Origin of the sequence: Collinsella sp. AF33-16, assembly GCF_003475325.1 — a bacterium.
Classification (GTDB): Bacteria; Actinomycetota; Coriobacteriia; order Coriobacteriales; family Coriobacteriaceae; genus Collinsella.
In genome coordinates this window covers 57,672-113,895 of sequence record NZ_QRQC01000003.1, presented here as the reverse complement: position 1 = coordinate 113,895, position 56,224 = coordinate 57,672, and the positions used below count along the sequence as shown (strand labels likewise).

At 58.2% G+C, this 56,224-nt stretch carries 52 protein-coding genes, 1 tRNA gene and 3 pseudogenes (2 of these 56 only partly in view); 28 read left to right on the top strand and 28 right to left on the bottom strand.

Annotated features, from left to right (window positions below):
- Positions 1–178, bottom strand: partial view of a sugar O-acetyltransferase gene (locus DWZ52_RS02215; RefSeq protein WP_199579071.1) — the beginning only. Its footprint begins 383 nt before the window's first position; 178 of the gene's 561 nt are visible here — the first part of the coding sequence; its start codon is at positions 176–178; its stop codon lies off the left edge, out of view.
- Positions 179–366: 188 nt separating this feature from the next.
- On the opposite strand from DWZ52_RS02215, the gene DWZ52_RS02210 reads away from it, so the two are divergent.
- Both DWZ52_RS02210 and DWZ52_RS02205 read left to right on the top strand, forming a co-directional pair.
- Complete coding sequence (locus tag DWZ52_RS02210; protein ID WP_117776005.1) at positions 367–2,364, top strand: type IIA DNA topoisomerase subunit B; 1,998 nt, start codon at positions 367–369, stop codon at positions 2,362–2,364.
- 45 nt (positions 2,365–2,409) lie between these two features.
- Positions 2,410–4,650: a DNA gyrase subunit A gene (locus DWZ52_RS02205; RefSeq protein WP_117773948.1), complete on the top strand. Its 2,241-nt coding sequence runs from the start codon at positions 2,410–2,412 to the stop codon at positions 4,648–4,650.
- Positions 4,651–4,748: 98 nt separating this feature from the next.
- Here DWZ52_RS02205 and DWZ52_RS02200 read toward each other — a convergent pair whose 3' ends face one another.
- The 3 genes from DWZ52_RS02200 to DWZ52_RS02190 all read right to left on the bottom strand — a co-directional run bounded on the left by DWZ52_RS02200 (position 4,749) and on the right by DWZ52_RS02190 (position 7,508).
- The gene (locus tag DWZ52_RS02200) at positions 4,749–6,038 is read right to left on the bottom strand and encodes an ATP-binding protein (RefSeq protein ID WP_117773947.1); all 1,290 of its coding nucleotides are present in this window, start codon (positions 6,036–6,038) and stop codon (positions 4,749–4,751) included.
- A gap of 180 nt (positions 6,039–6,218) precedes the next feature.
- Positions 6,219–6,749, bottom strand: coding sequence for a flavodoxin family protein (locus DWZ52_RS02195; RefSeq protein ID WP_118094908.1), 531 nt, complete (start codon positions 6,747–6,749; stop codon positions 6,219–6,221).
- A gap of 204 nt (positions 6,750–6,953) precedes the next feature.
- Positions 6,954–7,508 carry a TetR/AcrR family transcriptional regulator gene (locus DWZ52_RS02190; RefSeq protein WP_117583297.1) on the bottom strand — a complete coding sequence of 185 codons (555 nt, stop codon included), beginning with the start codon at positions 7,506–7,508 and terminating at the stop codon, positions 6,954–6,956.
- Between the two features lie 143 nt (positions 7,509–7,651).
- Between DWZ52_RS02190 and DWZ52_RS02185 the strand changes: the two genes are divergently transcribed.
- The 3 genes from DWZ52_RS02185 to DWZ52_RS02175 are packed head-to-tail and all read left to right on the top strand — an operon-like array spanning position 7,652 to position 10,155.
- A complete protein-coding gene (locus DWZ52_RS02185; RefSeq protein WP_187361923.1) occupies positions 7,652–8,617 on the top strand; it encodes an NAD-dependent protein deacetylase in 966 nt (321 codons plus the stop codon).
- 3 nt (positions 8,618–8,620) lie between these two features.
- Complete coding sequence (locus DWZ52_RS02180) at positions 8,621–9,319, top strand: hypothetical protein (RefSeq protein ID WP_117640844.1); 699 nt, start codon at positions 8,621–8,623, stop codon at positions 9,317–9,319.
- Positions 9,307–10,155 (top strand): NAD-dependent protein deacetylase, SIR2 family, encoded by an 849-nt coding sequence (locus DWZ52_RS02175; RefSeq protein WP_117716798.1) that lies wholly within the window; start codon positions 9,307–9,309, stop codon positions 10,153–10,155. The genes DWZ52_RS02180 and DWZ52_RS02175 overlap by 13 nt, the downstream gene beginning before the upstream one ends.
- A gap of 83 nt (positions 10,156–10,238) precedes the next feature.
- Here DWZ52_RS02175 and DWZ52_RS02170 read toward each other — a convergent pair whose 3' ends face one another.
- Entirely contained in the window at positions 10,239–10,799 is a 561-nt protein-coding gene (locus DWZ52_RS02170; protein ID WP_117583300.1) for a TetR/AcrR family transcriptional regulator, read from the bottom strand.
- Positions 10,800–10,942: 143 nt separating this feature from the next.
- Between DWZ52_RS02170 and DWZ52_RS02165 the strand changes: the two genes are divergently transcribed.
- The 4 genes from DWZ52_RS02165 (at position 10,943) to DWZ52_RS02150 (ending at position 13,671) form a co-directional block, all read left to right on the top strand.
- Positions 10,943–11,143, top strand: a complete 201-nt coding sequence (locus DWZ52_RS02165) for a hypothetical protein (RefSeq protein ID WP_055252679.1) — start codon at positions 10,943–10,945, stop codon at positions 11,141–11,143.
- Positions 11,140–11,829, top strand: a complete 690-nt coding sequence (locus DWZ52_RS02160; protein WP_055252677.1) for a radical SAM mobile pair protein A — start codon at positions 11,140–11,142, stop codon at positions 11,827–11,829. Before DWZ52_RS02165 ends, DWZ52_RS02160 begins: the two co-directional genes overlap by 4 nt.
- Positions 11,817–12,725 carry a radical SAM mobile pair protein B gene (locus DWZ52_RS02155; RefSeq protein ID WP_117641083.1) on the top strand — a complete coding sequence of 303 codons (909 nt, stop codon included), beginning with the start codon at positions 11,817–11,819 and terminating at the stop codon, positions 12,723–12,725. The genes DWZ52_RS02160 and DWZ52_RS02155 overlap by 13 nt, the downstream gene beginning before the upstream one ends.
- A gap of 199 nt (positions 12,726–12,924) precedes the next feature.
- Entirely contained in the window at positions 12,925–13,671 is a 747-nt protein-coding gene (locus DWZ52_RS02150) for an NAD-dependent protein deacetylase, SIR2 family (RefSeq protein WP_117583302.1), read from the top strand.
- Between the two features lie 138 nt (positions 13,672–13,809).
- Here DWZ52_RS02150 and tnpA read toward each other — a convergent pair whose 3' ends face one another.
- Positions 13,810–14,280 carry an IS200/IS605 family transposase gene (gene tnpA / locus DWZ52_RS02145; RefSeq protein WP_117583303.1) on the bottom strand — a complete coding sequence of 157 codons (471 nt, stop codon included), beginning with the start codon at positions 14,278–14,280 and terminating at the stop codon, positions 13,810–13,812.
- A 634-nt stretch (positions 14,281–14,914) separates the two neighbouring features.
- Here tnpA and DWZ52_RS02140 point away from each other — a divergent pair.
- From DWZ52_RS02140 to DWZ52_RS02130, 3 genes and pseudogenes are all read left to right on the top strand, one after another.
- A complete protein-coding gene (locus DWZ52_RS02140) occupies positions 14,915–18,742 on the top strand; it encodes an N-6 DNA methylase (protein ID WP_118384799.1) in 3,828 nt (1,275 codons plus the stop codon).
- A 37-nt stretch (positions 18,743–18,779) separates the two neighbouring features.
- A complete protein-coding gene (gene xerA, locus DWZ52_RS02135; RefSeq protein ID WP_117583305.1) occupies positions 18,780–19,772 on the top strand; it encodes a site-specific tyrosine recombinase/integron integrase in 993 nt (330 codons plus the stop codon).
- Positions 19,773–19,829: 57 nt separating this feature from the next.
- Positions 19,830–20,372: pseudogene (locus tag DWZ52_RS02130) on the top strand (restriction endonuclease subunit S); the annotation flags it as partial.
- 26 nt (positions 20,373–20,398) lie between these two features.
- Here DWZ52_RS02130 and DWZ52_RS02125 read toward each other — a convergent pair.
- The 5 genes and pseudogenes from DWZ52_RS02125 to DWZ52_RS02110 form a co-directional block, all read right to left on the bottom strand.
- A complete protein-coding gene (locus DWZ52_RS02125) occupies positions 20,399–20,761 on the bottom strand; it encodes a hypothetical protein (RefSeq protein WP_117583307.1) in 363 nt (120 codons plus the stop codon).
- A 58-nt stretch (positions 20,762–20,819) separates the two neighbouring features.
- Positions 20,820–20,990: pseudogene (locus DWZ52_RS10100) on the bottom strand (IS30 family transposase); the annotation flags it as partial.
- Positions 20,990–21,322, bottom strand: a complete 333-nt coding sequence (locus DWZ52_RS02120) for a nucleotidyl transferase AbiEii/AbiGii toxin family protein (RefSeq protein WP_117583308.1) — start codon at positions 21,320–21,322, stop codon at positions 20,990–20,992. The gene DWZ52_RS02120 and the pseudogene DWZ52_RS10100, both read right to left, overlap by 1 nt.
- A gap of 16 nt (positions 21,323–21,338) precedes the next feature.
- Positions 21,339–21,551: a hypothetical protein gene (locus DWZ52_RS02115; RefSeq protein WP_117583309.1), complete on the bottom strand. Its 213-nt coding sequence runs from the start codon at positions 21,549–21,551 to the stop codon at positions 21,339–21,341.
- Positions 21,552–21,720: 169 nt separating this feature from the next.
- Positions 21,721–21,894 (bottom strand): type IV toxin-antitoxin system AbiEi family antitoxin domain-containing protein, encoded by a 174-nt coding sequence (locus tag DWZ52_RS02110; protein ID WP_255413178.1) that lies wholly within the window; start codon positions 21,892–21,894, stop codon positions 21,721–21,723.
- An 880-nt stretch (positions 21,895–22,774) separates the two neighbouring features.
- On the opposite strand from DWZ52_RS02110, the gene DWZ52_RS02105 reads away from it, so the two are divergent.
- Entirely contained in the window at positions 22,775–23,737 is a 963-nt protein-coding gene (locus DWZ52_RS02105) for an Abi family protein (protein ID WP_117640141.1), read from the top strand.
- 375 nt (positions 23,738–24,112) lie between these two features.
- Positions 24,113–24,659, top strand: a pseudogene (locus tag DWZ52_RS10305) (YjdF family protein).
- Between the two features lie 337 nt (positions 24,660–24,996).
- On the opposite strand, the gene DWZ52_RS02095 reads toward DWZ52_RS10305, so the two are convergent.
- The 5 genes from DWZ52_RS02095 to DWZ52_RS02070 all read right to left on the bottom strand — a co-directional run bounded on the left by DWZ52_RS02095 (position 24,997) and on the right by DWZ52_RS02070 (position 28,388).
- Positions 24,997–25,680, bottom strand: a complete 684-nt coding sequence (locus DWZ52_RS02095; protein WP_117640140.1) for a hypothetical protein — start codon at positions 25,678–25,680, stop codon at positions 24,997–24,999.
- A gap of 414 nt (positions 25,681–26,094) precedes the next feature.
- Positions 26,095–26,349 (bottom strand): hypothetical protein, encoded by a 255-nt coding sequence (locus DWZ52_RS02090; RefSeq protein ID WP_117640139.1) that lies wholly within the window; start codon positions 26,347–26,349, stop codon positions 26,095–26,097.
- Between the two features lie 15 nt (positions 26,350–26,364).
- The gene (locus DWZ52_RS02085) at positions 26,365–26,988 is read right to left on the bottom strand and encodes a DUF1700 domain-containing protein (RefSeq protein ID WP_117640138.1); all 624 of its coding nucleotides are present in this window, start codon (positions 26,986–26,988) and stop codon (positions 26,365–26,367) included.
- Positions 26,975–27,295 (bottom strand): PadR family transcriptional regulator, encoded by a 321-nt coding sequence (locus DWZ52_RS02080; RefSeq protein ID WP_197032260.1) that lies wholly within the window; start codon positions 27,293–27,295, stop codon positions 26,975–26,977. The genes DWZ52_RS02085 and DWZ52_RS02080 overlap by 14 nt, the downstream gene beginning before the upstream one ends.
- 877 nt (positions 27,296–28,172) lie before the next feature.
- On the bottom strand, positions 28,173–28,388 hold the full coding sequence (locus DWZ52_RS02070; protein WP_118450766.1) for a hypothetical protein: 216 nt from the start codon (positions 28,386–28,388) through the stop codon (positions 28,173–28,175).
- A gap of 295 nt (positions 28,389–28,683) precedes the next feature.
- Between DWZ52_RS02070 and DWZ52_RS02065 the strand changes: the two genes are divergently transcribed.
- The 3 genes from DWZ52_RS02065 to DWZ52_RS02055 all read left to right on the top strand — a co-directional run bounded on the left by DWZ52_RS02065 (position 28,684) and on the right by DWZ52_RS02055 (position 30,631).
- On the top strand, positions 28,684–29,157 hold the full coding sequence (locus tag DWZ52_RS02065; RefSeq protein ID WP_117640135.1) for a LytTR family DNA-binding domain-containing protein: 474 nt from the start codon (positions 28,684–28,686) through the stop codon (positions 29,155–29,157).
- Positions 29,150–29,629 carry a DUF3021 family protein gene (locus DWZ52_RS02060; protein WP_117640133.1) on the top strand — a complete coding sequence of 160 codons (480 nt, stop codon included), beginning with the start codon at positions 29,150–29,152 and terminating at the stop codon, positions 29,627–29,629. The genes DWZ52_RS02065 and DWZ52_RS02060 overlap by 8 nt, the downstream gene beginning before the upstream one ends.
- A 582-nt stretch (positions 29,630–30,211) precedes the next feature.
- Positions 30,212–30,631: a YjdF family protein gene (locus DWZ52_RS02055; protein WP_117640131.1), complete on the top strand. Its 420-nt coding sequence runs from the start codon at positions 30,212–30,214 to the stop codon at positions 30,629–30,631.
- A 208-nt stretch (positions 30,632–30,839) separates the two neighbouring features.
- Here the strand turns inward: DWZ52_RS02055 and DWZ52_RS02050 are convergent, their stop codons facing one another.
- Positions 30,840–31,289 (bottom strand): hypothetical protein, encoded by a 450-nt coding sequence (locus DWZ52_RS02050; RefSeq protein WP_117640130.1) that lies wholly within the window; start codon positions 31,287–31,289, stop codon positions 30,840–30,842.
- Between the two features lie 564 nt (positions 31,290–31,853).
- Between DWZ52_RS02050 and DWZ52_RS02045 the strand changes: the two genes are divergently transcribed.
- The 3 genes from DWZ52_RS02045 to DWZ52_RS02035 all read left to right on the top strand — a co-directional run bounded on the left by DWZ52_RS02045 (position 31,854) and on the right by DWZ52_RS02035 (position 34,021).
- Positions 31,854–32,483, top strand: coding sequence for a class I SAM-dependent methyltransferase (locus DWZ52_RS02045; protein WP_117563603.1), 630 nt, complete (start codon positions 31,854–31,856; stop codon positions 32,481–32,483).
- A complete protein-coding gene (locus DWZ52_RS02040) occupies positions 32,470–33,075 on the top strand; it encodes a class I SAM-dependent methyltransferase (protein ID WP_055251058.1) in 606 nt (201 codons plus the stop codon). The genes DWZ52_RS02045 and DWZ52_RS02040 overlap by 14 nt, the downstream gene beginning before the upstream one ends.
- 115 nt (positions 33,076–33,190) lie before the next feature.
- Complete coding sequence (locus tag DWZ52_RS02035; RefSeq protein WP_117640126.1) at positions 33,191–34,021, top strand: class I SAM-dependent methyltransferase; 831 nt, start codon at positions 33,191–33,193, stop codon at positions 34,019–34,021.
- A 154-nt stretch (positions 34,022–34,175) separates the two neighbouring features.
- Here the strand turns inward: DWZ52_RS02035 and guaA are convergent, their stop codons facing one another.
- A complete protein-coding gene (gene guaA, locus DWZ52_RS02030) occupies positions 34,176–35,774 on the bottom strand; it encodes a glutamine-hydrolyzing GMP synthase (RefSeq protein ID WP_035136929.1) in 1,599 nt (532 codons plus the stop codon).
- A 267-nt stretch (positions 35,775–36,041) separates the two neighbouring features.
- Here guaA and DWZ52_RS02025 point away from each other — a divergent pair, with 267 nt between their 5' ends.
- Entirely contained in the window at positions 36,042–37,055 is a 1,014-nt protein-coding gene (locus DWZ52_RS02025; protein ID WP_117759164.1) for an asparaginase, read from the top strand.
- A 22-nt stretch (positions 37,056–37,077) separates the two neighbouring features.
- On the opposite strand, the gene DWZ52_RS10300 is transcribed toward DWZ52_RS02025, so the two are convergent.
- Positions 37,078–37,296: a helix-turn-helix domain-containing protein gene (locus DWZ52_RS10300; RefSeq protein ID WP_035136926.1), complete on the bottom strand. Its 219-nt coding sequence runs from the start codon at positions 37,294–37,296 to the stop codon at positions 37,078–37,080.
- A 76-nt stretch (positions 37,297–37,372) separates the two neighbouring features.
- Between DWZ52_RS10300 and DWZ52_RS02015 the strand changes: the two genes are divergently transcribed.
- Entirely contained in the window at positions 37,373–37,762 is a 390-nt protein-coding gene (locus DWZ52_RS02015) for a hypothetical protein (protein WP_118384798.1), read from the top strand.
- Positions 37,763–37,771: 9 nt separating this feature from the next.
- Here the strand turns inward: DWZ52_RS02015 and DWZ52_RS02010 are convergent, their stop codons facing one another.
- From DWZ52_RS02010 to DWZ52_RS01995, 4 genes are all read right to left on the bottom strand, one after another.
- Positions 37,772–38,155 (bottom strand): DUF1648 domain-containing protein, encoded by a 384-nt coding sequence (locus DWZ52_RS02010; RefSeq protein WP_118384797.1) that lies wholly within the window; start codon positions 38,153–38,155, stop codon positions 37,772–37,774.
- A gap of 11 nt (positions 38,156–38,166) precedes the next feature.
- A complete protein-coding gene (ychF, locus tag DWZ52_RS02005) occupies positions 38,167–39,243 on the bottom strand; it encodes a redox-regulated ATPase YchF (RefSeq protein WP_035136922.1) in 1,077 nt (358 codons plus the stop codon).
- Positions 39,244–39,370: 127 nt separating this feature from the next.
- Positions 39,371–40,714, bottom strand: a complete 1,344-nt coding sequence (locus DWZ52_RS02000; RefSeq protein ID WP_118384796.1) for a 6-phospho-alpha-glucosidase — start codon at positions 40,712–40,714, stop codon at positions 39,371–39,373.
- A 155-nt stretch (positions 40,715–40,869) separates the two neighbouring features.
- Entirely contained in the window at positions 40,870–42,480 is a 1,611-nt protein-coding gene (locus DWZ52_RS01995; RefSeq protein ID WP_118384795.1) for an alpha-glucoside-specific PTS transporter subunit IIBC, read from the bottom strand.
- A 356-nt stretch (positions 42,481–42,836) separates the two neighbouring features.
- Between DWZ52_RS01995 and DWZ52_RS01990 the strand changes: the two genes are divergently transcribed.
- Together DWZ52_RS01990 and DWZ52_RS01985 are read left to right on the top strand one after the other, a co-directional pair.
- Positions 42,837–43,862 (top strand): zinc-dependent alcohol dehydrogenase family protein, encoded by a 1,026-nt coding sequence (locus DWZ52_RS01990; protein WP_118384794.1) that lies wholly within the window; start codon positions 42,837–42,839, stop codon positions 43,860–43,862.
- Positions 43,863–43,927: 65 nt separating this feature from the next.
- On the top strand, positions 43,928–44,683 hold the full coding sequence (locus DWZ52_RS01985; protein WP_117716786.1) for a GntR family transcriptional regulator: 756 nt from the start codon (positions 43,928–43,930) through the stop codon (positions 44,681–44,683).
- Between the two features lie 131 nt (positions 44,684–44,814).
- Here DWZ52_RS01985 and DWZ52_RS01980 read toward each other — a convergent pair whose 3' ends face one another.
- The 4 genes from DWZ52_RS01980 to DWZ52_RS01965 form a co-directional block, all read right to left on the bottom strand.
- The gene (locus DWZ52_RS01980; RefSeq protein WP_118384793.1) at positions 44,815–46,068 is read right to left on the bottom strand and encodes a 4Fe-4S binding protein; all 1,254 of its coding nucleotides are present in this window, start codon (positions 46,066–46,068) and stop codon (positions 44,815–44,817) included.
- A gap of 151 nt (positions 46,069–46,219) precedes the next feature.
- A complete protein-coding gene (locus DWZ52_RS01975) occupies positions 46,220–47,287 on the bottom strand; it encodes a glycerol dehydrogenase (protein ID WP_118384792.1) in 1,068 nt (355 codons plus the stop codon).
- Positions 47,288–47,434: 147 nt separating this feature from the next.
- The gene (locus DWZ52_RS01970; protein WP_117563611.1) at positions 47,435–48,535 is read right to left on the bottom strand and encodes a glycerol dehydrogenase; all 1,101 of its coding nucleotides are present in this window, start codon (positions 48,533–48,535) and stop codon (positions 47,435–47,437) included.
- Between the two features lie 82 nt (positions 48,536–48,617).
- On the bottom strand, positions 48,618–49,841 hold the full coding sequence (locus DWZ52_RS01965; RefSeq protein ID WP_117583326.1) for an iron-containing alcohol dehydrogenase: 1,224 nt from the start codon (positions 49,839–49,841) through the stop codon (positions 48,618–48,620).
- A 500-nt stretch (positions 49,842–50,341) separates the two neighbouring features.
- Between DWZ52_RS01965 and DWZ52_RS01960 the strand changes: the two genes are divergently transcribed.
- From DWZ52_RS01960 to DWZ52_RS01940, 4 genes are all read left to right on the top strand, one after another.
- On the top strand, positions 50,342–51,418 hold the full coding sequence (locus DWZ52_RS01960; protein WP_118384791.1) for a hypothetical protein: 1,077 nt from the start codon (positions 50,342–50,344) through the stop codon (positions 51,416–51,418).
- A complete protein-coding gene (locus DWZ52_RS01955; protein ID WP_118384790.1) occupies positions 51,418–52,461 on the top strand; it encodes a hypothetical protein in 1,044 nt (347 codons plus the stop codon). Before DWZ52_RS01960 ends, DWZ52_RS01955 begins: the two co-directional genes overlap by 1 nt.
- 45 nt (positions 52,462–52,506) lie before the next feature.
- Positions 52,507–54,684, top strand: a complete 2,178-nt coding sequence (locus DWZ52_RS10085) for a MurT ligase domain-containing protein (protein WP_233547240.1) — start codon at positions 52,507–52,509, stop codon at positions 54,682–54,684.
- A gap of 100 nt (positions 54,685–54,784) precedes the next feature.
- Positions 54,785–54,861, top strand: a tRNA-Glu gene (locus DWZ52_RS01940).
- 448 nt (positions 54,862–55,309) lie between these two features.
- On the opposite strand, the gene DWZ52_RS01935 is transcribed toward DWZ52_RS01940, so the two are convergent.
- A protein-coding gene (locus tag DWZ52_RS01935; protein ID WP_118384789.1) for a glutamine synthetase III crosses the window boundary here: on the bottom strand, positions 55,310–56,224 show its end. The gene runs 1,173 nt beyond the window's last position; the window shows 915 of its 2,088 coding nt (coding positions 1,174–2,088); the start codon falls outside the window, past its right edge; the stop codon is at positions 55,310–55,312.

The following is a 56,224-nucleotide window of genomic DNA, read 5'->3' as shown; positions in this document are numbered from 1 at the left end:
CCGCCGGAAAATCGGTATCGAGCAAGGTTTTTAGGGCGTCAAGCTGCGCGTCGCTTCCGGGTTTTCCCATATTGAAGTCATAGCAGAGCGCCTCTGCCCTCGCCCGTTTTGCCAGGAGTTCCTCCTCAAAGTTGGCATCATGCCACTCCCCGCGCTCCATCTTCTCTTTCTCGGTCACTGTGAGTCCCCTTAATAAAAACATTTGTGGCGGCAATTCTATCATTTGATAAGCCGTCAGTTTCCATACCGATAACGAACGCGCGTTCGATGGATTTCGTGTTAGGTGGAATCGCCCATGGCCTGGGCTATGCTACCTTGACTATCTATATGACTTAAACGCAGCAAAGGAGCACCGAGAGAGCGAGTATGGCAAAAAACACCGCAAACTATGGTAACGACAGTATCCGCCAGCTCAAGGACGAGGAGCGCGTACGCCTGCGCCCCGCCGTCATCTTTGGCTCGGACGGACTCGATGGTTGCGCGCATGCCGCCTTCGAGATCCTGTCCAACGCCGTTGACGAAGCACGCCAGGGCTACGGCAAGCTCATCACCCTCACCGCCTTTCGCGATGGCTCCATTCAGGTAGAGGATAACGGCCGTGGCTGCCCGCTCGACTGGAACCCTTCCGAGAAGCGCTTTAACTGGGAGCTCGTCTTCTGCGAGCTCTACGCCGGCGGCAAGTATAACAACAACCAGGGTGGCGACTACGACTTCTCGCTCGGCACCAACGGCCTGGGCTCCTGCGCGACCCAGTACGCCTCCGAATACATGGACGTCACGGTTTGGCGTGACGGCAACAAGTACTCCCTGCACTTTAAGAAGGGCAAGGTCGTCGGCGCCAAAAAGAAAGCGCTTGAGATTGAGCCCAGCGACGAGGACCGCACCGGCACCACCATCAAGTGGCGCCCCGATCTTGAGGTCTTTACCTCGATCAGCATTCCCCACGACTGGTATCGCGAGACCATGCGCCGCCAGGCCGTGGTCAACGCCAACGTGACCTTCCGCCTGCGCATCGAAGGCGACGATGGCGAGTTTTCCGAAGAGGACTTCTGCTACCCCAAGGGCATCGAGGACTACGTGCTCGAGAAGGTCGGTGCCGACTACCTCACCGAGCCCTTCTTCATCGAGGCCGACCGTCGCGGTCGCGACCGCGAGGACCTGCCCGACTACAACGTAAAGATCACCGCGTGCATGTGCTTCTCGCGCACCCTCACAATGCAGGAGTACTACCACAACTCATCATGGCTCGAGAACGGTGGCTCGCCGGAGAAGGCGGCCCGCAGCGCCCTGACCAGCGCCATCGATGCCTACATCAAGAGCCAGGGCAAGTACAACAAAAACGAGAGCGGCATTAAGTGGCAAGACGTCCAGGACTGTCTGGTGTTGGTGACCAACTGTTTCTCCACCCAGACGTCCTACGAAAACCAGACCAAGAAGGCCATCAATAACCGCTTTATCCAGCAGGCTATGACGGCATTCTTTAAGGAGCGCCTCTCGACCTACCTGATCGAGAACAAAGACGCCGCCAACAAGATCATGGAGCAGGTGCTCATCAACAAGCGCTCGCGCGAGAACGCCGAGAAGACGCGTCAGAGCATCAAGACCAACCTGCAGCAAAAGACCGACATGGCCAACCGCGTGCAAAAGTTCATCGATTGCCGCTCCAAGGACAAGAACCGTCGTGAGATCTACATCGTAGAGGGCGACTCGGCAGCAGGCGCCATTCGCACCTCGCGCGATGCCGAGTTCCAGGGTGTTATGCCCGTCCGCGGCAAGATCCTCAATTGCCTGAAGGAGGACTATCCGCGCATCTTTAAGTCCGACATCATCATGGACCTTATGCGCGTGCTGGGCTGCGGCGTGGAGATTAAGGACAAGCGCATCAAGAACCTCGGTGCCTTTGACCTGGACAACCTCAACTGGAACAAGGTCATCATCTGTACGGATGCCGACGTCGACGGCTACCACATCCGCACGCTCGTGCTCACCATGCTCTACCGCCTGGTGCCCACACTTATCGACGAGGGCTACGTGTATATCGCCGAGTCGCCGCTCTACGAGATCAACTGCAAAGAGAAGACCTACTTTGCCTACACCGAGCTCGAGAAGAACGGCATCCTCAAGGAGATCGGCGACCAGAAGTGCTCCATCAACCGCTCCAAGGGTCTTGGTGAGAACGATCCGGACATGATGTGGCTCACCACCATGAACCCCGAGACGCGCCGTCTGATCAAGGTGGAGCCCGAGGACGTCACCAAGATGGAAACCATGTTCAACCTGTTGCTGGGCAACGACGAGGCGGGCCGCAAGCGCCATATCTCCGAGCACGGCAAGGAATACCTGGACCAGCTGGACCTGCAATAGCAGCAAATCGATAACGACGGCCCACAAATAGTTCAAGAGGAAATCGTGGCAAAGAAGAAGACGAAGAACCAGCCAAAGAAAAAACAGGTCAACGCCGAGAACGTCATCGGCCTGCACTCCGAGGTCACCGATCAGCCGATCACGCAGACGCTCGAGGTCAACTACATGCCCTACGCCATGAGCGTCAACGTCTCGCGTGCATTCCCCGAGATCGACGGCTTTAAGCCCTCGCATCGCAAGCTGCTCTACACCATGTACAAGATGGGTCTGCTCAAGGGCGAGCGCCAGAAGAGCGCCAACATCGTGGGCCAGACCATGAAGCTCAACCCGCACGGCGATGCCGCGATCTACGAGACGATGGTGCGCCTGGCGACGGGCAACGAGGCGCTGCTTGCCCCCTTCGTGGAGTCGAAGGGCAACTTTGGCAAGTACTATTCGGGCGACCTGAGCTACGCCGCCTCGCGTTATACCGAGGCCAAGCTCTCCCCCATCAGCGCCGAAATCTTCAAGGACATCGACAAGGACCCGGTCGACTTCGTCGACAGCTACGACGGCGCCATGAAGGAGCCACGCCTGCTGCCCACCACGTTCCCAAATATCCTCGTCTCGGCCAACAAGGGCATCGGCGTCGCCATGGCGTCCGACATCTGCGGCTTCAACCTCAACGAGGTCTGCACTGCCACCATGCATTACCTGCAGGATCCCGGCTGCGACCTGCTCGAGTACATGCCCATGCCCGACTTCTCGACCGGCGGCGACATTATCTACCGCCGCGAGGAGATGGAGAAGATCATCGAGACCGGCCTTGGTAGTTTCCAGATTCGCTCCCGTTGGCGTTGGATCCCCGAAGAGCGCATCATCGAGGTCTACGAGATTCCCTACACCACCAAGACCGATGTCATCATCGAGCGCATCGTCAAGCTCTCCAAGGAGGGCAAGGTCAAGGAAATCGCCGATATCCGCGACGAGACCGACCTTTCGGGCTTGCGCATTGCCATCGACCTTAAGCGCGGCGTCGACCCCGACAAGCTCATGGCCAAGCTCTACCGCTCGACCACGCTGCAGGATTCGTTCTCGTGCAACTTTAACGTGCTGGTCGACGGCTATCCCCGCGTTATGGGTGTGCGCCAGATCCTGCACGAGTGGGTCAAGTGGCGTATTGAGTCCACGCGTCGCCGCATTAACTTTGACCTTGGCAAAAAGTCCGAGCGCCTGCACCTGCTGCACGGCCTCGAGGCGATTTTGCTCGACATCGACAAGGCCATCGCCATCATCCGCGGCACCAAACTCGAAGCCGAGGTCGTGCCCAACCTTATGAAGGGCTTTGACATCGACGAAACCCAGGCCGAGTTTGTTGCCGAACTTAAGCTCCGCAACATCAACGAGGAGTACATCCTCAACCGCACCAAGGACATTGCAAAGCTTGAGGGCGAGATCGCCGAGCTTGAGGAGATCCTCTCCAGCGAGGAGAACATCAAGAAGGTCATCAGCGACGAGCTGGCCGCGGTCAACAAGAAGTACGTGATGCCGCGCCGCACGGGCAGGATCGAGCCCCATGAGGTTATCGAGGTAAGCTTGGAGCCCGAGGTCGAGGAGTACCCGGTCACCATCATGCTCTCGCGCGATGGCTACCTTAAGAAGATGACGGACCGCGTGCTCAAAAAGGCGACCACGCTCAAGTACAAGGACGGCGACAAACCCTTTATCGAGTTCCTGTCCTCCAACACCCACGAGCTGCTGGTCTTTACCAACAAGAGCCAGGTGTACAAGTGCAAGGTTGCGGCGTTTGAGGACACCAAGTCGGCCCAGCTGGGCTCGTACCTGCCGACCGATCTTGAGATGGAACCCGACGAGAGCGTCATCTGGGTCATCGACCCCGAGGACTACAAGGCCGACGTGCTGTTTGTCTTTGAGAACGGCCGCGTGGTGCGCGTCGCACTTTCCGGATACGTCACCAAAACCAACCGCAAGCGCCTGAAGAACGCCATCTACGGCGGCAGCAAGCTGCTGCATGCGCAGGTGCTCAAGGAAGACCGCGACCTCGCGCTGGTCTCGAGCGACTACCGCCTGATGAACTTCAACACCTCGCTGCTCAAGACCAAGACGACCACCAACACGCAGGGCGTCCAGGCTTTCACGGCCAAGAAGGGCCGCTCGGTCACCACCGTCGGCACGACCGAGGAGATTCTTGGTGCCGGCGTCTCGGCCGAGAAGTTCACCGCGCAGAGCCTGCCCTCTGCCGGTGCCCTCATGAAAGAAAACGACATGCCGAGCCTGTTTGACTAGGACGACGGCAGCCAAACCGTCATGGTTTAACTAAGCAGCGGGGCCCGGAGCGCAGCAACATCGCGCTCCGGGCCCCATGCATTACAGCAGCATCATCCCTATAGACAAAATGCCGCATAAAGTGGAACAGACATCAGCCCATCATTCATTCCGAAGGGCTTAGTCGATAGCCTGATTCGGCGCACGCCCGGATGGGTCTTTTTAAGTGAGGACAGGCTTCGAGATCTTGTGTTCTCTCCCGCCTTGACTTCAATCGCAGACAAGCATCCCTGCTTCTCTACTACAAAGTCGATTTCCGCACGATTATCTCGCGCCCAATAATGCAGCGGATAGCCCATGGCTGAAAGCTGTTGGGCAACGTAGTTTTCGGTAAGTGCACCCATGAACGTGCCGCCGATACCGGAAAGAATATCGGCGCGTTGAGCACCGGCCTTGGAGACGAGCAGCCCTGTATCCGCCTGATAGATTTTAAAAGCAGAAGGGTTAACGAAGGCCTCTAAAGGGCTTTCGATCTGCCCGACTAGGCTGCAGCGCGCCACCGTACCCGACAATACAAGCCAGTCGAGAGCATCTCCAAAGAGAGACGCATTGCCCCCCGCTCGCACTACCTTGTATTGAAATTTACGATTCTCTTTGGCAAGCTGCTGTGGAATGGAATCGAAGCACGCACGCGTCTTTGCGCTCAAGCGCTCATCAGCATATTTATTAGTGTCGGCGGAGTATCCGTCGAGAATAATCCGATGCTTTTCGGCCACATCAATGATTGACTGATCATCGATGTACGTTTGGACCGCCTCGGGCATTCCGCCAACAACAAGATACTGCCGATAGAGCCCAAGCGCCTTTTCATGAAGGCTTGGCGCGAGAGGACCCATAAACTCGAATGATGAGCGTATCTCGTCGACCAGCTGATCGTGCCCCATCGCCCAGAGAAACTCCTCGAAATCGAGTGGAGTCATCTCAATCAAGTCGGTCTTTCCGACGGGGAACGAATACGACTGATGGTTAATGGCAACCCCAAGAAGCGACCCAGCAGCCGCAACGTAATACTCGGGAGCATCTTCGCAAAAGTATTTAAGGGAAGTGAGCGCTTCCTCACATGCCTGGATCTCGTCAATGAACAGTAAGGTTTTGCCAGGCACGATACGCTGTCCCGTACGAGCCTCGATCGCGCGTACAATCGAATGAGGGTCAAGACCGCCCGAAAAATCCGCTCGCGCCGACCGGTCGTTCTCAAGATTAACGTAGACAACCGATTCGAAAAGATCCTGAGCGTACGTTCTGAGCAGATAGGTCTTGCCACACTGGCGCACGCCTTTGACCAGCAAAGGTTTTCTATCAGCCCTGTCTCGCCATTCCCTAAGGAGCTCGTCTGCCTTGCGACGCATACGCAACCTTCCCTCATGAACTTCTGTTTGACAATATTTTAACGCGGATTAATTTGTTTTCAGTTATTTTTCTGCGTTTAAAAATTGTTCTATACGGCACTTGAGGGAATACACCCCTATCTCTTGGTAAGGATAGCAAGCATTTCCACCAACGCTGATTGCCATGCGTTCTTCTTGTCCTTAGGCGAGCTTGCGAGCGAGCTCTCGCACCTCTTTCAACTTGGGCGAGGATGCCATGCTGTCGCGCTCGGTCATGCCGCTAATGGTGACAATGCCCTGGTCCTCCCACTTGCAGTACGCGCAGGTTGACTTGTACATAGCGATCGCCGCATCATAGACGCCCTCGCTGTGGCTATCGAGTAAAAGGGCCGTCTTGGTGAACGGGAAGCCCGTAGCACCGAAGGCGTACAGGCGGTCGATGACAGCCTTCTCCTGTGCGGTGATATCAAACCAGTAGATAGGCGAAGCGAAGACGACCATGTCGGCGTCTTTCAGCGACTCAATCACGTTGGCCATGTCATCCTTCTGCACGCAGACGCCCTCATGGGCGAAGCAGTACTGGCATCCCAAGCAGCCGGCGATCTTCTTGCTGGCAACGCGGACGACCTCGACCGTATTGCCGCCCTCACGCGCGGTCTCGGCAAACGCCTCGACCATGGTATCGGTATTGGCGCCCTTACGCGGGCTGCCGCTCAATACAACGATATTCATAGGATTCCCTCTCCTTCATGCTGCAGGCGCGCAGCATTTTTTCTTGTAACCAAAACAAATGGGGTTAATCAATCGCCAGCAGGCCATATCTCTTGCTCAAGTTCCCTAAAGAAGCTCAAGGCGATTGCAATTGCCTTATACAACATCGAAAACCAAAGAGGGGCCATAGCAACGTCGCCTGCCCGAAATGGCCTGCGGTTAAAATCAACTACGGGGATCGTGACGAGCCGATACCGCCCGCATGCCCCCTTCGGAATAGGCGCTGAGCAGCTCCTGAGCGTGGGCAAACTCGGGCCCTCGCCTCCAACCGAGCAGGCGGTTGACCGCGAGATTTCCCTGGACGTTGTGGACGAAGAGCAGATAGGCGTCCTCGCGCGAAAGCCCAGTCTCCTCCATGATCGAGGGAACCATCTGCTCGGCGCCGCGCTCGACGACGCGCTGTGCCACCCGGGCGTACGCGTCGTCATCCGAGTAGAGCAGATAATAGTCATCGTTTGCCGGCGGACGCTGGCAGAGGGCACCCGCCTCCGTTCCCTCGAGCGGCGGCACCGCCGCCAAGGCCTCGTCGATAAGCGCGTCGAGCAGGGCGAACTTGTCCTCGTAGTGCAGATAGAACGTGCCACGGTTGATATCGGCGCGGCGGCAGATATCCGCTACCGTCATCTTCGCGAAGCCGACCTCGGCCAGCAGCGCGAAGAACGCCTCCCGTATGACCGAGAGTGTATAGCGTCGGCGACGATCGATCTTCCCCGCTTCCATTACCCCTCCAATTGCAACGCTCGACAATGCCCGGCAAACGCTCGTTTATCGACAGCAGGCCGAAGCTGTTCATTGCTCTTAAGCAAATCGACATGGATACTTTTTATAGACACCTGTTTATAATAGCTGAAAGAAGGTATCCAGTGACCCTGTACGAGCAGCTCGTTATCGAGCTCACCAACCAATCGTTTTCCCTTCAGGCCGCCTACCGCAGCGGCGGCACGCCCTATGAGCTGAGTGACCGCGAGCCCGAGCCCTACGACCAGCAAATCAGGGACTTCGCCCGCATGATCGAGGAAGCCGATTGCGTGCTGGTGGGCGGGGCCTCTGGGCTCTCCGCGGCGGGCGGCGGCGACTTCTATTACGAGGACAACGCAACCTATCGCAGGCATTTCGGCAAATTCGCCGAGCGCTACGGTTTCAAGGGCGCTTTCGAGGGGTCGTTCTACCGCTGGCCCACCGCCGAGGCGCGCTGGGGATACCTCGCCACCTTCCTCGACACCACGCTCAACGCCCCGCTGCGCAAGCCCTACAGGGACCTCGACACCATTCTCGCCGAGAAGGATTTCTTCGTGCTCACCACCAACCAGGACACGCAGTTTGTGAAGCTCTATCCCTGGGAGAAAGTGGCAGAGATCCAAGGCGACCACCGCTTCTTTCAGTGCTCCCACTGTTGCACCGACGAGGTGTGGAACGCGGTCGAGCCGGTCTCCCACATGGTAGAGGCCATGGGAGACGGTCTGGAGGTTCCGACAGAGCTCGTGCCGCGCTGCCCGCACTGCGGAGCAGAGGCGTTCCCCTGGGTTCGCGGCTACGGCAACTTCCTGCAGGGCGAACTCTACGAGGAGCAGTACCGCAAGGTGTCCGACTGGCTCGACGCGCACGCACGGCAGAGGATCCTCTTCCTCGAGCTGGGTGTGGGCCGCATGACGCCCGCGTTTATCCAGGAGCCGTTCTGGGCCCTCACGGCGCAGTTACCGCAGGCCAGCTACATCGCCGTAAACAACAAGACGCAGTTTCTCCCCCGCGCGATCGAGGATCGGGGGCTCGCCGTTCGCGCCGACATCGCCGACGTGCTCGCCGACGTGCGCAAGACGCTGGGGAGGTAGCGCATGGAGACGGCGAAAGCAGTTCGCATAGGCAGGGCGCTAGCCGAAGCGGATCTTGTCATCATCGGCGCTAGCAACGGACTCGACATGGCGGAGGGGCTCAACCTTTTCTGCGCCGATGCTCATTTCCAAGAGGCGTACGGGGACCTCGCCCAGGCAGACGGCATCGGCTGCATACTGCAGGGGCTCGCTTCCCCGGATGCCAGCGTGCGACGCCGATGGGCCGAGCGGTTCCATCAAAAGGAGTATCTCGAATATGAGCCCGGCTCGCTCATGAACGGGCTGCGGCGTCTTACGGAGCACGCCGACACCTTCGTGGTCACATGCAACATCGACGGGCACTTCGCGCGCGCCGGGTTCGACGAGGAGCGCGTGCTCGAGACTGAGGGGAGCACGCGCACGTCGGTTGACGAGCGGTGCCTCGCCCATCCAGACGCCCTCGCCATGGCCCAGCTCGACGAGCTCGCGCGTCTTGTGCAAGCCCATCGCAACGGCAGGGTCGCCATCCTCGAACTTGGCGTGGGACTGCACAACGGCGTCATAAAGCGCATGCTCGCCCAGATCGCGAACGCCTGCGAGCACGCCACCTACATCGTGTTCAACTACGGCCAGGCCATGGCGCCCGACGCTTCGTGCGAGACGATTCTCGTTGACGGCGATATGGCCCCGGCTTTCGAGGAGATCGCCCGATGCCACCCCTAGAAAGAGAAGCGCGTAGGCTTCGAAGCCTTATCGATGATGCCGACGCCATCATCGTCGGCATCGGCTCGGGCATGTCGAGCGCCGCCGGGTTCAACCATTACAACCGTGCGGGCATGGCGCGCGCAGGAATGGCGGACTGGCAGCAAGCCTTTGGCTTCAAGAGCCTTTTCGACGGCTTCTACCACCTCTACCCCAGCCTCGAGCAGCAATGGGCATACTATGCGCGATACATCGACTTCACGCTGCGCGAGCCGACCTCGCAGCCCTATCTCGACCTACGGTCCCTCATCGGCCATAAGGACTACTTCATCCTGAGCACCAATGTGGACACCCAAGTCGAGAAGACGTTTCCCACCGAGAGGATCTGCAACTATCAGGGAAGCTTCGCGCACCTTCAATGCAAGCAGCCATGCTGCGACGAGCTCTTCGATGCGAGCCCCTACGTCGAGCGCATGCTCGCGGGCATGGCGGGGTTCGAGGTCCTCAGCGAGGATATCCCCCGATGCCCGCATTGCGGCTGGCAGCTTGTGCCGTGGGTGCGCGACGACACGTTTCTGCAGGGTGCGGCCTGGCGCGAGAGCCTCGGACGATACGAGCGCTTCGTGCGCGAGCGCAGCGATCGCCGCGTGCTGTTGCTGGAGCTCGGCGTGGGCGAGATGACCCCCGGCATCATCACGCTCCCGTTCTGGAGCATGACCGCGAAGCTGCCGGATGCGCACCTGCTGAGCGTAAACATCTCGGGCGACTCGGCTCCGCTGCAGCTCGGAAGTAAGGCGGAGGCGATCCAGGCCGATTTGGGCGCCCTGCTCTCGGTGGCGCGGGCAGGTGGCGAGTAACGCGGAGCGGTAGACGCGCAATGAGGTTTTAGCCGCAGCCTCCGAACGAGAGGGCTCGGAGGCTGGTATTCCTGAATCGCAGGTCACGATGGGTTATCGGAATCGCGAAGAGCGGATACCGCCAGTAAGCCCCCTTCGGAATAGGCGTTGAGCAGCTCCTGGGCATGGGTGAACTCGGGGCCTCGTCTCCAGCCGAGCAGGCGGTTGACGGCCAGATTGCCCTGGACGTTGTGGACGAAGAGCAGGAAGGCGTCTTCGCGTGAAAGCCCTGTTTTCTCCATGACCCAGGGAACCATCTGCTCCGCTCCGCGTTCTATGACGCGCTGGGCTACGCGAGCGTATGAGTCGCTGTCCGAATAAAGCAGGCGATAATCGTCGTCTGCCGGCGGACGCTGGCAAAGCGTTGCCGATTCAACCCCCTCAAGCGGGGGAGCCGCTGCCAATGCCTCGTCGATAAGCGCATCGAGCAGCGCGTACTTATCCTCGTAATGCAGATAGAACGTTCCCCGGTTGATCTCGGCGCGGCGGCAGATGTCCGCCACCGTCATCTTCGCGAAGCCGACCTCGGCCAGCAGCGCGAAGAACGCCTCCTGTATGACCGAGAGGGTGTAGCGCCGCCGGCGGTCGATCTTGGTTTCTCCCATCGCCTCTCCAATCTGAGTCGTTTGACAATGTCCAGTAGCTGTTCGTTTATCGACAGGTGCACGCGTTTGTTCATTGCCCCTGCGAAAATCAACAAGGATACTGTTTATAGACACCTGTTTTTTATAGCTGAAAGGGAGCACGGATGACCCTGTGCGAGAAGCTCGGCATCGGGCTTGTCAGCCGATCGTTTTCCCATCGGGCCGTCTATCGAAACGGCGGCACGTCATACGATTTGAGCGATTGCGAGCCTGCTGCTTGCAAGCAAGATATCGAGGCTTTTGCCCGCAAGGTGGGGAAGGCTGATTGCGTGTTTACGGGAGAGGCAGGTAGGCAGGCGTTATGAGCATCTGCATCAAAAATCAGATTCAGAATATGAATATCGTCATCGGCTGCACGGTGGGGTGTCCATATTGCTATGCCCGTAACAATGTGAAACGTTGGCATATGATTGACGACTTCGCTGATCCTGCGTTCTTCCCGAGCAAGCTCAAGATGATGGAAAAGAAACGCCCGCAGAACTTTCTCCTTACCGGCATGAGCGATCTCTCCGGGTGGAAGCTGGAATGGCGAGACGAGGTATTTGCAAAGATCCATGAGAATCCACAGCATCAGTTCCTGTTCCTGACCAAGAGACCCGATTTGCTGGATTTAGATACCGACCTGGAAAACGCATGGTTCGGCGTTACGGTGACGAGGAAAGCGGAGCTGTGGCGTATCGACGCCCTTCGGAAAAACGTCAAAGCAAATCACTTCTTCGTTACTTTTGAGCCGCTATTCGACGATCCCGGTACGGTCGACCTTTCCGGAATCAACTGGATCGTCGTCGGTACCATGACCGGGGCGCAGAGCAGGAAGGTTCATACGGAACCGGAGTGGGCATGGTCTTTGACGGACCAGGCGCACGCGCTTGGCATTCCAATGTTTATGAAGGAAGACCTCGTCTCTGTCATAGGGGACGAAAACATGATTCAGGAATTGCCGGAAGAATTCGAAAGAGTGCTGGAGGTGCAGAGAACATGGCGGAAGTGATCGATGGAATCCTCATCAATGAGGTGGAAGCAAAGAACATCATGACCAAGTCCAGCCTGCCGGTAGGCGGCTACTCGGTCAATCCCTATGTAGGCTGCACGCATGCCTGCAAGTATTGCTATGCCTCCTTTATGAAGCGCTTTACCGGACACAAGGAGGAATGGGGCACCTTTCTTGATGTGAAGCATTGGCCGGAAATCAAGAATCCGAAGAAATACGCTGGACAGCGGGTGGTTATCGGTTCTGTGACGGATGGCTACAATCCACAGGAGGAGCGATTCGGGAATACCAGGAAACTCCTGGAGCAGCTGATTGGCAGCGATGCAGATATTCTGATCTGCACAAAGTCCGATCTTGTGGTACGGGATATCGATCTGCTGAAGAGGCTTGGACGAGTGACCGTTTCATGGTCGATCAACACGCTGGATGAGAACTTCAAGAACGATATGGACTCCGCGTCGAGCATCGAGCGTCGTATCGCTGCTATGAAGCAGGTGTATGACGAAGGTATCCGTACGATCTGCTTCGTGTCCCCGGTATTTCCCGGCATCACGGATTTTGAGATGATTTTTGAGCGAGTAAAGGATCGGTGCGATTTGTTTTGGCTCGAAAATCTCAATCTTCGGGGTGGTTTCAAAAAAACGATCCTGGATTATATCGCCGAGAAACATCCCAATCTCGTACCGCTTTACGATGAGATCTATAACAAGCGCAACCGTAGCTATTTTGAAGCGCTTGAAGTAAAAGCCGAGGAAATGGCCAAGAAGTACGATTGCCCCTTTGTGGACAACGAAATGCCTTATGGCAGAGTCCCCCAGGGGCATCCGGTGATCGTGGACTACTTCTATCACGAGGAAGTCCGAGGGTCAGATAATAGCGGAAAAAGAAATCGTTAAACGGAAACCGACGACGATTCGCTCGAGCGATTAGCGTCCACGCGTGGCTTCTGCCGATTGGCGCAACGGGCGACGGATTAAGGGATCGCTCGGGCGGATGATCCCGCTGCAGTACAGGCGGTCGCTCAATTTAGCGGCATGAGCGTTTTCGCACGGAAAACCAGTATCCCCTGTGCCGAGTTTAATCGTAGCGAATACAATGGGCACTGAGCATCAATCGAAAGTAGTCAAGAGCCTTTTCGACGGCTTCTACCACCTCTACCCCAGCCTCGAGCAGCAGTGGGCATACTATGCGCGATACATCGACTTCATGCTGCGCGAGCTGGCCTCGCAGCCCTATCTCGACCTACGGTCCCTCATCGGCCATAAGGACTACTTCATCCTGAGCACCAATGTGGACACCCAGGCCGAGAAGACGTTTCCCGACGAGAGAACCTGTAACTATCAGGGAAGCTTCGCGCACCTTCAGTGCAAGCAGCCATGCTGTGACGAGCTCTTCGACGCGAGCCCCTACGTCGAACGCATGCTCGCGGGCATGGCGGGGTTCGAGGTCCTCAGCGAGGATATCCCCCGATGCCCGCATTGCGGCTGGCAGCTTGTGCCGTGGGTGCGCGACGACACGTTTCTGCAAGGCGGAGCATGGCGCGAGAGCCTCGAACGATACGAACGCTTTGTGCGCGAGCGCAGCAGTGGCCGCGTGCTGTTGCTGGAGCTCGGCGTGGGCGAAATGACTCCTGGTATCATCACACTCCCGTTCTGGAGCATGACCGCAAAGCTGCCGGATGCGCACCTTTTGAGCGTAAACATCTCGGGCGACTCGGCTCCGTTGCAGCTTGGAAGCAAGGCAGAGGCGATCCAGGCCGATTTGGGCGCCCTGCTCTCGGCGGCGCGGACGGGCGACGAGCAGCGCAGTTCATCGCGCCGTGTTTCATGCGTGGACGCTTAAATCAAAACCACCCCTAGAAGGGGTGGTTTGCTCTTAGGGTGTAACCCTTGGATTTCCGGCACGCGTCTAAAGGCGCCGGCCCTCACGGGGTTCGGGCCGCACTGCAGATTGACCCGTGACGGGCCGGTCAAACCGGCGCTATTTACGCCCCGGCCCCCTATCGAAGGGGTCCTCGTACTCCTTGGCGCTCAGCCGGTCGAGCGCGATGTCGGCCTTCTCCTGCTCCCGGATGTACTTCGCGATCGTGGCCTCGTTCAGGCCGACGGTGGACACGCAGTGGCCCTCGGCCCAGAACTTCCTGTTGCCGAACTTGTACTTCATGTTCGCGTGCCTGTCGAATACCATCAGCGAGCTCTTCCCCTTCAGGTAGCCCATCACGCTCGACACGCTGTACTTCGGCGGTATCGCCAGCAGCATGTGGACGTGGTCGGGCATCAGGTGCCCCTCGATGACCTCTATCCCCTTGTACTGGCAGAGCTTCCTGAAGATCTCCCCAAGGTCGGACCTTATTTGGTTGTAGATGACTTTGCGCCTATACTTCGGCGTGAACACGACGTGGTACTTGCACGTCCACTTCGTGTGCGACAGGCCGTAGGCCTTCTGGGCCATACGCCACCACCGCCCTCTCGACTCGGATTCCTTGCGGCCTGAACAATCGCAAGTGTCCGGCGAGGGGGCGGCTTTGTAAAGCCGTTTGGCCCCACCCGCATAGCGGGTGGTTTCTGATGCGGCGCGCTGCGCGCCCCGCACAGGCTAAAGCCTGTAAATAAAAATACCCCCGATTCCAAGTGGAAATCGGGGGTATCTCATCGGGTGGCTTTCAAGCAGTTTGCAAAACTGCAGGTCGCAGACCTTCATTGCTAGTAGGAGAAATGAGTAGTCTCGGGTGGCTTGCCCATGAGTTGACGAATAAGTTGGAGCTTCGCCATTGGCTCAATCGCTTCGCGCGCTCGATAAACTTGTTTAGTAAAAGGCGGATCGGTCACCGATGGACGCACGACGAGAAACACGTACCTCCAGTGGTTCAAGCACGGCGCGCGTGAGGATCTCTGCAAGCAACCGCCTGGTACGCTACTGTTGCCAGCGTGGCTTAGCGGACTGGCGAATCCCGCCCCGTGCGCGTCATCATCCAATCAAATGCCCTGGCAAGCAGCAGCACCGCCAATCACACTACGTTCTTACGGCGCCCTCTGCGATAAAATTAGCGAATTGTGTTTTCACCTCGCAGCTACGGAGACATTAGATGATTACTCTGGACAATCTTCGCGACGCACTTAGGGCTCTGTGCTACGAGCCCTCGGGCGACGGCACCGTTTATCAGAAATCCTGGGAAGAGACCAGCGCGCAAATCACGGTCGATTTTTCCAAGAAACGCATCGGCTACCCGAAAGACCTGGGGTTCAAAGTCAACAAAGACACAACTTGTAACTTTTCCGATAACGAGAACTTCGTCGTACTCGCCTGCGTAACCATGCTCCTCGACAAAGGATATCGCCCCGAATCACTTGAGCTGGAGCGCGAATGGGCCCTTGGGCACGAACAAAAGAGCGGCCGCGCTGATATCTGCATTAATGACGAGAGGGGCGACACACTCGCAATCGTCGAATGCAAGACCCCTGGAACCGAGTTCAAAAACGAATTCAAGAACATGCAGTCAGACGGAGGGCAACTCCTCTCCTATTGGCAACAAGAGCGCGCGACTCGCTGGTTGGTACTCTTTGCATGCGATTTCATCAACAACGAAATCGTGCCAGACCAGGTTTCAATTAACTGCAGCGATGACGAGAACTTCATCGCGCTCGCCAAACGCGATGACACCATTGCGCTCTACCGCGACGCCCATACAGTGGAACAGCTCCATCAAGTTTGGACGGAAACGTACAACCAACAAGTCGAGGGAAACATCCTCTTTGGCGATAGGTCGACGGCATACCACCCGATGGTTCCTCCCCTTCTCAAGAAGGACCTTGTCGACTTCAGGGCCGAAGACAGCATCGTCAACCGCTTCGAGGAAATCCTCCGCCACAACAACGTCTCCGATAAAGAGAACGCCTTCAATCGCCTTATCGCGCTCTTTATCGCGAAGCTCCAAGACGAGCTCTCGAAAATGCCAACCCAGGAGATTGAGTTCCAATACCGCCAAGGACGCGACACCTACGAAACGCTCCAGGACAGGCTCCAGAGACTCCACTCAGACGGCATGAGAAAGCTCATGCGGGAAGAGGTCCTGTACGTTCCCAACGACTACGCCGAAAACCTCATAAGCAACTATACGGGCCAGCACCGCAAGAAGCTCATCGAGGAGCTGAACGGCACGCTGCGCAAGCTCAAGTTCTATACCAACAATGACTTTGCGTTCAAAGACGTCCACAACGAGGAACTCTTTCTTCAGAACGGCAAGGTACTCGTAGAGACGGTGCAACTTCTACAGCCGTATCGCATCGTAGGAACTCAAGACATTCAATTCTTGGGCGACCTCTTCGAACAGCTCCTTAATCAGGGCTTTAAGCAAAACGAGGGCCAATTCTTCACACCTGTGCCCATCACCCGTTTTATTTGGAAGTCACTCCCACTCGACAGCATCGTGCAGGACGAGGCTGGTGCCGTGCACTATCCACGCGTTATCGATTACGCCTGTGGCGCGGGGCACTTTCTCACAGAAGGATTCGAAGAAATCTCCGACGCCGCATGCCAATATGATCCGACCATAGAGGATGACCTCGGAGACGCCGACTGGGTCAGAGACAATCTCGTCGGCATCGAGAAGGACTATCGACTCGCTCGCGTTTCCAAGGTCTCGTTCTACATGCATGGCGCAGGGCAGAGCAACGTGGTCTTCGGCGACGGACTTGAAAATTATCCCGACAAGGGAATCGACAGCCGAACCGACAGGGGACGCTTCGACATTCTTGTCGCCAATCCCCCGTACTCTGTCGCGGCCTTCAAACCGCATCTCAAGCTTCACAACAACGAACTCAAAGTGCTGGAAACCATCAGCAATAGCGGCTCGGAAATCGAGACCCTCTTTGTCGAGCGTGCGGCACAGCTTGTTCGGCCCGGAGGCTACGCCGCCATTGTCCTCCCCACCTCGATCCTCGACAAGAGCACGAGCTCGAGTTTCATGGCCGCACGCGATGTGCTTTTGAGCTCCTTCGAGATCGTCTCCGTCGCCAGGTTTGGATCAGGCACATTCGCGGCCACAGGAACAAACGTCGCAATTATGTTCCTACGTCGCTTTGACGAGATCCCGCCCCGCAATGCGAACGCACTTGATTTCGTTGACGCTGTTTTTGAGCGCAGGAAGCTCACTGGTTGGAAAGACGAAAGCGCTTTCAACGCTTATCTCGACACAATTAATGTAGACGGAGATACTTACCGGGCTTTTCTCGCAGGAGAGGCTGGCTGGAACGAATGGGCAAACACTCGCCACTTCAACGTTTATTGCCATCTTTTCGAATCATCGAAGGAGCTCAAGACCCTTCGAAAGAGCAAGACTTGGAAGGCGGCCGACAAGAACTCACAGCTCAAAGCAGAGAACGAGCTGTTCTATCGCTATGCGCACAAGGAAGAGCGCAAACGCCTGCGCGTTTGGGGTCTCGTCTGCGGCGAACAGACGCTCATCATCAACTCACCTAACACGACCAAGGAAATCGCCTCTTTCCTTGGCTACAAATGGAGCAATCGCAAAGGCAACGAGGGGATACAGCCCATCGATGGTGAGGGCGTGCTCTATTCGGACGACGAATCGGACGACACGAACTCGCTAAGCGGCATCATCAGAGCATGGTTCTCCGGCGAGCAGGTTGAGCCCGGCGACCTTGCCCAGTACTACTACTATGCCAAGACCACCGATTTCATCGACTTTGATGCCGAGAAGTTCGACGAGACTCTTACGATTCCCCGCTCTTTCTACAAGCCCCGCTCGTTCGCCCAGGGCACCGTAGTCAAGACGCTTAGAGACATCACATCCTACGTTACCAACAGCGTGGCCCAGAGTTCCATCACCACCGACACTTACGTAACAACGGAAAACATGGTCAAGGACCGTGGCGGCATAACCACCTATAGTGGAGAGCTTCCGGCAAGTGCTGGCACCGCATACAAGAAGGGAGACACGCTCGTCTCCAATATTCGCCCCTATCTGCAGAAGATTTGGCTCGCAGACCGCGATGGGGCGTGCTCCAAGGACGTTTTGGTATTCCGAAGCATAAATACCGACAGCCTATTGCCCGAGTTTCTCCATCTGCTCCTGTGGCAGAAGGACTTCTTCGACTACGATATGTCCACCTTCACGGGAACCGGCAGGCCTCGCGGAGACAAGGATGAGCTGCTCAAATACCCCATCCCAGTCCCGACGCTCTCCGAGCAGAGAGCCCTCATCGACGATTTCAATCGCTTAACAGATGAAATCAATAGCAAACGACAGCAAATCGCCGCTCTCAAGGAGAGCGTCAAATCACGGTTTGTCGAGATGTTTAGAACCAAGACACACGCATCATGGCCAATCGAAACAATCGGCAACTACAGCATAGAAATGCACTACGGCACTTCAGCAAAAGCCGGCGCCGATGGCGATTATGTCTACATCCGAATGAACAATATCACCGACGACGGCATCCTTGACCTAACCGATACAAAGCGAATCACCCTAAAGGGCCAAGCTCTCGAAAATGCTACCGTCCGCTATGGCGATATGCTTTTTAATCGAACCAACAGCATTGACAAGGTTGGGAAAACTTGCGTTTTTCATCAGTCAGAGACCATGGTTATTGCTGGGTACATCGTGTGCGTAAGGTTCGCTGACCACAGCTCTGCCGAATATGTATCTGGTTACCTGAATTCAAAGGAAGGAAAGCGAGTCCTTCGTAATATAGCGAAGGGAAGTGTCCATCAGGCAAATATCAGCGCAGCAGACTTGGCCGCTATTCCCATTGCAATTCCCCCGTTGTCCCTCCAACAGGAGTTCGCCGACTTCGCTGCCGAGGCGGACAAATCGCAATTTGCACTCGAGCAAGAGGTCGACGCCCTTTCCGCAGAGCGCGACGCCCTTCTAGACCGATTCCTCGCGTGATACGTTCCTCCCATCCATATCGGGATGGGAGGAACTGATGCACACGACGATCGAAATAGCAAACGCGGTTCTCACAAAAATGCAGGCACTCGTTAGCGGCGAAGTGCTTTCGTATCTCGAGAGCGTCCTTATGAGCGAACTCAGGGGCATCGAACTTGAAGTGAACGCGCTCAGCAATGTCGAAGACGAGGCCTCAAAGTACATGGAGCGATTCCTCGCAGCCAAAACCATCGAGGGATGCTCGCCTAAGACCATCAGGTACTACAAGGCCACACTTACAAGGGCGCTCGAAGCAATCAAAAAACCAATTGTCCGGATTAGTTCAGATGACTTACGAACATACCTGAGCGAATATCCCATGGGTAATAACGCAGGGAGCATCACCGTCGACAACGTCAGGCGCATCCTGTCGTCATTCTTCTCTTGGCTTGAAGACGAGAACCATATACTCAAAAGCCCTGCACGACGCATTAAAAAGATTCGCTCAAAGAGAACGGTCAAGTCCGTATATTCTGATGAAGAACTTATAGCCCTCACAGACGCCTGTTCTTGCAAGAGGGATCTGGCAATCATCAACCTTCTTAGTTCAACAGGGATGAGAATAGGCGAACTCGTCTCGCTCAATCGAGAAGACGTTGATCTAAATCGGCGAGAGTGCATTGTACTCGGAAAGGGCAACAAAGAGAGAGTCGTCTATTTTGATGCGACTACAAAGCTGCACCTAAACAACTACCTGCAAGAACGCAGCGATAACGTCGCCGCGCTATTCTGTAGTCTCACAAAGCCGAGTTCTAGGCTGCAAGTAAGCGGAGTCGAGCTCCGCCTTCGCTCCTTGGGAACAAAAGCAGGCGTCAAACACGTCCACCCACATAAGTTCAGGAGAACGCTGGCCACCAAAGCAATTGGAAAAGGAATGCCCATCGAGCAGGTGCAGAAGCTGCTTGGCCATCAAAAGATTGATACAACGTTGATGTACGCAATGGTCGATCAGGACAACGTAAGGGACTCTCATAGAAGGTATATCTGTTAAGTCAAATCACGGTTTGTAGAGGTATTTGGCGATCCGGTCGATGGTAAAAAATGGCCTTTCGTTAGGCTTGAAGACCTCTGTACCAAGTTGGGTTCCGGAGCAACGCCACGAGGTGGCAAAACGGCATACAAGGCCGAAGGTGTTCCGCTGGTCAGAAGCATGAATGTTCACAACGGTCGTTTCGTGTGGAAGGACCTTGCTTGTATTGATGATGAACAAGCCGCAAAACTAGAAGGCGTCACGCTGATGAAGGGTGACGTGCTTCTGAATATTACTGGCGCTTCGGTTGCTCGTTCATGTCTTTTGCCAGATGAATTGGCTGGTGGACGTGTTAATCAGCATGTCTCAATTGTCAGAGTCGACCAAAAACGGATGCTGCCGGTGCTATTGAACACGGTGCTGATCAGTGATTCGTATCAGAGACTCCTGCTAAACGGCTCAAGAGCGGCTGGAGCAACAAGGGAGGCAATTACCAAAGAAGCTCTAAAGAGAATGACGGTTCCCTTGCCTCCCCTTGAGCTTCAGCAAGAGTTCGCCTCTTTCGTCGCTCAGGTCGACAAATCGCAATTTATCATCCACCAAGATCTTCACGGCTTTTGAAAAGACAGATAGTTACATGTCCAACGCTACAGAAGCCCGAGGACCGTCGCCTTTGATAGCATCTCGTAGGCTCGCGGATATGTCTCTTTGTCGCGCTCGGCCATAAATGCCCAGTTCGCCGTCACGTCAGCCGCCCTCACCATAGCCACCTTGGAGGAGTCGACATAGGAGACTGGAATCTTGGGCAGCCAGTCGCTAAATACAGGAGGGTAGGAGGTCTGCCACGTTGGGTTGAACATGCCGCAGCGCAGCTCCTCATCAACCGATTCTGCCAGGTTGTACTTTCCGTCGATCGAAGTCGAATGCTCGTCAACCACAACAGAAACTGCATCAACCTCGCTCGCGGCAATTCCCTGAAGCCTCAGCGCGTCAACGATGCCGGACTTCACGCCACGCTTTAGAGCGTAGTCAAGATACCTTTGCTTGCGCCTTTTCGAGCTTGAATTCTCAGAGCAACTGCAACACCCCTGAGTAGTGGACCTCGTAGGGCGTCCTGAACCCCAGGCGCTTGTGGGGCCTGCGGTTGATGGCATCGTACACCCGCTCGACCTCCTCGTCCGAGACCGCAGAGAAGCCGGTCCCCTTCGGGAAGTACTCGCGCAGCAGACCGTCTGTGTTTAGTCAAGCCTGATTTTCGGGTTGGGGCTGCGGTGGAAATCCTGGTCCTCTTTTGGTCCAGGATTTCCACCGCAGCCCCAACCCGTAAATTGAACGCTATCAAACACAGATGCCGTCGCGAAGTCGATGTCGCGCGTGACGCGGCCGTCGGGGATGCGCGCGAGCAGCCCGCTTCCGCCCTTGAGGATAAACCGGCCGTCGGGGTTGCTGAACACCCTGCGCAGGAACCGGTCGCGCAAAGCCCGACGACAGCCGTCCCCGGGGTCACCGCCCCTGTCGCGAACGGCCCTCTTCAGGGCCCTGTCGAGCTGACCGCCGTTCTCGTACGTCATTCTTCCCGCCTCCTAGCTAACGAATCGTACAGGCTGGCCCCCGCCGGCATCCCGGCTTTTGCCCCCCGGCGTCGATTTTCTCCCTCAGCGCGCCCTCGTCTTCGACGAGGCCCCTTTCGAGCGCGTCCGCGAGCACGTTCGCGACCAGGCTCAGTTCCTCCCCGGAGTCTATCAGGTCCACCACCGTGAGCCAGGGCCTCGTCGCCGGGATGTCCGAGACGATCGCCACGTCCTTCGGGTCGAGGCGGCGCTTCCTGATGAATCAGGTTCGGGCGCTTAGTCTGCTTTCTCTCGGGCGTGCAGAACTCGTAGGGCGAGGGGCTGACCTCGCCGATGCCGTAGAGCCATGCAGCCGTCGCCCCCATGGCGACGGGGCGCCTCCCCGGGTCGATCGACAGTCAGGCCGCGAGGACGTCCTCCTCCCGCGTGCTCGGCGAGCCGCCCATGCGGTAGACGCCCTTCGCGAGCCTCTCTATGTTGCCGAGCCCTTCCAGCCTCGAGAGCGCGTACCGCTCGACGCCGAGCACCTTCGCCTGCACAGATGTGAAGAGCCCCCTTTGGGAAGAGGCGATGTCGTTGGTGGCTCGTATGACTTCGATTTATTCCATGCTTGCATTGTGGAAAATAATGCAACAATGCAAGCAATACGCTCAGAATACACGGCGTTATTCGGCGGCATTCGGGGTCACTGAAACTGCGGAAACCGATTTTCGCATTTCTTTATTCCCATTTGTTGACCTGGGCGAATGCAATTGAAGAGGGCTTGAATCCGCCTCGCAGTTTCAAGTCAGTTTCATCCGCTCGAAATCGGCCTTCGGGGGACCCGAATTGTGAATTATTCCCGCAGGGCCTAATTATTCCCGTACCGCCGAGTACTCCGTTGTACCGCCCAGTAGGGACACACGGGAATAATTGGGTCGTTTTCCCAGGTAGAGATGCAAAAAGAAAGCCCTCGAACCAAAGGGTTCGAGGGCTGTTATTCCCACTATTTCGCTGGTGGCTTTGGTTCTGCCGTCCCGTCATTCCAGTTGCACCCAGTTTTCGGCATCGACACGGAACGCGTGCCGCCGAATAACGCGATGTCGCGTTTCGTCGGCTTCGGGGACAAAAGTTGGGACAACCTCAAAAACTTTTTTCAAACTCAGGGCATTGAGTTTTTGTTTTTGTCCCAAAGGAGCTTCCGACCGTGATTCGGGTGCCCAATTGGGCGGAATCGCCCGTTTCTGAAACTCAACCGCAGCATCACGCGCAAGCCACTCGCAACAACTGCAAATGATTGGTCGCGAGCGGCTTCCAACGAGATTCCAAAGCCGCAGGTCAGGCGACTGCACTACTGACAGGGAAAGGGAGTCGTATCGGGCGGCTTGCCCATGAGTCGACGATGAGGCTTCCACCGAATGTCGAGGACATGCTGGTAAAATAGGCAATACTTTTTATGACAGGAGACCGAGCATGGCCGAACCCCACGATAGGAAGCCGATCCTCACGATCGAGCAGCAGATAGAGCACCTCAAGCAGAAGGGCGTAGCCTTCGAGCTGTGTTCCGAGGAAAAGGCCGCGGACTACCTGCGCGACAAGTGCAACTTCTTCAAGCTCGCATCCTACCGCAAACTCTTCTCGAAATACGAGGGAGGCCCGCGCGACGGCCGCTACGTAGACCTCGACTTCGGCCAGCTGCGCCTGCTCGCGGCGCTCGACCAGGAGCTGCGCCACGCCCTGCTCGGCATGACGCTCGACATCGAGCACTTCCAGAAGGTGACACTGCTTCGCGAGATGGAGGACCGTGGAGAGGACGGCTACGCCATCGTGGCCGACTACATGGCATCGCTTACCACTGCAAACAGGGAGTACCGCCTGCGCGAGCTCAAGATGAGCGGCCGCAGCCCCTACAGCTCGAGCCTCTACGCGAAGTACTCCGGCGACATGCCTGCCTGGGCCTTCCTTGAGCTCACCTCGTTCGGCACCCTCATCGACTTCGTGCGCTTCTGCGCCAGGCGATGGGGCGACAGGCGCCTCGAGGCCTCCCACTACGACCTCAAGCGCGTGAAGTCCGTCCGCAACTGCGCCGCGCACGGCTCGTGCCTGATCAACTGCTTCGCCGAGAGGGGCGCCGCCCGGGGCTCGGCGTCCAGCGGCGTCTCCCGAAGGGTGGCCGCCGTGGGAATTCCCAAGGCGACCAGGAGGAAGTGGATGGGGAATACGGCCATGCAGGAGGTCGCGACCGTGCTCGTGGCGCACTCCGGCTTGGTACCCGAGGGCTCCTCGCGCTCGCGCGCCGCATCCGAGCTCGCCGAGATGTTCGCCAGGGCCGACGGCGAAACCGAGGCGCTGCCCGGCAAGGGGCCCGACGCCGCAGCTCGCTCCGCGCTCGAGTTCCTTCGCAGGTTGACAGAATCGCTCGGGTTGGTAGAATAGCCTGCAGATAGCAAAACCTTCACGGTTTTAGGGGCGGACTTGCGCAAGCGACTCTGCCCTATTTTTATATTCACTCGCTATAGGAGACGGGTGATACCTGGGTCAATGACAGAACTGAGAAGCCCGGAATAATGGAGCCAGTTAGAAACCCTCGGGTTTGCGGGGCGGGATCGTGAGAGCGATTCTGCCCTATTTTTTCCTCCGTCTGCCCCAAACCAAGTAGTTCGAAGATAGCCTGTAGGTGTCCTCGTGGGCGCCTTTTATTTTCAGGGAATCGGCCGCTTCATGAACGAGCGACCGGCTTGACCTAGATCGAACCGCCTTCATCTCCGTCTAGGCGCCGGCAATCAACATCGTAAATCCGCGCGTGCTACAATGCGGGCATCAGAGATGAAAACACAGTCCCCGTCGGGTAGTCGCGGGCGTGCGGGGGTCCGCATCAGTAACCTGCCTCCTTGGTTGTCCCTTCTCTGCATGGTCATCTACATAAAGGAGGAACCAGCCATGCAGATCAGCGTGTCGCCCACCCTGACCGTATATCACGACGGCCAATTTTGGGTCGGGCTGGCGGAACACGCCGAGGACAGAACATACGGCGTCGCCCGCATCGTCTTCGGCGCGGAACCGTCCGATGAGGAAATCCTGCAATTCGTTACAAGCAAATGGGCGGAGCTCGCGTTCTTCGGTGGCGATCCCGCCGAGACGAGCAAGCCCGCAAAACCCCAAGCGCCGAGCCCGCGAGGCGTCGAAGGCCCTTAAGCAGCCGGCGATGGGCACCAAGGCGCAGCAGGCGCTCGCGAGTCAGCGGGAGGCGATGAAGCAGGAATCGGCCCGCGCAAGAAGCCAGCGTCGCGCGGATGAGGCGGAGGCGCGCTTCGAGCAGCGGAAGTTGAAGCGCAAGCAGAAGCATCGTGGGCATTGATACCGCCATCGACCCATATATAGCAGCAAGCGTAGCTTCGATTGAAACTACGCCTGCCACCTGGTGCTATAACGTTATACAGAACGTGTGTTCTACTCCCACTCAGTGATCAAATCGTGCACTTCCATAGCCTCTCGTCTACATGGTATACCGTTGTCTCCCCTTTTTTCAGAGTTGGGCGATTTTCGGGTACCCAAGCTGAACTCAAATTGAACTTAACGACGGCTTATCGGTCGGGGGCTTCCTAGCGAGAATATACAGAGGCGCACATTTCGCAGGGAACCTCCCATTCGTTATTTTATCGGGATGCTGTCAAGGCAGCGTCAATGCGTTTGACCTACACCTTCTCGCTTGTCGAGGCTTCGTCTGCAGGACCATCGGAATCGATACGGAATCGATCGGCATACCATTCATCCGAAGCAATCACCTTATGGAGCATCTGGAGATGCAGGTCGACATAGTGGCAGAACGCCTTGCCGTATTCCACGAGAGGCACATTGTTTCTCTCGTTGGGCTCGGCTCCAAAATTAAACTCGACCTCATAGCCCTCCCCAGGCACACCAATGCTCGACAGAATATCAGTGGAGAAGTGAACGAATCCAGACGTCACCTTGTATACATCTTTTACCTTTGGATCGAACTTCTCGAGTAAGTCTTGAAGTCTTCTATCAGACATCTTCTCACCCGAGAAATCTTTCAGCTTGTTCGCAGGCACACCTTGAAACACCTGCTTGAGAAAGTCATCCTGGTCTTCCGCGGCGAATAACGCGAATGTCCTCAGGCAGACTCCAACCTGTGCGCGGAGAAGCTGGGCGACGCAAACAAGATTCCTCGACTCGAGCATGGAGATGAATCCGTCTATCAATCTCATCGCATATTCAGAGGAGGATGCCAGATATAGATCCCATTGGGTAAAGTCACCGTTCATGAAGGGAATCACTGCATTGCGCTCGGCGACTCTCAAGGCACTCAGGCTTTGTTTTATTTTCTCAGCTTCTTGTTTGAACTGTTCGATATCCAAAATGCCCCCAAATGCCGGCTTCTCAACAAATCAGAAAAAGCAAGAGAGACAGAGATTAGGTTCATGCTCCACTGAACCCACGCTTCCAGTCGAGGTACTCCTCCTCGGAGATCTCCCCGGAGTCCCGTCTCTCGCGCCCCTCACGGAACTGTCCATATCAGTGTAGCCAATCCAAGCACAGTCCCACCGCCCGGCCCAGTCGCTCCCCGTCCTGCGTGACCCCGTGAAGGCGGAGGGGCGTGACTGTCGTCATCGCGTTCCTTTCTCCTCGTACTTTTTTGGGCATGCGTAGCGGGCCCCCGCGCGGCGCTGAGAGCGAATCGGCGCAGGCTTGAGACCAGTTGCGCTGGAGCCGAGGTTCGGGTTTCGCCGGCTTACGCAGCTTGGCGGACGGAGCGCCCGGGCTCCGCGCCCCTAGGGCGCGGCGGGGTCCGCAACGTTGGAGGTGTCGATCTCGCCCAGATTGGCGAGCTGGCTGATGAACGGGACACTCTCGTGTTCGTCCACCTCGACGCCGCCGAGCACGATGGTGCTGTCGCGCGTATCGATTTGGGTTGTGAACACGGCCGGGTCGAAGCCCGAGGCGATAAAGCCAATGCCCGCGAGGACAACACCCGCGGCAACGAGCCCGCCCGCCACAGCGAGGTAGATCTTCTTCGCGCTGGTCATGGTACTCACTCCTTTCTACGCTGCGAGATGCGCGGCAGCGCCGCCCTTCTCGCCCTTACCCTTCCAGAAAGGCGAGGCGGCCTTCCCCGCCCAGAGCGCCGAGAGGCGCGCGATCCGCTTGGATGCCTCCCAGGCGCCCGCGCCCACGAGGAGGGCCACGCCGATGAAAGCGAGCCCGCAGCCCAGCATCACGATCACGTAGGGCACGTGGCCGACGGCCACACCCGCCGCCACGAGCGCGAGCGACGCCGCGCCCACGGCCCCGAGGGTCGCGGCGATGACCCACACGCAGAGCGCCAGCACCCAGATACACACGTAGACCGTGACGGCCACCGCCGCGAAGGCCAGCAGGAGCGGCACCCACACCGGCGACCCCACGATGGTCAGCACCCACAGCAACGCAGTGCTGCGCCGGCGCGTCTTCGCAATCGCGCGCGGCACGGCGGGCAGGTCGTCGAGCGTGGCCTCGGCAACCTCGCCGGGGGTGCCCATGGCGGCCACGGCCTCCTCCTCGCTCATGCCGTCCTCCATGCGGTCGGCGATGGCCTCCGCGTAGAACGCCTTGGTCTCCTCCACCTGTTCGGCCGGCAGGCAGGCGAGCAGCTCGCCCAGCCGGCCCAGGAACTCATCGCGCGTCATGGTGCGCCCCCTCAACGTATGTGTAGATCTCCCGTACGGACGGCCACTCGGCCAGGAACTCCTCGATGCGCGCACGCCCATCGTCCGTGATGCGGTAGTAACGGCGCAGCCGCCCGTTGTGCTCGGCGGAGCGCGCCGTGATGCACCCGGCTTTCTCCAGGCGCTTGAGCAGCGGGTAGAGCGTCGACTCCGTGAGCCCCATGCTCGCCGGCACGTCCTTCACGATCTGGTAGCCATAGGACTCCTCGCCGGAAATGGCCGCGAGCACGCAGGCCTCCAGGAAGCCACGCTTCATCTGGGCCTCCATCCGCACACCTCCTCTCGTCATATACTGTGCTATACACACTATACGATGCAAGGTATTAGGCGTCAACTACCATCGTGAAGATTCTTCGGTCCCCGCACGCGGTCGCGGATGACTGCCCGTCCCGAGCGAAACCCACAGGCGCCAACGCGACCTGAACGCGGCGCTGTACCCCGAGATCCGGGGTACGGTCCACCTTTCGGCCCAACCATGGGATTCGAAAGGCCGAAGACGCCGAGAGAGATCCGGGCAGGACGGCGCCAGGTGGTTTTCAACCCCGTCAACGGTTCGCGAGCTCTGGAATATTGCCCGCAGGCCACGGGAAGAGCTCCAACCGAAAGTAATCATCGCCAGCAGCTCTATCTCGCGAAACGTCCTCGTGAAGCCGCACGTGAGTGCACCCGAAACCGCATGAGTCCACTATGAGCGCATTCTTTTGACGTTTTGTTCCCGAAGCAAGGGGCCCCGTCGGCCTGGCGCTCGACCCCATCAATACGACGCCACTGTTCTCCCGATGGAGCAGGACAGCATATTCGTCTCGTTCATGCAGGTAGATAGTGCCGTTGGCTTGCGTGTATCCAATTTGCTCAAACATCACGGCATACACGATAAGGTACGAGAAAAACGAGGGAGACCGCATTCGGCCTCCCTCTTAGCGACGTGAATCGTAGCTAGCGGCTTTACCGTCTTACGTTTCCACAGATCAGAAGGGATGTGCAAGAGCGATGACCGAAAGAATCGTCGCAGGCGGCTTATTCACCCAAGAGTTCAACGGTTCCACTTTCAAATGCATGGGGAAATGCGAATGACCTCAATGTGCTCCCGAACTCGGCGCTAGCGTTAACGCCGACTCCGTCGAGCGAAGACTTGCTAATATGAGTCACAACACCGTCTCCAAGGCCGATATGCCCAAGATGGCTTCCAACTGGGGGCAGGGTTTGCCGATAGGAACAACATGAAGAAATGCAGTCCCCTTGGAATCCTGCTCGGTGATTCCGTCAGCGTTCTTCTCAAGGCAATCCAGAAGAGCAATCGGATCGCCCATCACGTCAGGTGGCGGAGTTGGCATGGAGGGCAGGTTCTTGTTGGTATCCACCCATTGTACGCCCGTCGTCGTGCACGACCAATCGGACAGCTTCCCGGATTCGATAGTTGCATGCGAGGGGGTTCTTCGAGCTAAGTGCTCTTGAGCATGGCGTTTCACGTGCCGGTGTTCATGAGCGGCAAGGATTGCTTTTTCGGGCTCGATCCGAGGATGCGTGACTACGGTCTCTCTTGCTGTTCAGCTCGCCTAGTCTGCATCTTGGTTCCTCGACTGCGCAGCTTGGTTAAACGCCGAAGGTTCAGCTATCTTCGTCAGCTAGCATGAGAGCAACCCGAAGGGAGGACGCATGAAGATCACAATCGAAGAGCGAGAAGCAGCTCAAGATATAGAAGTCACGATCGTCTGCGTAAGGGTCGATCGCCGCGTGCTTGATATAGCGGCTCGGCTGCGCATGCTTGACAGGAAGGTGACGGGCACGGCCGACGGCTGCACGCGCGTGCTGAGCGCAGAAGACGTCCTGTTCATCGAGTCGGTCGACAAGCACACGTTCATTTATACGGCCGACACGGTTCTCGAAACGGGCCTGCGCCTTTACGAGATGGAGGGGCGCCTGGCGGACTGCGACTTCCTGCGCATCGCGAAAGGTTGCATCGTCAACTTCCGCGCGATCACCGCCCTCAAGCCCGACGTCAACGGCAGGATCATCGCCACCTTGGAAAACGGTGAGCAGGTCGTTATCTCGCGCCAGTATGCGCCCGACGTCAAATCGAAGCTCGGTCTGAAGCAGTCGAAACGAAGGAAGGGAGACCGAAATGATTAACAGGGACATTATCGACACCGATAAAAAGACGCCCGCGGAAAACCTCGGACAACTCGTGAAAAGCACCTGTATCGGCTTCACTGTTGCCATGATAGCCTTCTTGGCATTAGGGACTTGTTTCGCTGATGACACCGCCAAGCAGGGCATTAACTATTGCTGGTCGATTCTCGCCGCGTGCGTCACCGTCCCCGCGCTGCAGTTCGTGTTCTTCACGCCCGCGGTGATCAGACAGATGGCGTATCCCGCGCGCCTGGTGCTGTTCGACGTTTGCCTCTACGCAGCCCTCTGTGCATTGGCGTTTGTCTTTGCTTGGGTTCCCGTGAACAACCCCGGGGCGTGGGTTACCTTCACGGTTGTCTATCTCGCCATCCTGGCGGTCCTCACTCTTGCTTTCAACGCCAAGCTGAGCCGCGAGACCCGCGAATTGAACGACAGGCTCGCGGAATACCGCAAGAGCAGGGAGACGGAATAAGGGTATAGCTGAGCATTATCGATGCTGGGCAAATCCTTACTCCCGATCCTCGGATTACCGCCCAGCGCGAGGACCTGATACCAAGGCCGGCGCAGGGCGATGCTCGGCCCCGTTCGCTACCCCAAGCGCTTCCTGCGCGATCACGCCCTTGTAGCCCCCCCGTTCGCGCGCATAAGCGGGTTCATGTGCAGGGGAATGTCGATCCAGGTGCCGCTTGCTCGGTCAGCTTGATCGGATTGGAGGAAGACGACCTCGTGTTCAGCATAGACGATGGCGAAACTTCCTACGTATTGCGGTCTACCCAAGCCATCATTCGGTCCTCCTCGGTTTCGAAACTCGAATTTTTTTTAAAGTTTCGAAACCGGGGAGGCAATATGCACGGGGATGCATCGAGGAGCAATTCCCAGTCGTGCCATGTCAGCAGCGATGCCGGGCGCATTCACGCGTGCTACAATGCGGGCACCAGAGATGAAAACACAGTCCCCGTCGGGTAGTCGTGGGCGTGCGGGAGTCCGCATCAGTAACCTGCCTCCTTGGTTGTCCCTTCTCTGCATGGTCATCTACATAAAGGAGGAACCAACCATGCAGATCAGCGTGTCATCCACCCTGACCGTATATCACGACGGCCAATTCTGGGTCGGGCTGGCGGAGCATGTCGAGGACGGCAGATACGGCGCCGCCCGCATCGTCTTCGGCGCGGAACCGTCCGATGAGGAAATCCTGCGATTCGTTACAAGCAAATGGGCGAAGCTCTCGTTCTTCGGTGACGAGGCCACGGAAATAAGCAAGCCCGCGAAGAATCCCAAGCGACGCGCTCGCGAGGCAGCGAAAGCCCTTAAGCGGCCCGCGGTGAGCACCAAGGCACAACAGGCGCTCGCAGCACAGCGGGAAGCGATGAAGCGGGAGTCGGCTCAAGCAAGAAGCCAGCGTCGCGCGGATGAGGCGGAGGCGCGCTTCGAGCAGCGAAAGCTGAAGCGCAAGCAGAAGCATCGTGGGCATTGATCGCCATGTGCAGCAAGGCAGACCATATACAGCAGTGGGGCCAGTTCCACTTGAAGCCGACGCCGCGTAGACGCTGATGGTGACGGCTATGCACGGGCACGGGCGCACCGCCGCACTTCACAGCTTGTTTCTCAAGTATTTGGGACGCACACGCGGCGTTCAAAAATGCGGAGCGACTCCACATGGCTCGAGACTGAGCCGAGGTGCCCTACTTCTCGCCCTCCAGCAGCCCCACGATACGGTCGATGTCGACGGCGAAGCGGGGCCTTCCCTCGCGCTCGCAGCGGTCGAGGTACGCCTGGCACTCGGAGACAATGCGCTTGGTGTTGCCGTCGATGATGCGCTGGAGCGTCTCGTAGTAGGCCGAGCCCTCGGTCCTGAAGCGGCGCTGGTAGGACTTGGTTATGGGGAACATCTTGATGTAGTGGATGCCGTGGCGACAGCCGGGGCTCGTCGTGGGGCGGGGTGGCAACGCAAAGTACTGGTCTTTGGGCACGTTGGGGGCGATGTTGGAATGCAGCGGCACGGCGAAGTCCCTGCGCTTCCCGCGGAAACGCAGCCTCACCACCACGATGCAGGGGAGATTGTGCTTAAGCATGAGCTCGCGGTCGCCCTCGACGAGGTCGAAGAAGTCCTGGGAGATGGATACGATCTTCATCGGTTGCGCCCCCTCATACGAAGCGGGGCCCGCATCGCTGCAGGCCCCTACAGGTGGGCGATATTCTACGCCTTGCGGCACCCCGTCGCCCACGGAGGTTAAACGTACACGTAAGCCGTACTCTGAAAGCCGCGGCTTCCGGCAAGTAGTTTATGCCACGAAAGGTCGCTTTCAACGCGCATAGCTCGCAAAATAACACTCGCTGGGCCGTCACCCCTGGCTGTTACCCTCCAATCTTCATTGGAGTCAGCAGGTCAATTCATATAGTTATGGGGGGGGGTATCCTAAAGGAAATCAATTTTATACCCCCATAACTAAGGAATTTTCTATTCCCACTCAATGACTAGGGCCCTGGTGTAATTGGCTGGATCACCGTTCCGGGAACCGGTATCGACCTACCTGTCCGCCAAGCTCCTTCTTCAGCTCCAGCTTAGTATCTGACTCACACCGTTATAAGCAAAACCGAAGAGATGCGTCTTGGCCAAGAAATAAGGTTAGCCTTATCTTACTGCATGATTCGTGTGTTATAGTTAGATTGCTCTAACTGTTTGGGGGGCGATAGCCATGCACGAACGCAAGGGCTTCTGGGACAAGAATGCCGGTCGGTACGACCGTTTCATGCGAAAGGACCGGGCGGCGTATGAGAAGATGTATGAGCTGATCAGGCCGGTGGTGAAAGCAAAAACCGTACTGGAGGTTGCCACCGGCACGGGGCTTATCGCAAAGAGCATCGTGGATGCGGCGGTGCACATCGAGGCTACGGACGCTTCTGCACAGATGATCCTTGAAGCAAAGCGGGACAATCAATCCGCAAAGCTGCACTTTTCCGTACAAGATATGTTCCGCCTGCCCTATGCACAGAAGTCCTTCGAAGTGGTGATCGCGTCCAACGCGCTTCACATAGTGCCGCATCCGGAAAAGGCACTGCAAGAAATCAGGCGGGTACTGAAGGACGACGGCGTGCTCATCGCGCCAACCTTCACCCACGCGGGGAACTCGGTTTCCGGCAAGGCAAAAGCCTTTTTCATGAGTATGGCGGGATTCCCCCTCCACAGCAGGTGGACAAGCGAGGAATACCTGCGTTTCCTGCGTCAAAACGGCTGGGCGGTGCAGAAAAGCGCGGTGCTGAAGGCCTCGTTCCCATTGACCTATGCGGAATGCACGAAATCGGAGGGGCCAGATGTCGTTCTTTGAAAACACCCGCAAGCCCGTGGGCCTCGGCGGAAAACTTATGGTTGCCATGATGAATCTGGGCCACAGCCCTGTGGCGCGGTGGGGACTTCGATTTCTACGACTTGCGCCAAATGCCAAGGTGCTGGATTGCGGCTGCGGCGGCGGGGCGAACATAAAACGGCTGCTGAAAAAATGCCCGCATGGCGTCGTCAAGGGCGTCGACTATTCGCCCGTCAGCGTGGAGAAGACTAGAAAGCTCAACCGAATTGCAATTCAGGAGGGGCGTTGCGCCGTTCTGCAAGGCAGTGTGGCGGATATGGTGTTTGAGGATAGCTACTTCGATGCCGCCACGGCCTTTGAGACCGTCTATTTTTGGCCTGATTTGCCCCGATGCTTCCGTGAGGTCTGGCGGACGCTGAAGCCAGGCGGGACAATTCTTATCTGCAACGAGAGCAATGGCGATACGGACAAGGACGAGAGGTGGACGCAGATCATCGGCGGCATGACCATCTACAAGGACATTGAATTAAAGGCATGTCTGGAGCAGGCGGGTTTTCACGAGGTGCAGATACACAAAAAGAAAAAGTGGCTCTGCGTCACGGCGCGGAAGTAGGGGTATCAAGCACGGGCATTTTTGCATCCATCCTGCACATGGCGATAGGCATGACGGTCATAGCGGCTATGCTGGCGGCAATTATGACAGTTTTTATTCACTGAGGAAGAAACCTATGAAATGTAAAATTGAGAAAAACACCGTGCAGGAGACGCTGATCCTCCCGCTGTATTCCCGGAAGCTGTGTACGGAGTTGTACCCGAACCTTTACAGGGATGAAACAGCGGTTCGTCTGCTCGACCAGATCGACTACGACTTTTCAGAGGCAGAGAAAAACTCCCGCAGCCTGATGCAGCGCTTTGGTGCGCTGGAGGTGGCCACACGGCAGAGTGATCTTGCTTTCGAGGTGCGGGATTACCTGAAAGGCCACCCCAATGCGGCGGTGGTCAATCTGGGCTGCGGGCTGGACAACACCGGCAGAACCTGCGACAACGGTAGATGCAAGATCTACAATCTGGACTTCCCGGATGTGATTGCCTTGCGGCAGCAGCTACTGCCCGCCGGGGATCGAGAACAAAATATCCCCTGCGACCTGAAAGACACCGCATGGTTTAGCAAAATCGATGCCTCCCGCGGGGCGGTGTTCTTTGCCTCCGGGGTGTTCTATTACTTTCTGACCCAGCAGGTCCGGGAACTGGTGCGGGGGATGGCGGACGCTTTCCCCGGCAGTGTGCTGGTCTTTGATGCTGCCAATCGGACGGCGGTAAAGATGATCGCAAAAACATGGCTTAAGACTGCAAAAATCAAGGATGTGGGGGCATATTTTGCGGTTTCGGATGCCGCCAAGGAAATCGGCACGTGGGACAGCCGTCTGCAGGTCACAAGTCGCGGCTATATGCTGGGCTACAACGATTTGAGAGACTCTTCTGTCAGCTGCTTTTTCCGGTTTCTCGCAAGGGTCGGTGACAACGGGATGAAAATGCAAATCGTGAAAATAAGATTTTGAGAGGCGAAAACGAAGCGCATTCACTTTGACGTCGAAGAAGACGGCTTTTACGGCGCATATTGGGCGTGCAAGGACACGCATACAGCAGCGGGCACGGATTCAATTGAAACCGTGCCCGCTATCTGATACTATATTATTTTATCGAACGTATGTTCTATTCCCACTCAATCGTCGCGGGCGGCTTGGACGTGATGTCGTAGCACACGCGGTTGGCGCCGGGAACCTCGGCCACGATGCGGCCGGAGATGCGGGCAAGCACGTCGTAGGGCAGCTTGGCCCAGTCGGCGGTCATGGCGTCGCTGGACTCGACGGCGCGCAGGATGATCGGGCGCTGATAGGTGCGCTCGTCGCCCATAACGCCGACGGACTTAATGTCGGGCAGGACCGCGAAATACTGCCAGCAGCTGTGCTCGGAGTTGCGCTCGCCGGTCTGCTCAAACAGACGCTGGTTGTAGGCGTCGAGCTCCTCGCGCACGATGGCGTCGGCGTTCTTGAGGATCTCGAGCTTCTCCTTGTCGACCGCACCGATGATGCGGATGGCCAGACCCGGGCCCGGGAAGGGCTGACGGAACACGATATGGCCCGGCAGGCCGAGCGCCAGACCAAGCGCACGGACCTCGTCCTTAAAGAAGTGGTCGAGCGGCTCGATGAGGTCGAAGTGCACGCCCTCGGGGAACGGGATCAGGTTGTGGTGGCTCTTGATGGTGGCCGTCTTGCCGCCCGTCTTGCGAGCGCCAGACTCGATGATGTCGGGATAGATGGTGCCCTGAGCCAGGTACTTGACCGGCTTGCCATCGGTCTCGAGCTGCTGCGCCACGGCGAAGAACTCTTTCCAGAACTGCGTACCGATGATGCGGCGCTTCTCCTCGGGCTCGGTCACGCCGGCCAGAAGCTCGGCATAGCGGTCCTCGGCGTGGACGTGGATAAAGTCGACGTCAAACTGCTTGGTGAAGACCTCCTCCACCTGCTCGGGCTCGCCCTTGCGCAGCAGGCCGTGGTTGATGAACACGCAGGTCATCTGCTTGCCCACGGCGCGAGCGCCCAGCGCAGCCACGACGGAGGAGTCGACGCCGCCGGACAGGGCCAGAATCACGCGGTCGTCGCCGACCTTCTCGCGGAACTCGGCCGTCATGGTCTCGACCAGGTTGTCCATGCTCCAGTTGGGCTCCAGACCGCAGATCTCAAACAGGAAGTTGCTCAGCAGCTGCTGACCGTACTCGGAGTGCTTGACCTCGGGGTGGAACTGCGTGGTGAAAATCTTGCGCTCGACGCACTCCATGGCGGCAACCGGGCACACGTCAGTGCTGGCGGTAACGGTAAAGCCCTCGGGCACCTCGGAGACGGCATCGCGATGGCTCATCCACACGGTCTGCTCCATGGGCGTGGAGTTAAAGAGCTTGGCGCCAGCCGTGCGCGTGATGGTGGCGCGGCCGTACTCGCCCACCTCGGAGTGGCCGACCTTGCCGCCGAGCGTCACGGCCGTAATCTGATGGCCGTAGCAAAAGCCCAGGACGGGAAGGCCCAGGTCAAAGATGGCAGGGTCGATGGACGGAGCGTCCTCGGCGTACACGGAAGCCGGGCCGCCAGAAAGGATGAGCGCAGAGGCGTTCATCTCGCGAATCTCATCGGCCGAGATGTCGCAGGGGACAATCTCGGAATACACGTTGAGGTCGCGGACGCGACGGGCAATGAGCTGACCGTACTGCGCACCAAAGTCGAGTACGAGGACCTTTGCGGAAGCCTTTTGATCCATGGTTCCCCCTCTTGTTGGCGGGGAGCCGGTGCCCACCCGCGCGAATAAACGAGAATAACTTCCATAGTGTACACGTTATATGGGGTTTCTCGTCCCTCGCAGCCGCCAGCGCACGGCAAACGCACGACCTGGGCCCCTATTTGACGGCAATCGAAGTGTTACCAAACGTTACAGATGATGTAATACGTTTGAACATTGGACGCCCTGTGCCACAATACTGCCGAACGACTCCGCCTCTGCGGCGGCAAATACGATAGGAATACCAGCATGAAGCGCATCCTTCTCATCGCCACGGGCGGCACCATCGCATCGACCGAGGACGGCAACGGCCTCTCCCCCGCCCTGACCGGTGAGGAGCTCGCCCAGAGCGTCCCCGAGATCTCGGGCCTCTGCGAGCTCGACGTCGTGCAGCCCATGAACATCGACAGCACCAATATGCGTCCCAGTGACTGGATGCGTATCCGCGACGTCATCGTCGAAGGCTATGCCGACCACGACGGCTTCGTGATTCTGCACGGCACCGACACCATGAGCTATACCGCGGCAGCACTTTCCTATCTGATTCAGGACAGCCCCAAGCCCATCGTACTCACCGGCTCGCAAAAGCCCATGGGCAACCCCTTTACCGACGCCAAGCTCAATCTGTACCAGAGCCTGCTCTATGCGCTCGACGAGCACTCGCACGATGTGTCGATTGTGTTTGGTGGCGTCGCCATTGCCGGCACGCGCGCCCGCAAGCAGCGCACCATGAGCTTTAACGCGTTCATTAGCGTCAACTATCCGCCCATTGCCTACATCCGCAACGACCGCATCGTGCGCAACGGGCTCCACGGCACTCATCAGGGCGAAAACCCGGTGCGTTTCTACGACAGCATCGACCCGCGCGTGTTTGTCCTTAAGCTTACGCCCGGCGTGAACCCGGGTATCCTGGACGCCCTAGCCGATAGCTACGATGCTGTAATTCTTGAGACCTTTGGCATTGGCGGTATTCCCGAGTTTGGCGAGTCCGGCGAGTCATTCCAGGAGGCGATTTTCCGCTGGGTCGATTCGGGCCGCACCGTCGTTATGACCACGCAGGTCCCCGAAGAGGGCCTCGATCTGGGCGTTTATGAGGTCGGCCGTGCTTACGCCGATCATCCGGGCATTCTGCGCGGCGATGACATGACCACCGAGACGCTTGTGGCCAAGACCATGTGGGCGCTCGGCCAGTCACGTGATGCGGCAGAGATCCAGCGCCTGTTCTACAGCCAAGTCAACCACGACCGCGTCCCAATGGCGTAATTCAGTTGTCGACGGGTATCCCCTATTCGATACCCTCGAGAAGCTCTGACACCGTCATGCCGAGTGCGGGCGCGATCTTAAATAGAACCTTGAGCGTGAAATTTGCCGTCCCATCTTCGATTCGGTCGAGGTAGGGTCGGCTGATTCCTGTCGCCACACAAAAATCAACCTTGGAGATACCAAGGTCCCTGCGTGTCTCTTCGACCCGCCTGCCAAGAATCTGTTTCGCACGTTCGTCCATGCAGCCGAGTTTGAAATGGAGCCGAACATAAACGTAAACTATAGTTTACGTTTTGCCGAATACACAGGAGTTTTCTATGTCGGGTTCTTCGGTCCGCATGTACCGAGCCACGCTTCGCACAAACAGCGCACCGCCCAAGCTCGTCGTCGTTGAAGCAGAATGCCTTTCGCCCGATGAGCGCACAGCATTTGCATTGCTATCAAGTCGCGTCGTCGCCATTCTGGTCCCTTGCCCGGCGCAAGGTGAACTTGCCATTCAATGCCAAACGCACGGCTGCTCGCTCAATCAGGCTGCCGTAATCGCAACCAGCCAACGCGGCCTGCCGCTCCTTTTAGAAGCCGGTATCGCACTCGCCCTTTGCGGCGCCGGATACGAAAACGAGGCCGCCGCCGACATGGTCTTTAAACCACGATCGAGCGGCGGCCTCGCAGCAGCCATTGAATATGTGTGCAGGCTCGTTGCCTAAAAGGACAAACTAGAAACCAAAGCCAAAGCCCGTTCCGGTAATCGCCGAGTACATAAAGTAAACGTTAATCACGTTGAGGAACACACCCGTGATGCAACCGTTGCGCAGGTAGCGCTCGCACACGATGCGCGCCATGGCGGCGGAGTCATCATTGTTCTTGGCCTGGCGTCCCGCCGTAAAGTACGTTGCCACGCTCAGCAGCAAATTGAGCACCGGAAGCGCCAGCAGCTCGTAGCTCTTGCCCCAGCGCGTCACCTCGCCGGCTGCGTTAAACTTCGTTGCCACCTCGGGGCCAATGTTGGGGATTACAAACGCTGCGACCACCAGCGGAAGCACCGCAAGCACCAGCAGCGCGATGCCCATGTAGCCGGCTTTTTTGCCATATTTGAACATGCGCGTCGTCCTTACACGTTAAAGCGGAAGTGCACGACGTCGCCATCGGCCATGACATAGTCCTTGCCCTCAATACGCAGCTTGCCGGCGGCCTTGGCGCCCTGCTCACCGCCGAGCTCGATGTAGTCGTCGTAGCCAATGACCTCGGCCTTAATAAAGCCACGCTCAAAGTCGGTGTGGATGACGCCGGCGGCCTGCGGGGCGGTCGCGCCCTGACGAACCGTCCAGGCCTTGACCTCCATCTCGCCGGCCGTAAAGAACGACTGCAGGCCGAGCAGCTTGTAGGCAGCCTGAGCGAGCACGTCCAGGCCGGGCTGCTCCAGGCCCAGGCTTTCCAGGTAGTCGGCGGCGTCCTCGGGATCGAGCTCGGAAAGCTCGGCCTCGATCTTGGCGCAGATAGGCAGTGGCTTGACACCATCGATGGGCGCCAGGTCGTCGTTGAGCATATCCTCGTCCACGTTGGCCACGTACAGGATGGGCTTCATGGTGAGCAGGAACAGACCCTTGGCGGCGGCACGCTCCTCGTCGGTCATCTCCATGGATGCGGCGCGCTTGCCCTCGTTGAGCCAGGCAAGCAGGCGCTTGGCCACCTCGAACTTGGGCATGAGCTCCTTGTCGCGCTTGGCCTCCTTCTCGAGCTTGGGCAGCTGCTTCTCGAGCGTGCCCATGTCGGCTAGGATGAGCTCGGTCATGATGGTGTCGGCATCGCCGGCGGGATCGACGAACTCGCCCGTGCGGCCCACCTCACGCATGACGTTGGGGTCCTTAAAGTAGCGCACGACCTCGCAGATGGCATCGGTCTCGCGAATGTTTGCCAAAAACTGGTTGCCCAGGCCCTCGCCCTCGTTGGCACCCTTCACCAGGCCCGCGATGTCGACAAACTCGACCGTAGCCGGCACAATGCGGCCCGGGTTGACGATGTCGGCGAGCTTTTGCAGGCGGCTATCGGGCACATCGACGATACCCACGTTGGGGTCGATCGTGGCGAACGGGTAGTTGGCGGCAAGGCCGGTCTTTTTGGTAAGCGCGGTGAACAGCGTCGACTTGCCCACGTTGGGCAGGCCCACGATACCGATGGAAAGGGACACGACAGCTCCTTTTGGTACAGGTACTTCAAACTGCATAAGTATAGCGCCGCCGCAGCATCCGGGCGAATCCGGACGCCGCGGCGGCGCAAATGAAGCAGAGATGTGTGAGAGTTCGAGACAGCAGTCCTTACTTAAGCTCGGGCCAGAAATCCTTGTTGGCCTCGATGAGCTCGTCCAGGATCTGCTTGGCAACGCTCGCCGAAGGAATGGTCTTGGAGAGCGTGAGCGCCTGCCAGAGCTTCTGGTAGCTGCCCTCGACCCAAGCCTGGACAACGAGCTTCTCGACGGAAACCTGCTGCTCCATCAGGCCCTTCTGGAACTGCGGAATCGGGCCCTGGCAAATCTTCTCAAAGCCGTTGGAACCGACGATGCAAGGCACCTCGACCATGGCCGTCGGGTCGAAGTTGGGCACAGCGCCATCGTTGGGGACGATCAGCAGGAAGCGCTCGAGCGTGTTCTCGGCCAGTGCGCAGGCAAGGTCGACGATGTAGTTGGCATGTACATCCGGCTCAAAGCCGCCGTCCTTGGCAGTACCCTTGGCGATGATGTCGCGGCAAGCGCCAAAGACCTTCTTCTCGCGGCCGTCCATAACCTCATTGGCGCGAGTGTAGTTGGGGTCAGACGTCTCGACGACATAGTCCGGGTACAGGTAATACTTGAGGTAGGTATTGGGAATCGTCTCGGGATCGACAGCATAGACATCCTTGGCCTTGCCGAAGGTGTGAATCCAGCTCTCCTCGACATGCTGCTCCTTACCGGCCTCGTGCTCGATGCCGTCCAGGTAGCCGTTCTTAGCCATGTGCTCCTTAATCTGCGGCATGAGGTCGTTGCCCTCCTTGTCGTAGATTTTGCTCCACCAACCAAAGTGGTTGAGGCCGTAGTAGCTATACTGCAGCTCGCGACGATCCTTGATGCCGCACATACGGCTCATCTTATCCATGAGGTCGATCGGCATGTCACAGATGTTGATGATGCGGCTGTTGGGGCGCAGCACGCGGCAGGCCTCGGCGACGATGGCCGCGGGGTTGGAGTAGTTGAGCATCCAAGCGTTGGGGCTGTACTTCTCCATGTAGTCGAGGATCTCGATGACACCACCGATGGAGCGCATGCCGTAGGCGATACCGCCGGCACCGCAGGTCTCTTGGCCAACGCAGCCGTACTTGAGAGGAATCTTCTCGTCGAGCTCACGCATAGCGTACAGGCCAACGCGGATGTGAGCGAGGACGAAGTCAGTACCGGTAAAAGCGGTTTCGGGGTCGGTGGTGTAGTTGAACTCAACCTCGGGGGCGTTCTCGTGGAAGTAGATCTCGCAGGCCTTGGCCACGGTCTCCTGGCGCTCGGCGTTGTTGTCGTAGAAGGTCACCTTGTTGACCGGGAAGCGGTCGCGCTCCTCAAGCAGCATCAGGGCAATGCCCGGAGTGAAGGTAGAGCCACCGCCGGCAATGGTCACGGCATAGTTTTTCTTGGACATGATGTCCTCCTCATTCTGGCCGCTTGCTCAATCCATCCCCGCACGCGGCCTGTACGGTTTGGAATTATTACCTAGAAGTGGAGTTTTTTATCTCTAGAATCGGCCTTGCGGTGCATACCGGCTCTGCAAGGCCGATTGTTTCGATGGACGATGGTTTACAGAAGACTCTCGAACTTCAGAAGACTCTCGAACTTCTCGCGAACCTGCGGGACGGTAAGGCCGATGATGACCTGGATTGACTGACCTTGGATCACCAAGCCATGCGTACCGATCGCCTTGAAGGAAGCCTCGGGTGCAACGACGCTCTTGTCCTTGACGTTAACGCGCAGACGGGTAGCGCAGTTAGTTACATCGATGATGTTATCCGTGCCACCGAGCAGATCGAGGATGTTCTCGGCAAGCACCAAGCGCTCATCATCTTTACTCTGGGCGACCGATTTGCCAGCAGCAGCACCGCTCTGCTTTTGCTTGTAGTCGGCCTTGGACTTGAGCTCGACCTCAACATCGTCATCCTCGCGACCGGGGGTCTTAAAGTCGAACTTGACGATCAGGAAACGGAAGACCACGACCCAAAGGGCGGTAAAGCACAGACCGACAAGGATGGAGATGGTGTACTGCAGACCGTGTGCGGCCCAAAGGGGCAGCCAGTCCCACGAGAGCATCGAGATGATGCCGCCGTCGAAGATGCCCACGACGCCAAGGAGGTTTTGAGCCATGCAGCCGAGCGCGCCGAGCACGCAGTGGACGACGAACAGGCCGGGCGCGATGAACAGGAAGGTGAAATCAAGCGGCTCGGTGATACCGCAAAGCATAGCGGTAAGGGTGACGGGAATGAGCAGAGCCTTGACGCGCTGCTTGCGCTCGGGCTTGGCGGTCATATAAAACGCAATGGCGACGCCAAGCGAGCCGAAGACTTTAGTCCATCCAGGGCAGGTATAGGCAGCCCAGGGTGCGGCATCCTTAAGAGCAATGCTCGGATCGGCAGCCAGTTGGGGCAGGATGTTAGCCCAAGCGGCAAAGATGCCGCCATTGACCGCCGCGTTGTCGTAATAGAACGGCGTATAGATAAAGTGATGAAGGCCTGTAGGGATCAGCACGCGCTCGAAGAAAGCAAAGACACCCACGCCAAACGTACCGGCGGAAAGGATGAATCCCTGGAAGGCGGAGATAGCAGCCTGAACATGCGGCCACACCAGGCAGGCGATAAGAGCGACCGGAACCATAACGAAGAAACCGATCATATAGATGAACACGGAGCCCGAGAACACGCCCAGCCACTCAGGAAGTTCGGTGTCGAAGAACTTGTTATGCAGCATCGTGGCGATACCAGAGATAATGAGCGCGCCCATGATGCCCATGTCAAGCGTTTTGATGCTTGCGATAGTGGCAAGACCAGTACCGCTGCCCGCCTCGACAGAGTAGTCGACACCAAAGACAGGGCCCCACTGCCCCAAGATTGTGCTTACAAAGTAGTTGAAGGTAAGGTAGATGGCCAAAGTCTCCATGCAGCAGCGAGCGTTCTGCTTGTTCGCGAGCGAGATTGGCAACGCTACGCAAAACAGCAACGGCATCTGGTTAAAGAGCGTCCAACCACCCTGGAGCAGCACATTCCAGCAATCAAACCAAAGATGACCCGCAGTGGCCATCTCGCCAAAGATCGCCTCGGTGGTAAACAACGTACCCAGGCCGACGACGATTCCGGAAAATGCGAAAAGAATTGCAGGCGTGTACATTGCACCGCCGAAACGTTGTATCTTTTGCATCATGACGGGGAATCCCCCTCTCTTCATTCGGAGCGCTGCGGTTTTGGCTTCACTCGAGACCGCAGACGCGCCGTTTGCGTGTACCTCGTGCAATAGGACGGGTGGGCCCGCTTCCCTGACTTCTTGCGCTTCTATTTTTATCATATCACTTATCTAGACAAGTTAGTATAAATACTACGGTCGGTAAACGGTTGATTATTGGCCGTAAACGGTATATGTCCAGTATTTCGCCTGCTAAATCTGATATAGCTGATAGCTGCAATTCATATTTCTTTTTTACTTGTCTAGATATGCTTGTCTATATCTGCAGACATACCTATACTTCATTACAACATTCACCACCACGTTAAGGAGTCACCATGAAAAGCGCGGTCTTCTATGGAAAGCACGATCTCAGGGTCGAGGATTCGACAAAGCCGGCCGTGGGCAAGCGCGACGTTCTGATCAACGTCAAGGCTTGCGGCGTCTGCGGTACCGACGTTCATATCTATGAAGGCGACAAGGGTGCAGCCGACGTTACCCCGCCCACGATCCTTGGTCATGAGTTTGCGGGCGTTGTCGAGGCCGCGGGCAGCGACGTCGCTGGCTTTAAACCGGGCGATCGCGTGTGCATCGACCCAAACCATCCCTGCGGCTGCTGCGAACCCTGCCGTGACGGAATCAACCACTACTGCGAGCATATGACCGGTTACGGCACCACCGTTAACGGCGGCTTTGCCGAGTACTGCTCCGTCGATATGCAGCAAGTCTACAAGTTGGGCGATCACACCAGCTTTGAGCAGGGTGCTATGACCGAGCCCGTCGCCTGCTGCCTGCACGGCATCGATATGTGCAACATCAAGCCCGGCAGCACGGTTGTCGTCATCGGCGGTGGCATGATCGGTCTGCTCATGATGCAGCTTGCCAAAAACGCCGGCGCCACCAAGGTCGTCTTGCTCGAGCCCGTCGAGGGCAAGCGCGAGGTTGCGCTCAAACTCGGTGCCGATCTGGCAATTGATTCCATCCACGAGGACGTCCCGGCCCGCCTGAAGCAGGAGGGCGTCGGCAACGTCGATGTCGTTATCGAGTGTGTTGGCAAGCCCGTCACCATCGAGCAGGCCATCCAGATCGCCGGCCACAAGGCTACGGTCATGATGTTCGGCCTCACCAAGCCCGATGAGACAATCACCGTCAAGCCCTTCGAGGTCTTCCAGAAGGAGCTTGTGCTCACCTCGTCCTACATCAACCCTTATACGCAGCGTCGCGCGCTCGAGCTCATCGACTCTGGCAGGCTCGACGTATCCTCGATGGTCGCCAAGGTGGCTTCCCTCGACGAACTCGGCGCCATCCTGTCAGACCCGGCCCTGCGTGCCATGGGTAAATATATAATCGACCCCAGCAAGTAAATCGATTGACACCTGCGCGGGCGGCCCTCACCCGTCGTTCGCGCACCCAGCTCTAGGAGACCGTCATGGCGCGAGCCATCTTCCAAACTATTTATGACAACGTGAAGCAGTCGATTGACGACGGCACATACGCCTATCAGAGTTATCTGCCTTCGGAGACTGAGCTCACGCAGCTGTTTGACTGTTCGCGCATGACGGTCCGTCGCGCCATCTCGATGCTTGCGGCAGATGGTTACGTGCTCCCCCAGCAAGGCAAAGGCATGCGCGTCATTCGCAACATCAGTGACGAGAAGAGTCGTGGTGGCGGCGGACTCGAGACCTTTAAGGAAATCGCGGTCAACCGAGGCTTTGAGCTCAAGACTGTCACCACCGTCTTTGAGCTCCTCATCTGCAGCAAGGCGCTCTCCAAGATTACTGGGTTTCCCGAAGGCTGTGAGCTCACACGCGCCAAACGCATCCGTTATGCAGACGGACAAGCCGTGTGCTCCGACGACTCCTATTACCTAAGCTCACAAGTACCGGGGCTGACACCCGAGATTGTCAACGACTCGATCTATCGTTACCTCGAAGAAGATCTTGGCATTAGGATTGCCACGGGCAAACGCGATGTAACGATCGAGCATCCCACGCCCGAGGATACGCGCGTGCTCGATCTCGACGACTTTAACGCACTCGCCGTTATACGCGGGCAGACCTACAACGCCGACGGCATCCTTATGGAATACACCGAGACCAAACAGGTCCCCGGGTTCTTTTTGCTCCATGAAACCGTGACGCGCAACGGTACCGGTCGAACCGGCCATCAAAGCAGCATGAACTAACCATCTATTAGTTGCGGTGGGATAGTTCCTAGAATGGCCAGCTTAAGGGCAAAACAGGAACTATCCCACCGCAACTTTTTTGGCCGGTGGAGCAGTACCTGTCCCACCGGCCATCATTTACGCTCGTTTAGCTAGTCCGCGAGCTTCTCCACCTGATCGAGCATCTTGTCGAGCTTGGCCTTTGCTTCGGCCTTGACCTTCTCAGCTTCTTCGTGAGCCTTCGCCTTCTGGGCGGCCTTCTCCTCGGCTTCGGGATCGACGACGACCAGATTGGACGCGTCATGCTCAACCAACTTGAGCGCATGCTCGGGGCACACCTTGACGCAGGCACCGCAGCCCAAGCAATACGTGGACTCCAACGCAAAGCGGCCGCTTCCCACCAAATCGCAGGCGAACGTGGGGCATACATTGACGCACTCGCCGCACGACGTGCACTTGTCAAAATCGCACTCCGGCGTGCTCACCTGCATGTTCTGGGCAAGCTCGGGGTGGTTTTGCAGCGTCGAGAGCACCAGCTGCCGCCCGTGTGTAAGCGTACGGCGGCGCTTGGTCGTCGTGGTGCCGCACATGGTGTTGAGCGTGCGCTCCAGCTGGGTAATCTGATGACGATGGGCTTTGAGCTTCTGCGTCACCGAGGCCAGCGCCGCCGTCGCCGGATTGAGCTTGGTCACCGTCAGGCCCGTGGTGCGGGCAATTTTTTCCATGTACTCCTTGCGCTCGTACTCGCGGCGCTTATGGCACTTGAGGCTCTTGGGGTCGACCTCCAGGCCCATACCCGTGCCAGACCACTCCTCGGCCTTCGCAATCGCCTCGCCCAGCATGTCCTCACCGCCGGTGTTGCGGCATTTATCGCACACGCCCAACGGCAGGTACACACTCACGTTGGGATAGTCGGCCAGTACCGAGAGCCAAGTCTCGGCCGTAATATCGCCCACGCAGGCAACGACGACTTCGTTTTCGCGCGGCATGCGCTTGAGGGCGCGCGTGCAGGTGACGTAGGCGGTCTCGTGGCTCGTAGCAGCAGAGACGATGTCGTCATACAGGTTTTTGGGCGCCAAGCGCGGCGAGATGATCGCCTCGGTCGGACAGGCAGCGGCGCACAGGCCGCACTTGCGACAGGAGTCGAGGATCTCGATGGCGTCTTCCTCGACCTCGATAGCGTTGACCGGGCACACGTCCATGCACGCGGTGCAGCCGCTCTTTTCGTTTTTGCAGGTCAGGCACGGAATGGTGTTGCCGCGCGGACGCTCCTTATAGTCGGCAGGATTCCACTGCGGCGCCGACGGATCGAGCGCATCGGTCACGCCGCCAAGCGGGTTTTTAAGAAAGTCGAAACCCTTGCTGATCTCGATAATGTCATCAAACAGATCGTGTTCCTGCGCCATGCGCGGCCCCTCCCTGAGCAGTGCAAACAAGCAAGAGATAATGATACGCTATCGGCCCACGCCTCGAGCAAATTACACGCGGAGCATCTTTGCGGCAAATAGCCCATGGCCTATCGCCACCTCGATTGCACAAGGTCAATCAAGCGCCAAACTATGCCTCGCACATGAGCTGCACGAGCTTTTGTTTGGTCACCTTGACCTGCTCGTTGGCCATATTACGCTCGTTTCTAAAGACCGCATTTGCAACACCCTGCAGGTCGGCATCGGAAATCTCGTCAAGACCCAGCTCCGCGAGCGTCGTCGGCAGACCAACGCGCTGGCATAACTCGAGCACCTGATCAAGCTCGGGCGCGCGCTCCAGACGAAGCTGGACCACCAGACCAAACGCTACGGCCTCGCCGTGCATAGCCTTGCACTCGGGCAAAATCGTCAGGCCGTTGGCGATGGCATGCGCCAACGCCAAGCCGCCGCTCTCAAAGCCGACGCCCGAGAGCAGAATATTGCACTCGATCAGGCGCTCAACCGCCGGCGATATACGGCCCTTTTTGAGATCGCGCTTGGCAGCGACGCCGCACTCCATGAGCGTGTCATAGCAGGCACGAGCCGTAACCAAGGCCAAGTGTCCCGGCGCGCCACCGTGTTCGTTCGCACCTCTCGCCGCGGCGCATGAACGCGCCTCGAAGTACGTTGCCAGTGCGTCGCCCATACCGGCGACCGTCATCCGCAGTGGTGCTGCCGCAACCACGTTGGTATCAACCACGACCAGATCGGGATTTTTGTCGAGCACCAGGTAGCGGTCGAACGACCCGTCCTCGTGATACAGCACCGAAATCGCGCTGCACGGACCGTCCATCGAAGCCGCCGTGGGGCATACGCACAACGGCAGCTCAGCATAAAACGCAACGGCCTTTGCGATATCGAGCATCTTGCCGCCGCCAATGCCCACCACCATGTCGCAATACTCGGCCCGGGCTTCCTTGGCCATTTCGACAACGGCATCTTCCGTACACGGACCGTTGTAAATCTTAAAGAACGGCTCGCTTAGATCTTCATCCAGAAATCCATCGACGATCTGCCTGCACAGCCGATCCTCGGTGCCCTGGTCAAACAAGACATAGGCAGCGCAGCCCAACCATGACAAATACCTGCCCTGACGCGAAAGTTCGCCCGGCCCCTGAACATACCGGCCGGGACCGCCGTAAACCATAGGAAGCGCCATACGAGAATCCGCCCTTCATCAAACAACGATTGGTGCAAAGTAACCTGACCCCTTTGCACCAACTTGGTGCGATGGGGTCAGGTTAGTTTGCACCATAGCAAAAAGGGGCAAAGCCGTCTGCTGGCTTTGCCCCTTCCTTAGCTTGATTTACTCATCCATGAGATAGTAGTGGCCCAGTGCGTCTGCACCCAGAATGGCGTTTGCGACCATCTCGGGCGTCACCTCAAACGGCATGTTGCACATGGTGTCATCGGGCGCGCAGGCGGCCTCGGCAACAATCATGGCCTGCTCGCGCGTAAGCTCGGCAACGCCAAGTTCCTTCATCGTGACCGGCAGGCCCAGCTCAATGCAGAAGCCCAAGACTTCCTCGAGTTTCTCAGTCGGGGCATCCTCGAGTACCAGCTGGACGATAGTGCCAAAGGCGACCTTCTCGCCGTGATACATGCCGTGGCACTCGGGCAGCATCGTCAGGCCATTGTGGATGGCATGAGCAGCAGCAAGGCCCGAGCTCTCAAAGCCAATGCCCGAAAGCAGCGTATTGGCCTCGATGATATGCTCGACGGCAGGCGTCAACGCTCCCTTCTCCAGCGCGACCTTAGCCTTGACGCCGTCGGCCATAAGTGTCTCGTAGCAGAGCTTGGCGAGCGCCAGGCCGGCCATTCCGCCCTTGCCGCCAGCGCAGGTGCCACCGTCGGCATCGTGCGTTGCCTGGGCCTCGAAATAGGTTGCGAGCGCATCGCCCATACCGGAAACCGTCAGGCGCACCGGGCTCGCCGCGATAACCGTCGTGTCCATAAGGACAATATTGGGGTTTGCCTTAAGGAAGAGATACTTGTCGAACTGGCCGTCATCGGTATAGAGCACGGAGAGCGCCGAACACGGGGCATCGGTCGAAGCAATGGTGGGGCAAATGATAACCGGGGACTCCAGGTAATAGGCGACGGCCTTCGCGGTGTCGAGAATCTTGCCGCCACCGACGCCGACGATGATGTCGCAACCGTTGTCGCGAGCGAGCGCAACCAGGCGATCGACCTCGCCCTTGGAGCACTCACCGTTAAAGTCCTCAAACAGCAGCTCGGCCTTAGCCTCGGCAAAGCCGCCCTCGATCTTGGCACCGACGCGCTTCTTGCCCGAAGGCGTCACGATGACGAGGGCCTTAGCGCCAAGCGGCTCAACATAAGAGCCGAGCTTGGCCAGCTCGTCCGGGCCCTGGATGTACTTGCTGGGGCTATTGAAAATTGCAGCCATAACCATCCCATTCTCTAAAAGAAAAAGAAAGGGGCTCCGTACGGATACGTGCGGAGCCCCTCGTTACGATAACAAGAGTCGATTAGAAATCGATGTCGGTGTCGTAGTAGCAGGCCTTGAGGATCTTCTCGAAGTCGGCAGCCTTGGTCTCACGCGGGTTCTCGGGCGTGCAGGCGTCGGTCTCGGCGTTCGCAGCGATCTCGGGCAGCTTGGCGAGGAACTCCTCCTCGGAAACCATCTGCGGGTTCTCGGCGTCGACCTTCACGCCACCATTCGCGTAATCCTTGATGGACTGCGGAATGTTGAGCTGGTCATTGAGGTCGCGAATCTTCTGGACGAGCGCAGCGATGAGCTCCTCGTTGGTCTCGCCGGGAAGGTGCAGGATCTCCTTGGCCACGTAAGCGTAACGCTCAGCAGCACGCGGGTCCTTGGAGTTCCACTGGATAACCTTGCCCAGGTACATGGCGTTAGCGGCACCGTGGATGATGTGGCCGTTCTCGAAGGCAGCACCGGTCTTGTGAGCCATGGAGTGAACGATGCCGAGCAGGCCCGAGGAGAAGGCGATACCGGCGATGCACTGAGCCTCGTGCATGTGCTGACGGGCCTCATGGTCGCCAGCATAGGACTTGGGCAGCCACTCGACGATCTCGCGGATGCCGTGCAGGGCGTTGGCATCGGTGAACATAGAAGCGCAGGTGGAAACGTAGGCCTCCATGCAGTGGGTCAGAGCGTCCATGCCGGTGTGAGCGCAAAGCTTAGCAGGCATGGTATAGGTGAGCTCGGGGTCGACGATGGCGACATCCGGGGTGATGTTGAAGTCGGCCAGCGGGTACTTGATGCCCTTGGCGTAGTCGGTGATGACGGAGAAGGCAGTGACCTCGGTAGCGGTACCGGAGGTAGAGGAGATGGCGCAGAAATGAGCCTTCTGACGCAGCTCGGGGAAGCTGAACGGCTGGATGATGTTATCGAAGGACTCCTCGGGATACTCGTAGAAGACCCACATGGCCTTAGCGGCATCGATGGGCGAGCCGCCGCCGATGGCGATAATCCAGTCAGGCTCGAACTCGCGCATGGCCTCGGCGCCCTTCATGACCGTCTCGATGGACGGATCGGACTCGACGCCCTCGAACAGCTTGACCTCGAAGCCGCCTTCCTTAAGGTCGGCCTCAACGTCCTGCAAGAACCCGCCGCGGCGCATAGAGCTGCCGCCAGAAACGATGATGGCCTTCTTGCCCTTGAGGTTCTTCACCTCGTGGCGAGCGCCCTCACCAAAGTACAGATCGCGAGGATTGGTAAAACGTCCCATACTGTGCCTCCTAAACAAGCCCCTCTTAGACTTGCGTATATAACGGAGCACCCGATTGGCTCCGTTAGGACCGTTTTGCGCGTTGCCGGCGATGACAATGCGCGATGTCTAAACGTCTCAACGCTCAGACAAACACTATTCTACCGTTCTGGTTGGTCAGTTATTCACCTAAAGCCGACAATGATGAAACGTTTTTTCTATCCCTGAAGACCCTTGTGGGGCATTCATACTCCCAAGCTGGGCAAACGTTTTATCAAGGTTGACCACATATCCCGGGCAGGACTGTGCCCCTCCAAAATGCGCCCCGTTCGCCGCCAAAAATCGACCGTTTGCGGCACCGTGATACCACTCAGTCGTCCAAGGTGCCGACATTTGTGCGACATCCGTCTTCGTGGTGCAAAGGTGCATGTCCAAGTGCGGCACCCCCGGTGTGCCACATGCGGGTAAACTAGAACTTTATATAGAGACATTTGAACCCTAACCGCAGCAAAGGAGGCCCCATGGCATTCGATCCCATTCAAGAGGATTGCCATCGCCTCGTTCTTGAGGCCTTGCGCCGCGACAATATCCCGCTCACCGACGGCCCCGCCGTCGAGCGTCTGATGGAGCAATTCACCCGCAACCCCGCGCCGCTCATCGTGCACGACCGCGACCGCGCCGGGCACCTCATTGCCAAGGTGGTCGAGGCTGTCGACTACCGCATCCCCTTTATCCCCGACGACGCCCAGGCAGAGCAAGAAGAAGCCGCAGCCGAGAACATGCTCCGCGAGGCAGCCGCGCTCGATCCGGCCAACTGGGATGCCCAGCGCATGCTGACGGCGCTCACCGCCGAATCCAACGAGGAATACTTACAGTACCTGGTGTCCAAGTGCGATGAAGTCGAACACGACCTGGCGCTCAAGATCGCCTCGGCTCAGGACCCCTACGAGCGTGAGGCCGCTGGCGACCTCACGCGCCGCCCCTATCTGCGCTGGCTTGCCGCCTTGGCATCGCGCGCCCTCATTAGCGGCCGCTATCGCATGTCGCTCGAAGCCGCAAATCGCAGCTTGGACTTTGCGCCCAACGACCCCGCTGGTGTCCGCCACACCGCGATGCTCGCCATGGCAAAGCTCGAATACCCCGCCGAGGAGCTCAAGCGCTTTCGCTCCGCTCACTCCGTGCCGTACCTCGCGAATACCCCGCTGCGCCGCCGTCCCAAGGATGCAGAGCGCGACTTGGACCCGTGGACGCTCATCGCACTGATGAGCGCAGCCTGGCGCGAGCTGGACTACGAGGGTGCCGAACACTACCTGCGTATCCTTGTGCGTTCGTGCCCCCACGCCGCCGAGGCGCTCTACTTCCAAACCGAGTTTCCCGATGGCGTCTATGCCCGCGTTAACGTGGGCGTGGGCTCGACCGACGAGCTTGTCCTTGCATTGTCCGAGGCGACGCCGGTACTGCAGGAGGGCCTGGGCGCTCCCGACAACGCCAGCTTTGCCGCCTGGATCGCCACCAACGACATCGTGCGTTCCCAGATCGACGAGCGCATCCTGCGCGCGGCCGAGCAGGGGCTTCCATTTAAGGGAGGGGACCTCTAATGGATCCGAGCGTCTACATCCCCGCCTACCTGGAGCGCACCTATCTGGCGTCGCACCCCGAGCTCACCGATGCAGCACGCGAGCTTGTCCATAACGACATTAGCGCGAATCCTCAAAAGTATGCGCAGGCCGAGCATGCCCAGGCACTGCTGTCCTATGCCGGCGTTCATCGCCACCTGCTCGACGAGCTCCATCGCATCGAGGACATGGGCAGCGACGAGGAGTTTGAGCAGACGCGCAACCGCCTGTTCGACGATATGCGCGATGAGCTGCTCAAGATCGTCCGCATCGATGCGCATGTCCTCGATGCCCAGCTGCTCGCCATCATTTTGGCGGACACGCCCGTCGACACCTGCCTGGGCGATCTGATGCAGCTCGAGGCGACCACGGCCGATTACCTGCAGCAAAGCGTGCCCGGGTTCGACATGGAAGCCCCGCACTACTGGGCCAATAATGTTTTGGCCGATGGTGTCACCGCAGCAGACCTTACCGTGAGCGAGCCGGCTCTTATCGGGTGGCTTCACACGCTCGAGGCCATCTCGCAGCTGTGCATGGCGAGCGCCCGCTACCGCGCTGCCGCCAACTACGCCCGCCGCGTCCTTAAGGCGGAAGGCTACCCCACCCGAGCCGCAGGCACCGTGTTGCTCGCCCTCGCTCGCCTGGAAGACCAGGACGGCTTTTTTGCCCTAGCCCACCAGCTCGAGGAAGAGATCGGGGCTGACGCGCTCGAGAACTCTCCCTGGTACCTGCTCGCCCGCACGATTCTGCTGTTCAAAACAAACAAGATGCGCCCGGCGACACGCGCGCTGCGTGAGTTTGCCAACCGTTGCGAGGGCGGTGCGTTCTTCTTACTGAACCCCATGTACCAGACACCGTACCTTCCCTGCCGGCCCGAGCCACGCGATCCCTGGGATCTTTCGCACCAGGCCGTTTGGGAAGCGGACGGCATTATCTCGGACACTCCCGACTTTGCCCCCTGGGCCAATGCCTGCGAAGACGTGTCGCAGCTTGCCCAGGAATTTGCGCGCCGCTATGGATTTTAGTGACGCACTCGACCCGACCATGTCGTTTACGTTAGGAACGGTTTCATGAACCTCCGCTCATCTCTTGCCTGCACCTCGAGCGATATCGCTCGCTGGGGACTGCGCTCCGTCCTCAAGCGCCAGGGTGGCGTACTCCCCGGCCGCATCGCCATGAAGATCGACCCCGAGCTGCTAAGCGACCTCGCGAGCCTGGTCGATCGCAGCGTGGTGATCACCGGTACTAATGGCAAGACCACCACCTCCAACCTCATCGCCGACGCCGTTGCCGCCAGCGGCGCTACCGTGGTGTGCAACCGTGCCGGCAACAATATGGAGCCCGGTGTGGTGGGTGCTCTGCTCGAGGCCCGCGGCGGCCTTAAGCACACTGACAGCGGCAAGCGCGTGGGCGTTTTTGAGTGCGATGAGCTCTACACCGTACGCGTCCTGCCCAAGCTCAAGCCGACGTACTTTGTGCTGCTCAACCTGTTCCGCGACCAGCTGGACCGCTACGGCGAGATCGATCACACCCAGGAGGTCATCGCCCACGCGTTGGAGCTTTCGCCGGCAACGACGCTCATCTACAACGCAGACGACCCGCTGTGTGCCTCGATTGCCGCGCGCGTTCCCAACGCGAGCATTGCCTTTGGCATCGACGGCGCCACCAACACCGAGTCCGACCGTATTAGCGACTCACGTTTTTGCTCACAGTGCAACGCGCCGCTGGAGTATGACTACGTGCAATACGGCCAGCTCGGCGCCTACCATTGCCCCTCGTGCGGCTGGGCCCGCCCTGCGCTTGTCCGTCGCGTGACGGGCGTGGAGCTCGGCTGCGACGGCTACGGCTTTGACCTGGTCTTTGGATCTGCGCCCGACGCGGCTGCCGCACACATCGCCACACGCTACAACGGCCTGTACATGGTCTATAACGTTGCCGCCGCCTTCTTTGCCGCGCACGAGTTGGGCGTGGATACGGCGCACCTGCAGCCCACGCTCGATGTCTATGTGCCCGCCGGTGGTCGTATGGGGCGCTGGGATATCGCCGGCCGCACCGTCGAGGCCAACCTGGCTAAGAATCCCGTAGGCTTCGATCGACAAATCCAGTCCATCAAGACGGCAGGCGGCAGACTCTGCGCTTTCTTCCTCAACGACAACGATGCCGACGGCCACGATGTATCGTGGATCTACGACGTCGACTTTGAGCGCATCGCCGACACGCCGGGTCTTGTCGCCTTTGCCGGAGGCACGCGCGCGCACGACATGCAGGTGCGCCTCAAGTACGCCGGCATCGATGCCGCGATTATCTCGGACGTCGCGCAGGCAATTGGCGACGTGGCAGACGAGGCCGCCAATGACACCTTCTACGCCGTCGCCAACTACACGGCCTTCCCGCCGCTGGTCAAGGAGCTCGACGGACTGAAGGGCGCCGATGCAGCCACGGTTGCTGCCCGCGCCGTAGCCCGTGCCGACGGCAGCGCTCTTCCTGTCGGCATCGCACCAGTCGAGCTTTCGCGCCCGCTGCGCATCGTCTACCTGTATCCCGATGCCCTTAACCTCTACGGCGACGGCGGCAATGTTATCGCGCTCGAGCGCCGTTGCGCCTGGCGTGGCATTCCCGCGCGTGTAGACGAGGTCCGTATGGGCGAGGTGCTCGACCTGACCGACGCCGACATCGTCATGATGGGCGGCGGCTCCGACCGCGACCAGCTAGCCGTGGCACACGAGCTGCTCGCCCAAAAAGACAAGGTCGCGGCCTATGTTGAGGATGGCGGCTCGCTGCTTGCCATCTGTGGCAGCTATCAGCTGCTCGGCCGTTCGTACTATATGGGCGAGGATCGCATCGAGGGTCTGGGGGTCATTGCCGCCGAAACCGTACGTGGCTCCGATCGCCTGATCGGCAACGTAGCCGTCAAAACCGATCTGGCACCCGAGCCCTTTGTGGGATTCGAGAACCATGGAGGTCGCACCCTGCTCGATGCAGAGGCCACGCCGCTCGGAACGTCCATCGTCACGGGCACCGGCAACAACGGCGATGATGGCCTTGAGGGCCTCATCTACAAGGGCGTCATCGGCACGTACCTGCACGGACCAGCGCTACCCAAGAACCCCGAGCTCGCCGACTGGCTCATTACCCACGCCCTCGAGCGGCGTGGCGATGCACAGGCCGCCGCCCTGCTGCCGCTCAAACCCCTCGATGACACCTACGAGCACGCCGCCCACGACGCCGCCATGAAGCTCCTCCCCTAACGCCCCACCACCACAAAGGAGACAGGCACCTTTGTGGTGGTTTTCCAGTTTGCCAACGATATACGCGCCGGCAAAAAAGTCTGCTATACTCTTTCCCGCTGTCCCCATCGTCTAGCGGCCAAGGACGCCACCCTTTCAAGGTGGATATCGCGGGTTCGAATCCCGCTGGGGGCACCATTTGAAATGCAAAGCCCGTTACCCTTGTGGTGACGGGCTTTTTTCTTCTCCAACGCCGGGATTCGAACCCCGAAGGCATAAAATCACACTGTCATCCAAGGGCCCGTGGACAAAAAATAGCAAATATGAGTACTGTTACCAATTTAGTAACAGCGATTTCATGCCATCAGAAGGCGATTTGGACACAAGGCGTCCTATGGCGGAGGAATTGCAGGCATTTATCAGCTAAGTACTTGGACATATGTTGCGTAACACTGCATATTTTGCAAAAAGATAATGCTACAGGGCTTGTGACAGTACTCATATTTGACGTTTTTTGCCCACGACCCCTTATTGCGTGGGCGAATCAGTTGCAAAGCGGGATCCAAAGCGTCCTTCGCAAACAAATAGCCGGGGCCCGCGCGATGCGGACCCCGGCTCAATACCGTGACGATATGTCGGTTACGTTCTACACGTAGAACAGAATGTCGTCGTAGGTCGGAACCGGCCAGTAGTCGGCGGCCACGATCTCCTCCATTGCGTCCACGGCGGCACGCAGCGTATCCATAGCGGGAACGACCTCGTGCGCGTATACGTTGGCCTGCTCCTGGCCATCGAGAGCCTCGGCCTTCTGATGTACGGCGTCGAGCGCCTTGATGGAGTCGTTGATGGCGGTGATACCGTTGCAGAGCTTGTTGAGCGTGTTCTGCTCGCACTGCATGGCGGCCTCAGCACCGGCGGCACGAATAGTCTCAAGGCCCTTAGCGACCTTGGTGGCATAGGCGGTAATGACCGGGCGATAGGTACGACGCGCCTCGCGAACCATCGTGGTAGCCTCGATGTTCATGAGCTTGTTGTACTTCTCGAGCTTGCAGTCATAGCGGCACTGGGCCTCGGCGCGGGTCAGGACACCCGTCTCCTCAAAGAGCGCAATGGCCTTATCGGAAACAAAGGCGGGAAGAGCGTCGGCCGTGGTCTTGTTGTTGGCAAGGCCGCGCTTCTCGGCCTCGATGGGCCACTCGTCGGAGTAACCGTCGCCGGAGAACAGGATGCGCTGGTGATCGGTCAGCACCTTCTTGCAGTACTCGAGCGCGGCGTCCTGGAATTTATCCTCGGGCGTACCCTCGAGTGCGTCGGCGAAAGACTTGAGCGACTTGGCCACGGCAGCATCGAGCACCAGGTTGGAGTCGGAGACGTTCTGCTCGGAGCCGCAGGCACGGAACTCGAACTTGTTGCCGGTGAAGGCGAACGGGGAGGTACGGTTGCGGTCGGTGTTGTCCTGCATCAGCTTGGGCAGGGTATCGGCGCCTAGGTCAAGCACGCCGCGCGTGGCATGGACGGAAGCCTTGCCATCGATGATCTTCTCGACGACCTCGGTGAGCTG

Coding starts and splice junctions, on each gene's coding strand:
- DWZ52_RS02090 (WP_117640139.1), bottom strand. CDS start 26,349: ATGACCAGCGCGAAGAAGATCTACCTCGCTGTGGCGGGCGGGCTCGTT.
- DWZ52_RS02175 (WP_117716798.1), top strand. CDS start 9,307: ATGCCACCCCTAGAAAGAGAAGCGCGTAGGCTTCGAAGCCTTATCGAT.
- DWZ52_RS02105 (WP_117640141.1), top strand. CDS start 22,775: ATGGCCGAACCCCACGATAGGAAGCCGATCCTCACGATCGAGCAGCAG.
- DWZ52_RS02210 (WP_117776005.1), top strand. CDS start 367: ATGGCAAAAAACACCGCAAACTATGGTAACGACAGTATCCGCCAGCTC.
- DWZ52_RS01960 (WP_118384791.1), top strand. CDS start 50,342: ATGGCATTCGATCCCATTCAAGAGGATTGCCATCGCCTCGTTCTTGAG.
- DWZ52_RS01990 (WP_118384794.1), top strand. CDS start 42,837: ATGAAAAGCGCGGTCTTCTATGGAAAGCACGATCTCAGGGTCGAGGAT.
- DWZ52_RS02160 (WP_055252677.1), top strand. CDS start 11,140: ATGAGCATCTGCATCAAAAATCAGATTCAGAATATGAATATCGTCATC.
- DWZ52_RS02165 (WP_055252679.1), top strand. CDS start 10,943: ATGACCCTGTGCGAGAAGCTCGGCATCGGGCTTGTCAGCCGATCGTTT.
- DWZ52_RS01955 (WP_118384790.1), top strand. CDS start 51,418: ATGGATCCGAGCGTCTACATCCCCGCCTACCTGGAGCGCACCTATCTG.
- DWZ52_RS02085 (WP_117640138.1), bottom strand. CDS start 26,988: ATGACGCGCGATGAGTTCCTGGGCCGGCTGGGCGAGCTGCTCGCCTGC.
- guaA (WP_035136929.1), bottom strand. CDS start 35,774: ATGGATCAAAAGGCTTCCGCAAAGGTCCTCGTACTCGACTTTGGTGCG.
- DWZ52_RS02190 (WP_117583297.1), bottom strand. CDS start 7,508: ATGGAAGCGGGGAAGATCGATCGTCGCCGACGCTATACACTCTCGGTC.
- DWZ52_RS02195 (WP_118094908.1), bottom strand. CDS start 6,749: ATGAATATCGTTGTATTGAGCGGCAGCCCGCGTAAGGGCGCCAATACC.
- DWZ52_RS01975 (WP_118384792.1), bottom strand. CDS start 47,287: ATGGCGCTTCCTATGGTTTACGGCGGTCCCGGCCGGTATGTTCAGGGG.
- DWZ52_RS02025 (WP_117759164.1), top strand. CDS start 36,042: ATGAAGCGCATCCTTCTCATCGCCACGGGCGGCACCATCGCATCGACC.
- DWZ52_RS02015 (WP_118384798.1), top strand. CDS start 37,373: ATGTCGGGTTCTTCGGTCCGCATGTACCGAGCCACGCTTCGCACAAAC.
- tnpA (WP_117583303.1), bottom strand. CDS start 14,280: ATGGCCCAGAAGGCCTACGGCCTGTCGCACACGAAGTGGACGTGCAAG.
- DWZ52_RS01970 (WP_117563611.1), bottom strand. CDS start 48,535: ATGGCTGCAATTTTCAATAGCCCCAGCAAGTACATCCAGGGCCCGGAC.
- DWZ52_RS02035 (WP_117640126.1), top strand. CDS start 33,191: ATGAAATGTAAAATTGAGAAAAACACCGTGCAGGAGACGCTGATCCTC.
- xerA (WP_117583305.1), top strand. CDS start 18,780: ATGCACACGACGATCGAAATAGCAAACGCGGTTCTCACAAAAATGCAG.
- DWZ52_RS02060 (WP_117640133.1), top strand. CDS start 29,150: ATGATTAACAGGGACATTATCGACACCGATAAAAAGACGCCCGCGGAA.
- DWZ52_RS02050 (WP_117640130.1), bottom strand. CDS start 31,289: ATGAAGATCGTATCCATCTCCCAGGACTTCTTCGACCTCGTCGAGGGC.
- DWZ52_RS02150 (WP_117583302.1), top strand. CDS start 12,925: ATGGGCACTGAGCATCAATCGAAAGTAGTCAAGAGCCTTTTCGACGGC.
- DWZ52_RS02040 (WP_055251058.1), top strand. CDS start 32,470: ATGTCGTTCTTTGAAAACACCCGCAAGCCCGTGGGCCTCGGCGGAAAA.
- DWZ52_RS10300 (WP_035136926.1), bottom strand. CDS start 37,296: ATGGACGAACGTGCGAAACAGATTCTTGGCAGGCGGGTCGAAGAGACA.
- DWZ52_RS02170 (WP_117583300.1), bottom strand. CDS start 10,799: ATGGGAGAAACCAAGATCGACCGCCGGCGGCGCTACACCCTCTCGGTC.
- DWZ52_RS02140 (WP_118384799.1), top strand. CDS start 14,915: ATGATTACTCTGGACAATCTTCGCGACGCACTTAGGGCTCTGTGCTAC.
- DWZ52_RS02155 (WP_117641083.1), top strand. CDS start 11,817: ATGGCGGAAGTGATCGATGGAATCCTCATCAATGAGGTGGAAGCAAAG.
- DWZ52_RS02200 (WP_117773947.1), bottom strand. CDS start 6,038: ATGCGTCGCAAGGCAGACGAGCTCCTTAGGGAATGGCGAGACAGGGCT.
- DWZ52_RS01995 (WP_118384795.1), bottom strand. CDS start 42,480: ATGATGCAAAAGATACAACGTTTCGGCGGTGCAATGTACACGCCTGCA.
- DWZ52_RS01985 (WP_117716786.1), top strand. CDS start 43,928: ATGGCGCGAGCCATCTTCCAAACTATTTATGACAACGTGAAGCAGTCG.
- DWZ52_RS02080 (WP_197032260.1), bottom strand. CDS start 27,295: ATGGAGGCCCAGATGAAGCGTGGCTTCCTGGAGGCCTGCGTGCTCGCG.
- DWZ52_RS10085 (WP_233547240.1), top strand. CDS start 52,507: ATGAACCTCCGCTCATCTCTTGCCTGCACCTCGAGCGATATCGCTCGC.
- DWZ52_RS02055 (WP_117640131.1), top strand. CDS start 30,212: ATGCAGATCAGCGTGTCATCCACCCTGACCGTATATCACGACGGCCAA.
- DWZ52_RS02065 (WP_117640135.1), top strand. CDS start 28,684: ATGAAGATCACAATCGAAGAGCGAGAAGCAGCTCAAGATATAGAAGTC.
- DWZ52_RS02120 (WP_117583308.1), bottom strand. CDS start 21,322: ATGACGTACGAGAACGGCGGTCAGCTCGACAGGGCCCTGAAGAGGGCC.
- DWZ52_RS02000 (WP_118384796.1), bottom strand. CDS start 40,714: ATGTCCAAGAAAAACTATGCCGTGACCATTGCCGGCGGTGGCTCTACC.
- DWZ52_RS02045 (WP_117563603.1), top strand. CDS start 31,854: ATGCACGAACGCAAGGGCTTCTGGGACAAGAATGCCGGTCGGTACGAC.
- DWZ52_RS01980 (WP_118384793.1), bottom strand. CDS start 46,068: ATGGCGCAGGAACACGATCTGTTTGATGACATTATCGAGATCAGCAAG.
- DWZ52_RS02180 (WP_117640844.1), top strand. CDS start 8,621: ATGGAGACGGCGAAAGCAGTTCGCATAGGCAGGGCGCTAGCCGAAGCG.
- DWZ52_RS01965 (WP_117583326.1), bottom strand. CDS start 49,841: ATGGGACGTTTTACCAATCCTCGCGATCTGTACTTTGGTGAGGGCGCT.
- DWZ52_RS02010 (WP_118384797.1), bottom strand. CDS start 38,155: ATGTTCAAATATGGCAAAAAAGCCGGCTACATGGGCATCGCGCTGCTG.